The organism is Paenibacillus sp. PK3_47, from assembly GCF_023520895.1.
In the GTDB taxonomy this organism is placed as follows: domain Bacteria; phylum Bacillota; class Bacilli; order Paenibacillales; family Paenibacillaceae; genus Paenibacillus_AQ.
On record NZ_CP026029.1, the window covers coordinates 3,631,670 to 3,689,340 of the forward strand.

The 57,671-nt window shown below is 52.7% G+C and carries 42 protein-coding genes (2 of these 42 running past the window's edge); 35 read left to right on the forward strand and 7 right to left on the reverse strand.

Annotated elements, in window-relative coordinates:
* The 12 genes from C2I18_RS16180 to C2I18_RS16235 all read left to right on the forward strand — a co-directional run.
* A protein-coding gene (locus C2I18_RS16180; protein ID WP_249896791.1) for an alpha-galactosidase crosses the window boundary here: on the forward strand, nt 1-429 show its end. Its footprint begins 1,728 nt before the window's first position; only the last 429 of its 2,157 coding nucleotides appear in the window; the start codon falls outside the window, past its left edge; its stop codon occupies nt 427-429.
* A 566-nt stretch (nt 430-995) separates the two neighbouring features.
* Entirely contained in the window at nt 996-1,340 is a 345-nt protein-coding gene (locus C2I18_RS16185) for a DUF2294 domain-containing protein (RefSeq protein WP_249896792.1), read from the forward strand.
* 306 nt (nt 1,341-1,646) lie between these two features.
* Nucleotides 1,647-2,735 carry an ABC transporter substrate-binding protein gene (locus C2I18_RS16190; protein ID WP_249896793.1) on the forward strand — a complete coding sequence of 363 codons (1,089 nt, stop codon included), beginning with the start codon at nt 1,647-1,649 and terminating at the stop codon, nt 2,733-2,735.
* A 2-nt stretch (nt 2,736-2,737) separates the two neighbouring features.
* Nucleotides 2,738-3,709 carry a nucleoside hydrolase gene (locus C2I18_RS16195; protein ID WP_249896794.1) on the forward strand — a complete coding sequence of 324 codons (972 nt, stop codon included), beginning with the start codon at nt 2,738-2,740 and terminating at the stop codon, nt 3,707-3,709.
* A gap of 1 nt (nt 3,710) precedes the next feature.
* Nucleotides 3,711-4,529, forward strand: coding sequence for an ABC transporter permease (locus C2I18_RS16200; RefSeq protein ID WP_249896795.1), 819 nt, complete (start codon nt 3,711-3,713; stop codon nt 4,527-4,529).
* Between the two features lie 4 nt (nt 4,530-4,533).
* Nucleotides 4,534-5,322, forward strand: coding sequence for an ABC transporter permease (locus tag C2I18_RS16205; RefSeq protein WP_249896796.1), 789 nt, complete (start codon nt 4,534-4,536; stop codon nt 5,320-5,322).
* Nucleotides 5,323-5,352: 30 nt separating this feature from the next.
* Nucleotides 5,353-6,417, forward strand: a complete 1,065-nt coding sequence (locus tag C2I18_RS16210; protein ID WP_249896797.1) for an ABC transporter ATP-binding protein — start codon at nt 5,353-5,355, stop codon at nt 6,415-6,417.
* Nucleotides 6,418-6,439: 22 nt separating this feature from the next.
* On the forward strand, nt 6,440-8,167 hold the full coding sequence (locus tag C2I18_RS16215) for an adenine deaminase (RefSeq protein WP_249902139.1): 1,728 nt from the start codon (nt 6,440-6,442) through the stop codon (nt 8,165-8,167).
* 883 nt (nt 8,168-9,050) lie between these two features.
* Nucleotides 9,051-9,545, forward strand: coding sequence for a CYTH domain-containing protein (locus tag C2I18_RS16220; RefSeq protein WP_249896798.1), 495 nt, complete (start codon nt 9,051-9,053; stop codon nt 9,543-9,545).
* Between the two features lie 132 nt (nt 9,546-9,677).
* Nucleotides 9,678-11,066 (forward strand): threonine synthase, encoded by a 1,389-nt coding sequence (gene thrC, locus C2I18_RS16225; RefSeq protein ID WP_249896799.1) that lies wholly within the window; start codon nt 9,678-9,680, stop codon nt 11,064-11,066.
* 249 nt (nt 11,067-11,315) lie between these two features.
* On the forward strand, nt 11,316-12,302 hold the full coding sequence (locus C2I18_RS16230; protein ID WP_249896800.1) for a Gfo/Idh/MocA family protein: 987 nt from the start codon (nt 11,316-11,318) through the stop codon (nt 12,300-12,302).
* Nucleotides 12,303-12,651: 349 nt separating this feature from the next.
* Entirely contained in the window at nt 12,652-13,527 is an 876-nt protein-coding gene (locus C2I18_RS16235) for a radical SAM/SPASM domain-containing protein (protein WP_249896801.1), read from the forward strand.
* A 452-nt stretch (nt 13,528-13,979) separates the two neighbouring features.
* Here C2I18_RS16235 and C2I18_RS16240 read toward each other — a convergent pair whose 3' ends face one another.
* Nucleotides 13,980-14,984, reverse strand: coding sequence for a LacI family DNA-binding transcriptional regulator (locus tag C2I18_RS16240; RefSeq protein ID WP_249896802.1), 1,005 nt, complete (start codon nt 14,982-14,984; stop codon nt 13,980-13,982).
* A gap of 482 nt (nt 14,985-15,466) precedes the next feature.
* Here C2I18_RS16240 and C2I18_RS16245 point away from each other — a divergent pair, with 482 nt between their 5' ends.
* The 11 genes from C2I18_RS16245 to C2I18_RS16295 all read left to right on the forward strand — a co-directional run bounded on the left by C2I18_RS16245 (nt 15,467) and on the right by C2I18_RS16295 (nt 32,682).
* Nucleotides 15,467-16,828 (forward strand): ABC transporter substrate-binding protein, encoded by a 1,362-nt coding sequence (locus tag C2I18_RS16245; protein WP_249896803.1) that lies wholly within the window; start codon nt 15,467-15,469, stop codon nt 16,826-16,828.
* 179 nt (nt 16,829-17,007) lie between these two features.
* The gene (locus C2I18_RS16250) at nt 17,008-19,926 is read left to right on the forward strand and encodes an extracellular solute-binding protein (RefSeq protein WP_481857944.1); all 2,919 of its coding nucleotides are present in this window, start codon (nt 17,008-17,010) and stop codon (nt 19,924-19,926) included.
* A gap of 21 nt (nt 19,927-19,947) precedes the next feature.
* Nucleotides 19,948-20,853 carry a carbohydrate ABC transporter permease gene (locus C2I18_RS16255; RefSeq protein ID WP_249896805.1) on the forward strand — a complete coding sequence of 302 codons (906 nt, stop codon included), beginning with the start codon at nt 19,948-19,950 and terminating at the stop codon, nt 20,851-20,853.
* Between the two features lie 3 nt (nt 20,854-20,856).
* Nucleotides 20,857-21,759: a carbohydrate ABC transporter permease gene (locus tag C2I18_RS16260; RefSeq protein WP_481857809.1), complete on the forward strand. Its 903-nt coding sequence runs from the start codon at nt 20,857-20,859 to the stop codon at nt 21,757-21,759.
* 13 nt (nt 21,760-21,772) lie between these two features.
* Nucleotides 21,773-23,278 (forward strand): NHL repeat-containing protein, encoded by a 1,506-nt coding sequence (locus tag C2I18_RS16265; protein WP_249896806.1) that lies wholly within the window; start codon nt 21,773-21,775, stop codon nt 23,276-23,278.
* Complete coding sequence (locus tag C2I18_RS16270) at nt 23,259-23,879, forward strand: Yip1 family protein (protein ID WP_249896807.1); 621 nt, start codon at nt 23,259-23,261, stop codon at nt 23,877-23,879. Before C2I18_RS16265 ends, C2I18_RS16270 begins: the two co-directional genes overlap by 20 nt.
* 14 nt (nt 23,880-23,893) lie before the next feature.
* Nucleotides 23,894-26,473, forward strand: a complete 2,580-nt coding sequence (locus tag C2I18_RS16275; protein WP_249896808.1) for a DUF5696 domain-containing protein — start codon at nt 23,894-23,896, stop codon at nt 26,471-26,473.
* Entirely contained in the window at nt 26,470-27,369 is a 900-nt protein-coding gene (locus C2I18_RS16280; protein ID WP_249896809.1) for a carbohydrate ABC transporter permease, read from the forward strand. Before C2I18_RS16275 ends, C2I18_RS16280 begins: the two co-directional genes overlap by 4 nt.
* Before the next feature lie 24 nt (nt 27,370-27,393).
* The gene (locus tag C2I18_RS16285; RefSeq protein ID WP_249896810.1) at nt 27,394-28,395 is read left to right on the forward strand and encodes a carbohydrate ABC transporter permease; all 1,002 of its coding nucleotides are present in this window, start codon (nt 27,394-27,396) and stop codon (nt 28,393-28,395) included.
* Nucleotides 28,396-28,470: 75 nt separating this feature from the next.
* Nucleotides 28,471-30,438 carry a cellulase family glycosylhydrolase gene (locus C2I18_RS16290; protein ID WP_249896811.1) on the forward strand — a complete coding sequence of 656 codons (1,968 nt, stop codon included), beginning with the start codon at nt 28,471-28,473 and terminating at the stop codon, nt 30,436-30,438.
* A gap of 105 nt (nt 30,439-30,543) precedes the next feature.
* On the forward strand, nt 30,544-32,682 hold the full coding sequence (locus C2I18_RS16295; protein WP_249896812.1) for a class I SAM-dependent methyltransferase: 2,139 nt from the start codon (nt 30,544-30,546) through the stop codon (nt 32,680-32,682).
* Nucleotides 32,683-33,068: 386 nt separating this feature from the next.
* On the opposite strand, the gene C2I18_RS16300 is transcribed toward C2I18_RS16295, so the two are convergent.
* Nucleotides 33,069-33,626 carry an SMI1/KNR4 family protein gene (locus tag C2I18_RS16300; RefSeq protein WP_249896813.1) on the reverse strand — a complete coding sequence of 186 codons (558 nt, stop codon included), beginning with the start codon at nt 33,624-33,626 and terminating at the stop codon, nt 33,069-33,071.
* Between the two features lie 65 nt (nt 33,627-33,691).
* Between C2I18_RS16300 and C2I18_RS16305 the strand changes: the two genes are divergently transcribed.
* The 4 genes from C2I18_RS16305 (at nt 33,692) to C2I18_RS16320 (ending at nt 37,147) form a co-directional block, all read left to right on the forward strand.
* On the forward strand, nt 33,692-34,453 hold the full coding sequence (locus C2I18_RS16305) for a response regulator transcription factor (RefSeq protein ID WP_249896814.1): 762 nt from the start codon (nt 33,692-33,694) through the stop codon (nt 34,451-34,453).
* A 97-nt stretch (nt 34,454-34,550) separates the two neighbouring features.
* Nucleotides 34,551-35,474, forward strand: a complete 924-nt coding sequence (locus C2I18_RS16310) for an ABC transporter ATP-binding protein (RefSeq protein WP_249896815.1) — start codon at nt 34,551-34,553, stop codon at nt 35,472-35,474.
* Nucleotides 35,467-36,204 carry a hypothetical protein gene (locus tag C2I18_RS16315; RefSeq protein ID WP_249896816.1) on the forward strand — a complete coding sequence of 246 codons (738 nt, stop codon included), beginning with the start codon at nt 35,467-35,469 and terminating at the stop codon, nt 36,202-36,204. Before C2I18_RS16310 ends, C2I18_RS16315 begins: the two co-directional genes overlap by 8 nt.
* A gap of 40 nt (nt 36,205-36,244) precedes the next feature.
* Nucleotides 36,245-37,147, forward strand: coding sequence for a sensor histidine kinase (locus C2I18_RS16320; protein WP_249896817.1), 903 nt, complete (start codon nt 36,245-36,247; stop codon nt 37,145-37,147).
* A gap of 541 nt (nt 37,148-37,688) precedes the next feature.
* Here the strand turns inward: C2I18_RS16320 and C2I18_RS16325 are convergent.
* Complete coding sequence (locus C2I18_RS16325) at nt 37,689-38,039, reverse strand: nuclear transport factor 2 family protein (protein ID WP_249896818.1); 351 nt, start codon at nt 38,037-38,039, stop codon at nt 37,689-37,691.
* Nucleotides 38,040-38,186: 147 nt separating this feature from the next.
* A complete protein-coding gene (locus C2I18_RS16330) occupies nt 38,187-39,104 on the reverse strand; it encodes a helix-turn-helix transcriptional regulator (RefSeq protein ID WP_249896819.1) in 918 nt (305 codons plus the stop codon).
* A 126-nt stretch (nt 39,105-39,230) separates the two neighbouring features.
* Here C2I18_RS16330 and yicI point away from each other — a divergent pair, with 126 nt between their 5' ends.
* The 3 genes from yicI to C2I18_RS16345 all read left to right on the forward strand — a co-directional run bounded on the left by yicI (nt 39,231) and on the right by C2I18_RS16345 (nt 44,502).
* Nucleotides 39,231-41,552: an alpha-xylosidase gene (gene yicI, locus C2I18_RS16335; RefSeq protein WP_249896820.1), complete on the forward strand. Its 2,322-nt coding sequence runs from the start codon at nt 39,231-39,233 to the stop codon at nt 41,550-41,552.
* A 130-nt stretch (nt 41,553-41,682) separates the two neighbouring features.
* Nucleotides 41,683-42,849 (forward strand): SGNH/GDSL hydrolase family protein, encoded by a 1,167-nt coding sequence (locus C2I18_RS16340; protein ID WP_249896821.1) that lies wholly within the window; start codon nt 41,683-41,685, stop codon nt 42,847-42,849.
* A 1,269-nt stretch (nt 42,850-44,118) separates the two neighbouring features.
* Complete coding sequence (locus tag C2I18_RS16345) at nt 44,119-44,502, forward strand: hypothetical protein (RefSeq protein ID WP_249896822.1); 384 nt, start codon at nt 44,119-44,121, stop codon at nt 44,500-44,502.
* 94 nt (nt 44,503-44,596) lie between these two features.
* Here the strand turns inward: C2I18_RS16345 and C2I18_RS16350 are convergent, their stop codons facing one another.
* Both C2I18_RS16350 and C2I18_RS16355 read right to left on the reverse strand, forming a co-directional pair.
* The gene (locus C2I18_RS16350) at nt 44,597-46,249 is read right to left on the reverse strand and encodes a response regulator transcription factor (protein WP_249896823.1); all 1,653 of its coding nucleotides are present in this window, start codon (nt 46,247-46,249) and stop codon (nt 44,597-44,599) included.
* The gene (locus tag C2I18_RS16355; protein WP_249896824.1) at nt 46,246-48,003 is read right to left on the reverse strand and encodes a cache domain-containing sensor histidine kinase; all 1,758 of its coding nucleotides are present in this window, start codon (nt 48,001-48,003) and stop codon (nt 46,246-46,248) included. Before C2I18_RS16355 ends, C2I18_RS16350 begins: the two co-directional genes overlap by 4 nt.
* 202 nt (nt 48,004-48,205) lie before the next feature.
* On the opposite strand from C2I18_RS16355, the gene C2I18_RS16360 reads away from it, so the two are divergent.
* From C2I18_RS16360 to C2I18_RS16375, 4 genes are all read left to right on the forward strand, one after another.
* On the forward strand, nt 48,206-49,087 hold the full coding sequence (locus C2I18_RS16360) for a carbohydrate ABC transporter permease (RefSeq protein WP_249896825.1): 882 nt from the start codon (nt 48,206-48,208) through the stop codon (nt 49,085-49,087).
* Nucleotides 49,087-49,920: a carbohydrate ABC transporter permease gene (locus C2I18_RS16365; protein ID WP_249896826.1), complete on the forward strand. Its 834-nt coding sequence runs from the start codon at nt 49,087-49,089 to the stop codon at nt 49,918-49,920. The genes C2I18_RS16360 and C2I18_RS16365 overlap by 1 nt, the downstream gene beginning before the upstream one ends.
* A gap of 67 nt (nt 49,921-49,987) precedes the next feature.
* A complete protein-coding gene (locus C2I18_RS16370) occupies nt 49,988-51,292 on the forward strand; it encodes an ABC transporter substrate-binding protein (protein ID WP_481857945.1) in 1,305 nt (434 codons plus the stop codon).
* Nucleotides 51,293-51,522: 230 nt separating this feature from the next.
* On the forward strand, nt 51,523-53,526 hold the full coding sequence (locus C2I18_RS16375) for a beta-galactosidase (protein WP_249896828.1): 2,004 nt from the start codon (nt 51,523-51,525) through the stop codon (nt 53,524-53,526).
* A 1,524-nt stretch (nt 53,527-55,050) separates the two neighbouring features.
* Here the strand turns inward: C2I18_RS16375 and C2I18_RS16380 are convergent.
* Entirely contained in the window at nt 55,051-55,887 is an 837-nt protein-coding gene (locus tag C2I18_RS16380) for a helix-turn-helix transcriptional regulator (protein ID WP_249896829.1), read from the reverse strand.
* A gap of 122 nt (nt 55,888-56,009) precedes the next feature.
* Here C2I18_RS16380 and C2I18_RS16385 point away from each other — a divergent pair, with 122 nt between their 5' ends.
* Nucleotides 56,010-57,671, forward strand: partial view of a beta-galactosidase gene (locus C2I18_RS16385; protein ID WP_249896830.1) — the 5' portion only. 369 nt of this gene lie beyond the right edge of the window; the window shows 1,662 of its 2,031 coding nt (coding positions 1-1,662); its start codon is at nt 56,010-56,012; its stop codon lies beyond the right edge, outside the window.

Below are 57,671 nucleotides of genomic sequence, written 5' to 3' on the forward strand. Positions count from 1 at the left end.
CCGCTGTCCTTCCGTGGGGACGTCGCAATGTCGGGCAACTTCGGCTATGAGCTTGACCTGACCAAGTTCACGGAGGAGGAGAAGGAGCTTGTAAAAGAACAGGTCGCGAATTACAAGGAAATCCGCAGCCTGGTCCAGCAGGGCAACCTGTACCGCCTGCAGAGCCCGTTCGAGGGCAACGAAACGGCCTGGATGTTCGTCTCGGATGATCAGAGTGAAGCGCTGGTCTACTACTTCCGTGTAATGGCCGTGCCTTACCCGGCACGCCGGACATTGAAAGTGCGGGGCCTGAACCCGGACATCAACTATGTAGTGCAGGATTCCGGTGAGGTATACGGCGGCGACCGGCTGATGCAGGCGGGGCTGGCACTGCCGGACATTCAGCGTGACTATGTGAGCGGCTGCTTCCACTTGAAGGCACAGGGATAATCAAAATCAGAATCATCAGGGAATGAGAGGAGCCGGGGAGACCCGGCTCCTTTTGTATTGTGCGAAAGAGACAGGGAATAATAAGCGCCAGAAAATGCGTTTGAAATGAGCATGAGCGGGCAATAAGGGGAATGGGGAGACAGAAGTGAAGTGCGTCATAAATAGTGTAAGTGGCGGACGGAAAAGAATTCGTGGCAGGGGTTCTCTTGAAATTGCGTGTAAGTGTGGGAAAGGAAAGAAAGGCAGCTGTGCTAATAAACAGGCTTTTAAATGGCAACTGGCAGGGGGAGATGCATAATTGCTTTTAAAGTTGACGTAAGCGGGGGGCGGCCAAATGAACCTGACAAACCCGCCGAGGCCGGGATAAAACGGCAAAACTGCAACTTTTAACTCAGGGTTACAACAGTTTTCGTGACCATTTCACTAGTGTATAACAATTAATGTTCGTGTTTGGCGTCACTTTCATGTAATATTTAGCTTTTTTGTTGCCGTTAGGACTATAATTATGTATAATAGCTATTGTTATCGACGCAATTGTACGATATTCTGTTTTCAAAGGTGGTTTCATGGCAGAACTGGAAAACAGCGAACAGAAGAAGAAGATGTGCCAGATCTACAATGAGATCTCCAAGGAATTGTTTGGTTTCGGGACGACCTTGCTCCGCGTTACTGTCGATCAGCGGGTCATTACCTTTCACGCCAAGCACCGCAGGTCTCCCAGGTCAACCGCCTTGGAAGGCGAGGCACCAGAGCTTAAGCAGGAAGTGGATTTTCGGATGTCGATGCTGTTCAAGAAGAAATTCAAAGAACGGCTCGAAGCAGAGATGGGATTAACCATTGAGGTTCTGCTCCGGGATTACGACGCGCCGACCCAGTGGGCCTTTACGAATATGATATTGGCCGAAGAATGACAGCTTCAACAGGATATTTGCGGATTTTTGCTTTTGATCTATCTTAAGCGAAGACCGTCCTTCTATAACGGGTAGCTCTTTACTTTGTTTATACAAAGAAAAGTGTTCTTGTTCCTACAAGAATGCTTTTCTTTTTTTTACGAAAAAATAAGGAAACTGAACGGTTTATTACCAACTGGGGGTGCTGCTGATCCGTTTTACGCTGCCGATTGCTTCGAACAATGACTGACAGATCATACCGGATTTGCAGGATAAACACTGGATTTGTAACACCTATTACCACTACATTTGGGAGGTTTTTGACTAATGAAAAAGATTATGACCACCGGCCTTGCTCTGGCCCTCACTTCTATGCTGGCTGCCTGCGGCTCCAACAATGCGGCAACGAATAACGCCGGAACAAGCAATGCGGCTGCACCGGAAGCCAACCAATCGGGTGAGCCAACGGAACTTGTGATCTCTACCTGGGGCTTCTCGGAGGATTTTTTCAAAGCATCCGTCTACGAGCCGTTTGAGAAAGAGCACAATGTAAAAATCGTGGTGGAAATCGGCAATAACGCTGAACGCCTGAACAAAATCCGCCAGGGCAGCTCGGATGTAGATGTCGTCTACCTGTCCGATTACTATGCGCAGCAGGGAATCAATGAAGGGCTGTTCGAAAGTATCGACAACAGCAAGATTCCGAATCTGGAGAACATTTACGATATTGCGAGAGCGCCGCTCGGTGCAGAATACGGTCCTGCTTACACGATCGGACGCCTGGGCATTGCCTATAATCCGGCGCTGGTTGAAGGTGGCGTATCTTCCTGGGCTGATCTGTGGACCAAGTTCGACAAGAACCTGACCCTGCCGGCGATTACGGCAACTGCAGGCCCAATGGTTGTGGATGCGGCCTCTGCTGCAGCGGGCGATGCAACCTTCAATGAAGATACAGCATTCACGAAGCTGAAGGAACTGGACAACAATGTTGTGAAATACTACAGCCAGACCTCTGAATATGTGAATATGTTCAGCCAGGAAGAAATCGCCGGCGGTCCGATTATGGAAATGTACTTCAAGGATCTGCAGGCTGCTGTGCCCGATGCTAAATTTGTGGCACCATCCGAAGGTGCCTATGCCGTAATGAATACCATCAACGTTGTCAAAGGCAGCGACAATAAAGAACTCGCCGAGGAATTCATCAACTGGCAGCTGAGCGATGAAGTGCAGGAAGCATCCGCCAAAGCGAAGGTCGATTCCCCGGTTAGCATGAACGTCATGCTGACACCTGAAGAAGCTGTGGGTGTAACTTACGGTGCGGATGTGATCGGCCAGCTGCGCAAGCTGGATATGTCCTTCGTGAATGAGCACATCACCGAATGGACGGACCGTTTCAACCGTGAGATCGGCGGCTAAGGATGACGGCACGTAAAAAAGTTATTCTGGACGTAGATACAGGAGTGGACGATGCGCTGGCGATCATGCTGGCGGTGGCGAGCGGAGAGCTCGACATTCTCGGAATCACCACGGTTAACGGCAATGTGTCCCTGAATCAGGCCACCTTGAATACCTGTAAAATCCTTGAACTGCTCGGAGTATCCGGGCAGATTCCGGTGTTCCGCGGAGCGGACGCGCCGCTGCTTCGCAAGCCGGTCTTCGAGCACCGTGTACACGGTGCCGACGGCATCGGTGGTGCACTTCGTGATCATGCCGTCACGAAGCGGGCTGAGGCAGAAGCAGCGGAGGATTTCATCATCCGCCAGCTGTCGGCACAGCGCGGAGAAGTGACGCTGATCATGACCGCGCCGCTGACCAATCTGGCGCGTGCGCTGCACAAATGCCCGGAGCTGACGCAGTATGCTGCGGAAGTCATTGTAATGGGCGGTGTGGTGCAGGGATTCGGCAATGTTACGCCAACTGCGGAATATAACATGTACGTCGATCCGGAAGCGGCCAAGCTGGTGCTGGCTGCCGGATTCCCCAAGCTGACGCTGGTCGGGCTTGATGTTACCCGCCGTGCGCTGCTGGGCGCAGACGATATACAGAAGCTTCAGAACCCGGTGATCCGCGAATATGTGGAGCAGAGTACGGCGGATTACCGTACACGTTATTTCGAACGCAACGGTGTGCAGGCCTGTGCGCTGCATGATCCGCTGGCAGTAGGCGTGGCGCTGAACCGCTCGTTTGTTACCGTGCAGAATTACTATGTGGATGTGGAGACCCGCAGCGACCTCTGCGACGGGCAGACCGTCTGCGATTTCCAGAACCGGCTGGGCAAGCCGGCAAATACCGGTGTCTGCCTGGAGGTGGATGCGCCCGCTTTTCTGGAATGCTTCATTACCAGCTTAAATCGATTGAACCAAGAGCCGAAGAAGGACGGGAGTCATTAGAATGAACAAAAGAGCAATCTATCTGCTGCTGCCGGGGCTCCTGTTCCTGGCGGCATTCATGCTGGTGCCGATTACGCTGACTGTAGGTTCCACTTTTGTGCAGGACGGGAAGCTGACGCTGGAAGGGTATCTGCATTTTTTCCGCGACGGATACTTTAACCGCATCCTGCTCACTACGCTCCGGGTGAGTGTAGTGACTACGCTGATCTGTATGCTGCTCGGGTATCCGGCGGCTTACTATATCTCGCGGGCCAGTGCCCGCAAGAAGGGGATTCTGCTGGCGCTGTCGATCTTTCCGCTGCTGACCAGTCCCGTTGTACGTTCCTTTAGCTGGATGATTATCCTCGGCAAAAAAGGGCTGATCAACTCTTTTCTCGTCAATACCGGGCTGATCGACAAACCGCTGGACATTCTCTATACGCCTGCTGCCATGATGATCGGGCTTGTGCATCTGTTCCTGCCGCTGATCATTATTACGCTTCTCGGGGTGATGGAGAATCTGGATCATGAGCTGGTGCGGGCGGCGCGCAGTCTCGGGGCTTCCCCGTTCGCGGCGTTCCGTAAAATCACCTTTCCTCTGACGGTGCCGGGTCTTATTATCGGCGGAATTCTGGTCTTCGTCGGCAGCCTTACGGCGTATACTACGCCGGCACTGCTCGGCGGTAAGGAACGGGTGGTCTCGACCTTCCTGTACCAGAATGCGATGACGCTGAATGACTGGCAGGCAGCCTCCGTTATCGCTGTAATTATGATTGTTATTACATTTGTGGTGGTAGGGCTGATGAACGCCTGGGCCAACCGCTTAAATCCGAAGGGGTGAGAACATGAAGGAAGGGAACCGCGCGCTGTCACTGTATACGGTGCTGGTCTTTATATTTTTGCTGGGTCCGCTCGTTATCATTTCTATAACTTCCTTTGAGCCGGGCACGGTCCTGAAATTCCCCCCTGAGGGCTTTTCACTGAAGTGGTATCAGAATATCTTCGAGGTCAGTGCCTTCATGGAGACCTTCAAAACATCGATGATCATCTCGCTGCTCGGCAATCTGCTGGCACTTCTGCTGGGTGTACCGGCAGCTTATGCCCTGAGCCGTTACCGGTTCCGCGGACGCGATACGCTGAATGCGATTTTTCTGTCTCCGGTGCTGATTCCCGGCATTGTGCTGGGCTTTACGCTGCTGCGCTACCTGATTGTAGTGTACGGGCTGCCGATTGTCGCCGGTCTGCTGATCGGGCATACCGTGATAATGCTGCCTTTTATCATCCGGGTAATCGCTTCAAGTCTGGAAAATTTCGATTTTGCGGTGGAGGAAGCTGCGCAGAGTCTGGGGGCTTCCAGGCTGCAGACCTTCTTCAAAGTCGTACTGCCTAACATCCGTTCCGGAATTCTGGCAGCCATCCTGATCGCTTTCCTGGAATCGTTCAACAATGTGGATATTTCCGTGTTCATGACCGGTCCGGGGATCAGTACACTGCCCATTCAAATGCTGACCTATGTGCAAAATTACTTCGATCCCACCATTGCGGCCATTTCGGTCATTCTGATGGTGCTGACGGCGGCGCTGATGTTCGTCATTGAGCGGCTGATGGGATTCGCTTATTTTACCAAAAGATAGCCTAATAAATGATAAAGGGGGCGTCACGCAATGTCACTTTTAAGTCTTGACCAAGTATCGGTTGCGTATGACAACCGTCTGATTCTAGAGGATTTCAATCTGTCGCTGGCCAAAGGACAGCTTCTCTCGCTGCTCGGTCCCAGCGGCTGCGGCAAAACAACAACCCTGCGCCTGATCGCCGGGTTCCTGAACGCGGAATCGGGAGCCTTCATGTTCGGCGGGAAGGACTACACCAAGGTTCCGGTGGAAAAACGCAATTTCGGTTTTGTGTTCCAGAGCTATGCGCTGTTTCCGCATCTGTCGGTCTTTGACAATGTGGCGTTCGGCCTGCGTCTGCGCAAAATGAAGGAAGCCGAGGTCAAGAAACGGGTAACCCGGATGCTGGAGACCGTCAGTCTGGGCGGCTTTGAGAAAAGACTCCCGGCGGCCCTCTCCGGCGGACAGCGCCAGCGGGTGGCAATTGCCCGTGCGCTCGTCATTGAGCCGGATCTGCTGCTGTTCGATGAGCCGCTGAGCAACCTTGATGCCAACCTGCGGGTCAACATGCGTGTGGAAATCCGCCGCATCCAGCAGGAACTGGGCATCACAACCGTCTATGTCTCGCATGACCAGGAGGAGTGCTTCTCGATCTCCGATCAGGTGGCCGTTATGAATAACGGCAAAATCGAGCAGCTCGACAAGCCGTCAACGATCTTCAAATATCCGGCCAGCGAATTTGTGGCCCGGTTTATCGGGTTCGGGAACTTTATTTCTTTTGAAGGCAGAAATGATACAGGTACAGATATTGAACTCAGCCGTGGTGCGCTGAAGTTTCAGGCGGCGAAACGGCAAAGCGGTGAAGGCAATACCGGACTGCTCGGGGCCATCCGCCCGGATGATCTGCAGCTGTTCGCTGCGAGTCCAGAGCCTGGTACTGCCCGTAACATTGTGCCGGGTAAGGTGCAGATCAGCACGTATCTCGGCCGCAGCTATCAATATCAGGTGGAGACGGAGCTTGGCGTATTCACGGTCAATCAGGAGATGGAGCAGCCGTTCGTTCAAGGACAGCAGGTTACGGTGTATTTTCCAAAAGAGAAGCTGGTGCTGGTGCAGTAGCGCTTCATAAGGAGCAGACATGATGATTACAGATCAACTTATACTGAACGCTAAAGTGTACAACAGTTACTATAAAAGATTTGAGACGGCAAATGTCGCTGTTAAAGATGGACGGTTCCTCTATGTGGGTCCGCTTGGCACGGATACCTTTCATGCTGCGGAGACGATTGATGCCCAGGGGCAGTATCTGGTGCCCGGGCTGATTGATATCCACCTGCACATCGAGAGCACGATGATTACTCCGGAGACGTTCTCTTACGGTATTCTCCAGCACGGTGTAACCACGATTGTTCCCGAGCCGCATGAAATGGCCAATGTCTTCGGTGTCGAAGGCGTGCATGAAATGATCAAGGCCAGCCGGGACTGCCAGGTGGACATGTTCTACGCGATCCCGAGCTCTGTACCGGCGACACCTCTGGAGACCACAGGCGGCTCGATTGAAATTGAAGATATTGATGAGCTGATGGAAACGGAGCAGATGATCTGTCTGGGTGAAGTGATGAATTTCGTGGATGTGATCCGCGACCCTGATTGCAAAAGCAACCGCATCCTCCAGCATGTCCGCAGCCGTTATCCCGGTCTTGTCATCGAGGGGCACACGCCGAAGCTGCTGGACCTGGATCTGCACCAGCTGATTTTTGCCGGGATTGATTCCGATCATACCCACCAGAGCATTGAAGGCCTGACCGCGCGGATCGCCGCCGGGATGTTCATCGAGATTCAGGAGAAGTCCATGACCCCGGAAGTCATGGATTATCTGATCCATCATCCGGTGAGTGAGCATTTCTGCTTCGTCACCGATGATGTCATGACTGATTCGCTGGCAGCGACGGGCCATCTGGACCATCTGGTCCGCAAAGCCATCGCCATGGGCATGACGCCGGAGGCTGCAGTCTATGCGGCTACCTTCACGCCTGCGCGGCGGATGAAGATGGACGACCGCGGCGTCATCGCGCCGAACAAAACCGCCGATTATCTGCTGCTGTCCGACCTTGACAGCTTTGCCATTGAGGCGGTTTACAAGCGCGGCGCCCGGGTCTATGACCGCAGGCAGCCGCTGCCGCAGGCACAGACAGAGCCGCGGTTCCCGGCTCATTACTACAAGAGCGTGCAGCTGGCGCCGCTGGCTGCCGCCGACTTTACGGTGCCGACGGGTGTGCCTGACGGCCGCTACGGCGCCCGCGTGATGATGGTCAACAACGTGTCCACGTTCACCGAGGAGAAGCATGTGGAGGCCGAAGTGAAGGACGGCCTGCTGCAGTGGCAGGAGAGCGGCTATGGCCTGATCGCCACCTTCGAGCGTTACGGCAAGAACGGCAACCGGGCCTACGGCCTGATCGGCGGCGACACGATCAAGCGCGGCGCGGTTGCCACCACGTATTCGCATGACAACCATAACCTGCTGGTTGTCGGGCATAACGCCGAGGATATGGCGCTTGCCGCCAATACGGTCATTGCCGAGCAGGGCGGCTTCTGCGTTGTGTGTGACGGCAAGGTGCTTGCCCTGCTGGCGCTGCCGGTCGGCGGCATTCTGACCGAAGCGCCGCTCGCGGAGACGGCAGAACGGGTGCTGGGGCTGCGCACAGCGATGGAATCGCTGGGCTACAACCACTACAACCCGATCATGTCGATCAGCACGCATTCGCTGCCGGTCAGCCCGGCGCTGAAGATCACAGATCACGGATTGATCGATGTCGGTGCAGGCAAGGTCGTGCCGCTGCTGTTCCCGCTTGGAAAGGCGCAGGCATAGCCGTTAGTACACTAGTGCAGAACGATAGCTCAAAGCCAAAAGGCGGGGAATTCCAACAGGGATGACCCGTCTTTTGGCTTTAAATCATGGGTAGCAGCGTCACATAGGGTTCAAACTGTTCGTGTTCGGCTGCTGCACAGGCTCGCAAATATGGCCATTCCCACTAAATAAGTGTATTTCCTGCAGCTAAAAAGAGACGCGGACGTGTGAATTAGGCTTTAATTGTATTTCGTACACTTAAAAACAGCGGTAGGCTGATATTTCCCCGCAAAGGCGATATTTAACTGCACAAAGTGCAGCTATCCTGCGGATTACGGCGAAAACTGCTTTTTTAGTTGTACAAACTGCAGTTATTAGCTCGTACGCGGCTGGCAGCTGCCCCATTTATATGCGCCAGTTAGTTGCCTGCCTTACTCCCACCATAATCCATAGGCTGCTGCAGCTTGGCGGGTCTGCTTTTGCTGAACGGCTTAATAGATGTATTTTCTACAGTTAAAAATAGGTTTGAGCGTGTAAATTAGGCTTTAATTGTATTTCGTACACTTAAAAACAGCGGTAGGCTGATATTTCCCCGCAAAGGCGATATTTAACTGCACAAAGTGCAGCTATCTTGAAAGTACCGGCGAAATCTTCTTTTTTAGTTGTACAAAATGCAATTATAGGCGGATAGGCGGCTGGCTGCTGCCACAACTAGCGGCATAACCGGCTCCAAATGCAATAAATAGGCGAAAGCGCGGATTCATCCCGTAGAGGCTGGAACCACCGGGTTAATCCGCGGGCATTCCGCCCTACAAATCACCTTTTCCAATTGACTTGCGTATGCCCCGCCCCTATGATGATAAATAATATAAAACTAAAGTGACCGCAAGAGGAGAGAGAGCACATGGGGATGGAAATCGAACGCAAGTTTCTGCTGCCGGAGTTTCCGGAGCAGCTTATAGAAGACGGACGGCTCAAGGTACTCACCAGACACAGCATCGATCAGACGTATCTGGCCATTGAGGACGGGCAGGAGCTGAGAGTGCGCAAAATCACGGATCTCGACTCAGGCGAGATTACGTATACCCATACTTTTAAAGACGGAAAAGGCATCAGCCGCAAGGAAATCGAATATGACATCTCGGAGGGGATCTATACCCAGATGATGGATGCGGTACAGGCTGTACCTCTGGTCAAAACGCGCACAACAGCCGAATGGGACGGCACGACCGTGGAGATTGATGAATATACCCAGCTTAGCCTTACGGTGATCGAGGTAGAGTTTGAATCGCTGGAGGAAGCGGAGGCGTTCGAGGCCCCGGAATGGTTCGGGCTGGATGTCAGTGTAGAGAAGCAGTACAGTAACAAAACCGTGTGGAAGAAGCTGCAGATTAAATAAAATACGGGTTCCCGCATTTATCACAAAAGTTGACACGGAAGTAACGGACTTTAACGCTTAAACGTGTTAATATATAGGGTATTACGTTCTATACAGGATAAATAAAGAGGGGTTCAGGAGGATGAGGCAGGTATGGAGTATATAAGCACAAGAGGAAAAGTGGAAGCCAGAGGTTTTATCGATACGGTGCTGATGGGGCTTGCGGATGACGGCGGGCTGATGGTGCCATTTCAGATTCCGGTGATCCCGGCGGAGACGCTGCAGGAATGGAGAAGCCTCAGCTTCCAGGAGCTGTTCCTGGAGATTTTCTCCTACTATACGAATGATGAAATTCCTTATGAAGATCTCAAAGAAATGGTCTACACCAGCTATGGCAATTTCCGCGCGCCGGAAGTGACGCCTCTGCACAAGGTGAACGGTTCTCTGCATGTGCTTGAACTGTTCCACGGGCCTACGTTTGCCTTCAAGGATGTGGCGCTGCAGTTCATGGGCGAGCTGTATTCCTACATTGCCAAGGTGCGGGGCGAGATCATTCATATCCTCGGTGCAACCTCCGGTGATACGGGTGCGGCTGCCATCCAGGGTGTGCGCGGCAAAGAAGGCATCAAAATCTGTATTCTGCATCCGCACGGCAAGGTCAGCAAGGTGCAGGAGCTGCAAATGACCACCGTGGACGACAGCAATGTGCTGAACCTGTCCGTAGAGGGCAACTTCGACGACTGCCAAAAGGTGATCAAGGAGCTGTTCGCGGATCTCGACTTCAAGGGGCGTTACCACCTGCGTGCGATTAACTCCATTAACTTTGTACGGATTCTGGCCCAGACGGTTTATTATTTCTATGCTTATCTGCAAATTGAGGGCAGTGATGAGAAGAAGATCAATGTCAGCGTGCCTTCCGGGAACTTTGGCAATATTTTCTCGGGATTTTTGGCTCAGAAAATGGGGCTGCCGATCAACAAGCTGATCATCGCCACCAACGAAAACAACATTCTCGAACGGTTCGTGCAGACCGGTGAATACAAGCCTGGAAACTTTACAGGAACCTATAGTCCGTCAATGGATATCCAGGTGGCAAGCAATTTTGAACGTTACCTGTATTATCTGCTCGGCGAGGATGCCGTGAAGCTGTCGGAATATATGGCGGGGCTGCAATCCGAAGGTTCTATTAAGATTGAAGGTGAGCTGTTCGCTAAGGTGCAGGCTGATTTTGCAGCACTCGGCGTCAAAAACCAGCAGTGTCTCGACACCATCAGCAAATACGACAAGGAATACGGATATCTTCTTGATCCGCATACAGCCTGCGGGGTAGCGGCTTACGAAGCGTTCAGCGGCGAGGATGAAGTGACGGTCAGCTTCGCTACTGCACATCCGGCCAAATTCGACGAGGCGATTGCCTTGACCGGCATCAAGCAGGAGTTCCCGGCGCAGATTTCCGCACTGTTCTCCATGCCGCAGCATATGACGGTTGTTGAGCATGACAAGGCGCAGATTGTGCGTGAGCTTCAGGCTTTTTACGGTTAAAAAAGTCCGGGACGCCCCGAACCTCCCTCCAATAGGAAGCAGCATGGCCTCCATCTCCGGTTCAGGAGTGGGGGCTGTTTGCTTCGTGAGAAGCGGCGAAGTGCCGGTATTATGGCAGGTGCCTTTTTTCACGTACCGGATCTGGCGGAATTTGTCGGAAAATCCTTTACAAAAGTAGACATGACCACCCCAGGAATGAGAAAATAGCAGGTAGAGCCAGTAAGAACAGAAAAGGACGGGATCATCATCATGACAATTCGATTCGGGGTCGTAGGCACCAACTGGATTACAGACCGCTTCATTCAAGCGGGTCTAGAGAATGAGGAATTTATCCTGACAGCTGTGTATTCCCGTACGGAGGAGAAGGGCCAGGCTTTTGCCGCCAAGTACGCCGGAGCTGCCATCTATACCAATCTGGAGGAAATGGTGTCCAGCGGGGAAGTGGATGCGGTCTATATCGCCAGCCCCAACTCCATGCATGCCGAGCATGCATTGATCTGTATGAACCACGGGAAGCATGTCATCTGTGAGAAGCCAATGGCGTCCAACAGCAAAGAGCTGCGGGCGATGATTGAGGCTGCGCGCAGCAATGATGTGCTGCTGATGGAGGCGATGAAGTCGACCTTCATGCCGAATTTTGCCGTAATCAAAGACAATCTGTACAAGCTGGGGCAGGTCCGCCGTTATTTCGCGAGCTATTGTCAATACTCGTCGAGATATGATGCCTACCGCCAGGGTACGGTGCTGAATGCTTTTAATCCTGAATACTCTAACGGTTCCCTGATGGATCTCGGCATCTACTGTCTGTACCCGCTGGTTGCCCTGTTCGGCAAGCCGGATGCAGTCAAGGCTACGGGCATTATGCTGGCCTCCGGGGTGGATGGTGAAGGCAGTATGGTCATGAGTTATCCGGATATGGATGCCGTGGTGATGCACTCCAAGATTGCCGATTCCTATCTGCCGGCTGAGATTCAAGGGGAGAACGGAACGATGGTGATCGACAAGATCAACCAGCCTTACCAGGTCAAAATCCACTACCGCGACGGTACGGTCGAAGAGCTGACAGTGCCGCAGGTATTTGAGCCGATGTACTATGAAACGAATGAATTCATCACTTTGCTGAAGAACGGGGAACGTGAGAGCAAGATGAACAGTCATGCGAATTCCCTCGCGGTCGCAGAGGTGATGGAGGAAGCCAGAAGCCAGATCGGCCTGCGCTATACAGCGGATTTGTAGGGGGCCTTCCGCTTCAAATACCGGGCTAGCCAAAGTGAGTGAATGGATTTCGCTCATCTAATGCCGGTGTTTCCAGAATGCTGTGGATTAGCGTAACTAACTCCCACTCTAGAGCTTTCCGCCGCTTAATTGGATTTTCTCCATCTAATTCCGTCACTTTTCCTCAATTGTGATGATTAGTCGGAAATCTTCCGCCTAATCCGGGGGAAACATGTCTCTGGTGATGATTTTGGCAGATTTAAGTGGAGTTTTTCCCGCTGTTGCTGCATTTTCAAGCATTTAATGAAGAATGAACTGGAGAAATTCCACTTAGAATAAGTAGTATCATTTTTGAAATGGGGAGCAGGACTTGAAGACTTTTAAAAAGGTGTACATCGAGATTACAAGCGTCTGCAACCTGGCCTGCAGCTTCTGTCCGCCCACGGAGCGGCAGAAGAACTTCATGAAGCCGGATACCTTTAATACCATCCTTGACGAGATTAAGCCGCATACGGACCATATCTATCTTCATGTCAAAGGGGAGCCGCTGCTGCATCCGAAGATTGGTGAGCTGCTGGATGCGGCCCATGCCAAAGGCTTCAAGGTCAACATCACGACGAACGGGACGCTGATTCACAAGGCTGGCCCGAAGATTCTCGGCAAGCCGGCGCTGCGGCAGATGAATTTCTCGCTGCACAGCTTCGACGGCCATGAAGGCTCCGAGAACCGGGAGAAGTATCTGTCGCAGATTATCTCCTTTGTGAAGGAAGCCTCGGCGCAGGGCGTAATCATTTCCTTCCGGCTGTGGAATCTGACCCAGGATAACATGACCAATCTGGCCAGAAGCCGCAACCGCGAGACGCTGGGAATGATAGAAGAGGCGTTTGGTCTCGATTTCAGGATTGAAGAAAAGGTTGTTCCGGGCAGCGGTGTCCGCATCGCGCCGCGGATCTATCTGAACCAGGACCATGAGTTCAAATGGCCGGCCTTGCATGAGCCGGAGGATGACGGCAAAGGCTTCTGCCATGCGCTGCGCAGCCAGGCTGCGGTGCTGGTGGACGGCACCGTTGTGCCCTGCTGCCTGGACGGCGAAGGTGTCATCAACCTCGGCAATCTGCACGAGAAGCCGTTCTCCGAAATCGTCGAAGGCGAGCGGGCGAACAATCTGTTCTACGGTTTCTCCCGCAGGGAAGCTGTGGAGGAGCTGTGCCGCAAATGCGGGTACAGGCAGCGGTTCGGAACATAAATCCGGCTCCAACCCATCACCTCACGCGCACCAGAACCTATTAATGACTTGGAAAGGCTAATGCTAACGGAACCCAGATCCGTTATTTTGCGCTAGAGGTGTGTTTTGGAATTCTAACGGACCCTGGATCCGTTATTTCATCCGAAAGGGCTTGATGTACCCATCATTTAGCAGCATAAAGGAACTACGGTCCGTTAGCGATGGCAACGGGGCGATTTCCGGCAAATAACGGACGCAGTGTCCGTTAGCGGTCGAAAGAGGACGAGGCATATAAACGGATGCAGCGTCCGCAGACATGAAACACAGCAAAGAAACCCAAAACATTTTTAAAGAGTTGGGTTTCTCAACACTCTGAAAGACACCCGGAAGGGTGTCTTTGTTTGTGTAAGGACTGGTTATGGCCCGTCCGGGGTCAGCATTCAAGGACCCAAGTATGTTGTGTTGCCACCGCGTCAGTCCCTGAGAATAACATCGGCCTGAATCAGCGTCTTTTCATAGCATGTGCCGGGGTTAAGGATCCGCCAGAGCATCTGGTCTACCGCCCGCATGCCGAGCAGCTCCTTGTTGACGTTAACGGTAGCCAGGAACGGCAGGGCGGGATGGGTGTTATCAAAGCCGGTGAAGGCCAGGCCTTCAGGAACAGGCATGCCCATGAATTCCAGTGTTTCCAGAGCGAACAAGGCGTAAGTATCATTGGCACAAATAAAGATCTCCGGCAGCCCCTGTTCCTTGACGGCGGCGGCGAAGGTAGCCCGGAAGTTATCGATGTCCGGTCCATTCAGCAAGGGATTCTGATGAAGGGGAATCCCGTGATCCTCCAGTGAGGAGCGGAAGATCAGGAAGCGTTCATAGAAACTCTCGGCATCCCGGATATTCCCTAAGAACTGAAAATCCCTGTAGCCCTTGCCGATGGCATAGTGCATGACCCCCTTCATGGCGGTCAGGTTATCGGTGAAAATGGAATCACACTGAAAGCTGGGATCGTAATGATCCACCATCATAACCGGTATGCCCAGGCTTCTGATTTCTGCCAGAATGGGGGTTGAGATGGAGCCGACAGTGATAACACCCATAATTGCCTCAGGGTTAACCAGCGAAAACATGGAATCACCTTTGGGCTCGGTCAGAGTCAATACGTTAATCCCCCGCTGGTCCAGCCTGGAAGAGATGCCATTGAACAACGGCCCCCAATACAAGGACTCCGGATTCTGGTAGCGGACATTCTGGAACAGGATCAGAATGGTCCCGGACCACTTACGGGCATCCAGGTCAATCAACTCTCCGGGCGTATGCACCGTGACAGAGTCCTTGAAGTAACCGAGCTGTCCCGCGGCTTTGAATATCGTATCCCGTGTCTGGGTGCTGACTCCCGGTTTGCCTGATAAAGCTCTTGAGACGGCAAATTTCGACAGTCCCGTGAAATCGGCGATTGATTGGATCGTTACTTTGCGTCGCATAAAATCATCCTACTCTAATCAGATTGTTTAGCCATTCCAGAAGATAACTATATTACAATTTTACATGAAGAGTGAGAGGGTAACACATGTTTTTTAAATTTCCCTAACCATAGGGATCAGACGGCCGGCTAACCAAACGTATTGAGGAATTAAGGGAAAATAGTTTTGTTATTTGTTATGTTTGTTATTATGAGAATAACATTATTATAAATGAAACTACAAGATTATCTAAAATCATTCACTAGAATGCACCTTTTTGCTAGGTTTATAGAGGAAAATAAGTAAAAAATGATTGACCGCTTAACTTGGCGGTGGTAATATTTGTTATGTAAATAAAAACAAAATAAATAACAAATAAAGGTGGTATGCCAAACAAAACGAAGAGAATTATGGTTTTGTTATTTTTTTAACTGTGTCTGTAAGCGCTTTATCCATGAGGGTGCAGCACCGCCTATCCAGATCCATTACAGGAGGTTATACGGATGAGAAAAATAAAGGGGTACTACGTTTTATTGTTTTGCTTTGTGTTTTTGCTTACAGCCTGCAGCGGCGGGAATAATGCCGCCAATAGTCCAAAAGCAACCGAGACGGCAGCTCCGGCAGCGACAGAAGCCGTGGCAGAGGCAACGGCCGAGCCTACTGCAGCGCCGGTTGATCTTGGGGGCCGGGTCATTAAGGTAGCCGCGTGGTGGGACCTCAAGCCAGCGGGTAATTCAGCTTCAGAAAAGGAACGGCTGGCCAAGATTGCTGAAGTAGAGAAGAAATACAACACCAAATTTGAATTTGTAAATGTTCCGTTTGAAGAGTTCATGCCTAAATTTACGGCTACGGCGCTTACGGGAGAACCTTTTGCCGATATCGTTATTATGGAGTACAACTCGGCATGGCCTGCCATCCTCAAAGGGCAGCTGCTTCCTGTAAGTGAATACACCACGGCTTCCTCTAACATCAACAATGAGGCCAACCTGTTGGTTAAAGCGCCTCAAATTGCCAATGAATACTATGCCTTCGCCGAACCGGGAACCGGGGGAGCGGGACTGCACTATAACCGTGACATATTTAAAAAGCTTGGACTTCCCGATCTGCAGGAAGTCTATGCGAGCGGACAATGGAACTGGGACAAATTCGTAGAGATTGCCAAGCAGGCTACGAAGGATACCGATAATGACGGCAAAATCGATACTTACGGCTTCTCAGGCTGGGCGATCGATCTTCTGCGTAACTTCTCAGCCGCTAACGGCGGCAAAATCGTTGACGAAGCCACCGGGACTCAAGGTCTGACTGATCCGAAGGTGATTGAGGCAGCTGAATTCATCAACCGTCTTTACAATGTTGAGAACGTAATGAAGATCAAAGGAACCGACAAAATCGGCTACGACGAATTCAATACCTTCAAGGATGGCGATGTGGCGATGTTCCCGGCTCCGGTGTGGAACCTGGGCGATCTGACCTTTGATTTCGGCGTGGTTCCATTCCCTAACGGACCGTCCGGATCTCCTGAAGTGACTTATGCCGACAACGGCAAGAATGCCTTTTTTATTCCTAAGGGTGTAAAAGATCCGCAGGCGGTCTACCAGGCATTCGAAGAAACCTATGACATTACGCAAACCGGTGATTTCCCGAGCCAGGAATGGCTGGAAAGCATCTATGCCCACGAAGAAGATGTAACCATGCTGCATGACCATATTAACAACACAGGCCAGATCCTCCTTGAAACCGCTTACCCTGATTTCCCGACCTCCGGTTTTATGAGGGATATTATTGTTGAGAATCAGTCCGTTACTGCAACTGCCGAGAAATATAAACCGGAAGCCGAAGCTTCCATTGCCAAGCTGGGCAAGTAACAGGGCGGTCCATACCGCTTATGCGACAGGGGGCGTCTTGCGGCACCCCCTGCTGCATGAATGAAAGATTTCACCACGGCATGCAGGTTATCCCTCTTACAGGGAAACTCCGCTTCTGCCGGTAAGGAGGACTTCTGGTGACCGGTAAAACAAGTCAATCCAAAAAGACCAAGAATATAATGCTTGCCGCATTAGCCTTGTTAATCATGCTTCCGGCAGGCTTGAATCTACAGGTGGATGCAAGTGCGGGGACCGGGTCAGCCGGAGACAGCGTGCAGACTGCGCCTTACGCGGAGCAAACCCCGGGCAGCTCAGACGATACCGGCGTAACAGCAGCTTTCAATGAGAATAAATATGCAGCTTACTTGTCGGAGCATAAGGATGCCGCAAGACCTGATCAGGAGATTATTGTAGAGGCGGCTGATTACAGCCTGGCTGAGGGCAGCGGTTTTGAAAAGCTGCCTGATTACGAAGGAATGGCCGGCGAATCGCTGCTTACCGGTGAGTCCGGCAAAGTGGAATGGACGGTCAGGGTGGCGGAAGCCGGCCTTTATAATCTGTCCATGCTGTATTACCCTGTTCCCGGCAAAAGCTCGGCGATCGAACGCGCTCTGTACATTGACGGACGGCTTCCTTTCCGGGAGGCTGCTTTTCTGCAGTTTGACCGGATTTGGGATAACCAGCTGGACCAGCTGGTGGCGGATAACCAGGGCAATGACCTGAGACCCAGGCAGATTGAGCAGCCGCGCTGGAGCGAGAAGGCATTTCAGGACTCTGACGGTTATGAGAATGAACCGTTTTTATTTTATTTTTCTGAAGGCACCCATACGTTAACGCTGGAAGCCTCAAGAGAACCGGTGGTCATCAGGCAGCTGAAGCTGTATAAGCAGACTGCACCGCTGCCATACGAGGAAGTGAAGAAGGGGCTGGATGCCGCAGGGGCGCAGGCTTCAGACAATCAGCTTCTGGTTGTGGAAGGCGAAGCTGCCTCAGCCAAATCGTCCCCGACCCTGTACCCGCTTAGTGAGCGGTCAAGTGCGACGGTTCATCCTTACAGCTCCTCCAAAATCAAAATCAATACCATAGGCGGATTAAATTGGCGAATTCCCGGCCAGTGGATCGAGTGGGAGATCGACGTTCCTGAGACCGGACTCTATAAAATGGCCTTTAAAACGCAGCAGAACTTCGTAAGGGGAATTTATTCGACCCGCAGACTGACCATTGACGGCACGGTTCCGTTCGCCGAAATGGCCAAGGTTCCCTTCCGATATAAAAGCGGATACCGCCTGGATGTACTGGGGGGAGATGAGCCCTATTTGTACCATCTGGAGAAGGGGAAACATGTGGTCAGGCTGGAGGTCAGCCTCGGCGAGTTCGCCCCGCTGATCCGTGAGGTGGAGGAAAGCCTGTACAACCTCAATTCCATGTACCGCAAAATTCTGATGATTACCGGCACCAAGCCGGATGAATACCGGGATTACCAGCTGGACAAGAAAGTGCCGGATATGCTGCAGGTGTTCAGTACCGAGCATGACAGGCTGAGAGGTATTGCGAAGCGGCTGGTCGAGCTGTCGGGCCAATCCAGCGACCAGGAAGCGCTGCTGAAGACGATGGCCCAGCAGCTGAGCGAGCTGATTGAAGATCCGGACACCATCCCGCGCCGGCTTACCGCCTATAAGACCAATACCGGAGGGCTCGGCACCTGGGTTCAGCAGGCCAGAGAGCAGCCGCTTGAAATCGATGCGCTGTATCTGGCTTCACCGGATAAGAAGTTCCCGAGTAAGGGAATGGGCTTCGGCTCCAAAATCAAACATGAGACAGCGACCTTTCTGGCCTCTTTCTTCACAGATTACAACCAGATTGGGAATGTCTCCGACAAGGATGACCAGAAATCCGTGACCGTCTGGATCGGCAGCGGCCGGGATCAGGCCAATACGATGAAGGCGATGATTGATGAGACCTTCACCTCGGCAACCGGCATCAATGTCAATCTGAAGCTGGTCAACATGTCCACGCTGCTGCCGGCGACACTGGCCGGTCAGGGGCCGGATGTGGCGATGCAGATCGGCACGGATCTGCCGGTCAACTTTGCAATGCGCAATGCTGCGGCGGATCTGACCCGGTTCCCCGATTTTGCCGAAGTGGAAAGCCGTTTCCGGGAAAGCGCGATGGTGCCGTTCATCTATGACGGCGGTGCGTACGCCCTGCCGGAGACGCAGACCTTCAATATGCTGTTCTACCGGAAGGACATTCTGGAGGAGCTTCAGCTCGAAGTGCCTCAGACCTGGGATGATGTATCCACTCTGCTGGCTGTGCTCAGCAAAAACCATATGCAGTTCGGTCTGCCGGTGGTTGCCCAGTCTGCCATACAAGGACAGAACATCCCGCCCAACTCGATGTATGCGGCGCTGCTGTTCCAGAACGGCGGCCAATTCTACCGCAATGGCGGCGCGGAGTCGGATTTGGACTCCCGGGTCGGCATCGAAACGTTCAAGCAGTGGACAGAGTTCTATACGGACTACAAGCTCGAACGTGAATATGACTTCGCCAACCGGTTCCGCACCGGTGAGATGCCTTTTGGCATAGCGGATTACACCCTCTATAACCAGCTGTCCGTGTTCGCTCCGGAGATCAGAGGGATGTGGGGCTTCGTGCCGATCCCGGGGACTTTGCAGGAGGACGGCACACTTGACCGCACCGTATCCAGCGGAGGCAGCGGTGTCATCATGATGGAGAAAGCGAAGGATAAGGATGCCTCGTGGGAATTTATGAAGTGGTGGACGAGTGAAGAGACGCAGACTGTATTCGGACGTGAGATGGAGGGCCTGATGGGCGCTGCCGCACGTTATCCGACAGCGAATATCAAGGCGCTGGACAGCTTGCCTTGGCCTGTTGCCGATTACGATAATTTGAAAGCACAGTTTGAGTGGGCTGAAGGGGTTCCTGAGGTGCCGGGCGGTTATTTCACAGGGCGGCATTTATTCAACGCCTTCTACAAGACGGTAGTCGGCAGTGTGGAGGCCCGAGAATCCATCATGGACTACGTCCAGTACATCCAGGACGAGATCAGTACCAAACGTAAAGAGTTTGGTCTATAGCAGCAAGGGGGAGGGTCAAGCGTGCAAAATTGGTGGAGCCTGAAGTGGCATGCCATAAGAGCCAATAAGCATTCGTATTTTTTGATGGCACCGTACATGATCTTGTTCGCCGTATTTACGGTGTTGCCTGTCCTGGTGTCGATCGTGCTCAGCTTCACATACTTCAATATGCTGGAATTTCCAAAGTTTATCGGCTGGCAGAATTATACCCGCCTGTTCCTGGAGGATGATGTCTTTCTGATTGCGCTCAAAAATACGCTGCTGTTCGCAGTGATTACCGGGCCAATTAGCTATATTGCCTGCTTCGTGTTCGCCTGGATTATCAATGAGCTTTCTCCCAAGCTCAGAGCGGTGATGACACTCGTCTTTTACGCGCCTTCCATTTCCGGAAACGTCTATTTCATCTGGCTGATGATCTTTTCCGGCGACCGCTACGGAATCATGAACGGGCTGCTGCTGAAGTTTGGCTTCATTCTGGAACCGATCCAGTGGCTGAAGACCGAAGGGTACATTATGCCGATCATCATTCTTGTTCAGTTATGGCTCAGTCTGGGAACCGGCTTCCTGGCTTTTATCGCGGGTCTGCAGACTGTAGACGGCACCCTGTATGAAGCAGGGGCAGTGGATGGAATCAAGAACCGCTGGCAGGAGCTGTGGTATATCACCCTGCCGTCCATGCGTCCGCAGCTGATGTTCGGCGCCGTGATCCAGATTACGACCGCCTTTGCTGTCGCTGATGTCTCCATTGCACTGGCCGGGTTCCCGAGTGTGAACTATGCGGCAGAGACGATCGTGACGCATCTGATTGACTTTGGGACGACGAGGTTTGAAATGGGCTTTGCCTCGGCTATTGCGACAGTCCTGTTCCTGATCATGGTGGCTTCGAATCTTATCGTTCAAAAACTGCTCAGAAAGGTGGGTGAATAGACGATGAACATCCCCTTTCAAGTAAAGACGAAACGGCGGATCGGCTATCCGATCCGGATGCCCAAAAAACGCGTCAACCGCTCAGCCTGGGGCACCTTCTCTTTATTCGCCCTGCTCACGGTTTTCGGGGCCTTCATGGTGCTGCCGCTGGTGTATGCCATTAACAATGCGTTCAAGCCGCTGGATGAGATTTTTATCTTCCCGCCGACGCTGTTTGTCCGCAATCCCACAATGAATAACTTTGTCGATCTGTTCAATCTGCTCGGCAATTCCTGGGTTCCGTTCTCGCGTTATATTTTCAATACGGTATTCATTACAGGTACGGGGATTGTAGGGCATGTAATCTTCGCCTCGGCGGCGGCTTATCCGCTGGCCAAACATCATTTTCCCGGCAAAAAAATACTGTTCACCATCGTCGTCCTGTCGCTGATGTTCACGCCGGCCGTAACCGCCATGCCGAACTATATGATTATGTCCTGGCTGGGGCTGATCGACACGTACTGGGCAGTGATTATTCCGGCATTCGCCTATTCGCTCGGCCTGTATCTGATGAAGCAGTTCATGGAACAGATCCCCGATGTGCTGCTGGAAGCTGCCAAGATCGACGGTGCCAGTGAATACCGCATCTTCTGGTCCATCGTCATGCCGAACGTCAAGCCGGCCTGGCTGACACTGATTATTCTGCTGTTCCAGATTCTGTGGGGCAGTGACGGCAATGGCTTTATTTACAGCGAGCAGTTGAAATCGCTTCACTTTGCGGCAGGCCAGGTCGTGGCCGGAGGCATTGCCCGTTCCGGTGCGGCGGCAGCGGTGGCGCTCATTCTGATGAGTGTGCCGATTACGCTGTTTGTGTTCTCACAGAGCCGGATTATAGAGACGATGGCTACATCGGGAATGAAGGACTAAGGGGGGAAGGCAATTGACTGCAAAAAATTGGCTGCTTGCAGGGACGGTGCTCTCCCTGCTGCTGAGTTACGCAGTTCCCGCACCGGCGGCTGGAGCTGTGCCCTATGAAAGTTATAACTATAACTACTGGGAAGAAGCCGTGCCTGCTCCTGCAGCATATATCCCCGACCGGACCCTTACAGGTAAGGATCTCGGTGTTGGTGATTTTCTGGACCCGGGCGATATGGTCGTTGCCGCAGACGGAAGGATCTATATTGTGGACAGCGGGAACAGCCGGATTGTCTGCCTGGACAGCAAATGGAAGGTAGACAAGGTCATTACCGGCTTCGACAACGGGGGACAGGCGGAGAGTTTTAAAAATCCGTCCGGCCTGTACGTTAATGCTGAAGGCAATCTGTTCATTGCGGATACGGATAACGGGCGTATTGTGGTGCTGTCTCCGGACGGAGAGCTGCTGCGGATGATCGAGCAGCCGGAGTCGGATATTTTACCGGCAGATTTCAAGTTTATTCCGGTGAAGGTGACGGTGGATCAGGCAGAGCGGGTCTATGTCATCGCCAAGGGAATCTTTGAAGGAATTATGCAGTTTGACGAGAGCGGGCAATTCATCGGGTATGTCGGCACGAACAAGGTCAAGCGCGACTATACCGAATATATTTGGCGGATGTTCTCCACCAAGGCGCAGAAAGCACAGATGGCGCTGTTCGTCCCTACGGAATTTTCCAATATCGATGTGGATGCGAAAGGCTTCCTGTATGCCACCAATATAGACCCGGGCTCCAAAGAGCCGATCAAGCGCCTTAATCCCTCCGGTGAGGATGTGCTGAAACGCTTCGGCTACTTCGACATTCTGGGGGATATCCGCTACCGGCTTGTTGACGGCCCCTCCAAGTTCACGGATATCAAGGTGCTCCCGAACGGGATGTACAGCGCACTGGATGCCAACCAGGGTAAGGTGTTCACCTACAACGATGAAGGTGATCTTCTGTATGTATACGGCGGCAAAGGCAATCAGACAGGCACCTTCAAAATACCGGTAGCCGTAGAGTTCTCCGGCGGCAATCAGCTGGTTCTTGACCGGGGAAAGGGCAACATTGCCGTCTTCAAGCCGACGCGGTTCGGCAGCAGTGTAAATGAAGCGGTCGGCTACCATTACAACGGCGAGGATGCACAGGCGGTTCCGCTGTGGAAGGAAGTGCTGAAGCTGAATGCCAACTATGATATTGCCTATATCGGCATAGGCAAATCGCTGCTCATGGAGAAGGACAACAAGGAAGCGATGAAATATTTCAAGCTGGGCATGGACAGGGACGGTTATTCCGTAGCCTTCAAACGGTACCGCAGGGAAGTTATGCAGGAGCATTTCGGCACTTTTCTGACTTCGGTAATGATTCTTGCGGCACTCTGGATTGCTTACAAGCTCTTCGGCTTCTGGAGAAGAAAGCGGCAGACCGAAGCACTGAAGCAGGCTCCGCACAACCTTAAGGAGGGGAACGCCCGTGAGGCAGGATTTCATTAAATTCCCGCTGCACCTCATGGTGCATCCGTTTGACAGCTTTTGGGATTTGAAATATGAGGGGAAAGGGAAGCTCCGCGTAACGCTGACCCTACTGCTGCTGGTCGTCATCTCCATGATTCTGAAGAACCAGTTCGCAGGCTTCCTGGTCAATTATAATGATCCGCGCCATTTGAACAGTATTACCCAGCTGTTTACGGTTGTTTTTCCCTTCTTTCTGTGGTGCCTGTCCAATTGGGCCATTACGACACTGATGGGCGGCGAAGGGAAATTCAAAGAAATTATGATGGCGACAGGCTATGCGCTTGTTCCGGTCGTGGTCATTTATACGCCGATGGTAATTGCAAGCCGGTTCATGGCGGAGGAAGAAACGGCCTTCTATTATCTGATGATGTCGGTGGCTTCGATCTGGTTCGTAGCGCTCCTGTTCGTCGGCATCATGACTGTCCACCAGTATACTGTGCTCAAAACGGTGGCAACGATGCTGCTGACAGTGGTTGTTATGGGAATTGTCGTGTTCCTGGGGACGCTTGTCTTAAGCATGCTCCAGCAAATTACCGAGTTCTTCATTAATATTTACCGTGAATTAATTTTCCGTACGTGAAGGAGGCCGCACCTGTGAAAAATCGTAAAATACTCGCTGCGGTGCTGGCCTGTGCCGCAGTCCTCTGTATCGTCATCGGGGCTGTCCTGTTCTTCAGCTCCCGCGGAGTCAAGGCTGTCGAGGCCTCCGCTTATACGGAAGTGACGGCTGAGCTTGAACCGGGCAGCGAGCTGGCTGCGCTGCCTGATACTTCAGGCGGTGTACCGGGAATGATGCTGGCCGCGGATGATGACAGGCTGTCTTTATACTATAATGCCGAAACCACGGAAGTAGCCGTGAAGGATAAGCGGTCAGGGCAGATCTGGTACAGCAATCCCCTGAGCCGCAATGAAGATACGCTGGCCTCGGGCTTCGAGAAGGAGCTGCTGTCCTCGCAGCTGACGGTTCTGTTCCGTGATGCTGTGGGCACATTGGAATCCTATACGAATTATGCCCAGAGCATCAGCAGCAAGCAATTCACGGCCGAGAGCCTGAAGAACGGGCTGCGCATCACCTATACCATCGGAGACACCTCTGCAGGTATCGATGCACTGCCGAAATATATCAGCCAGGCCAGACTGGAGGAAGCGGTTCTGTCCAAGCTGGATGCCGCGACAGCCAAATATGTCCATCAGCGCTACTATCCGAAGGAAGGCAGTCCTGAGGTCATGGAACGGATTGATGCCCAGGTCTCCAAGCCCCTGGTGCTCAAGAAAATGACCGCCGCCTTCACCAAGGCCGGTTATTCAGCCGAAGATCTGGCCCGGGACAATGAGGAGAACGGAATCGGGGGAGGTTCTGAATCTACCAAGCCCAACTTCGTCATTCCGCTGGAATACCGGCTGGAGAACGGATCGCTTGTAGTCAGTGTTCCTGTGAATCAGGTCAAGGAGAGCGGACAGTACCAGATCCGCAGTCTGGAGCTGCTCAATATGTTCGGCGCTGCAGACCGGGAGGCCGACGGCTACATGCTTGTCCCTGACGGCTCCGGCAGCCTGATCCGTCTGAACAACGGCAAAGTGAAGGAAGAGCAGTACGTCCAGCGCGTATATGGGCCGGACCCGAATGATAACAGCTACAGACGCGGACAGGTCAGCCAGAATGCCAGAATGCCGGTATTCGGCATGAAGGCCGGGGATGCCGCCTGGTTCGCCGTCATTGAGAAGGGCGATGCCATTGCCAGCATAGCTGCTGATATCAGCGGCAAGAAGAACTCCTACAACTTCATTCACAGCAGCTATTCCCTGCGCGGCGAGGATGAGCTGGAGCTGTACACCGGATCGACCATCCAGGAAATCCAGCTGCTGAATGAGGAGATCTACAAAGGCGATATCCAGATCCGCTACAGCTTCCTGGACGGAGACAAAGCCGGCTACTCCGGCATGGCTGAGCTGTACCGGAATATGCTGGTCTCCGAAGAGCTGCTCACGCCTTTGACGGAAGAGGAGAACATTCCGTTCTATCTGGAAATGCTGGGTGCCGTCGACAAGCAGAAGTCACTGCTCGGTGTACCTTACCGTTCTGAAATCGCCATGACCTCCTTCAGGCAGGCCGGGCTGATAGCCGGACAACTGGAGCAGGATGGCATCGGCCGCCTGATGATGAGGTATACCGGCTGGTCGTCCAAGGGCGTAAATCATGCCACGCCGGATAAGCTGAAGACGGAGGGCGTCCTCGGCAGCAGACGGGAGCTTGCCGGTCTGAAGGAGCAGCTGGCCGCGGCCGGAGGAACCCTGTTCCCGGATGTGGCCTTTCAGCAGATTTATCACAATGACAGCGGGTTTACCCCTTCCGCTGATGCCTCCAGATTCGTGACGAGAGAGGAAGCAGAACTGTATCCGTACAACCGGGCGCTGAACCGGATGGATATGACACTCGGCAGCTACTATTTACTCTCTCCCGCCAAACTGCCGTACTATGTGAATGCTTTTCTGGATAAATATGAGGTCTACGGAATGAAGGGTGTATCCCTGCGGGATCTGGGCAGTGTGCTCAGTTCGGATTTCCGGGCCAGCCGGGTAATCCAGCGTGAAACGGCGAAGGAAATTGTGGAAGAGCAGCTGGGCACCATGGATCAGCACGTGGACCAGACGATGATTTCCGGCGGGAATGCCTATGCATGGCCGTACTCCGATCATCTGGTGAATGTACCGGCCTCTTCCAGCGGATTCGCGCTTACAGATGAAGCTGTCCCGTTCTACCAGATGGTGATCCACGGCTTTATCAGTTATGCCGGAGCACCGGTTAACTTAAGTGACGAGCAGGATCTGCATAAGCAGATGCTCCAGGCTATCGAGCTCGGGGCAGCGCCCTACTTCTCCTGGTCGCATGAGCCGTCGTCGAAGCTGAAATTCACCCATTTTGACAGCATGTACGCAACCTATTATGAAGACTGGTACGATCAGGCGGTTGCCATGTACAAGGAAGTAGACAAGGTGCTCTCCCCCGTACAGCATGCGCAGATCTTGAACCATATACGCCATCAGGAAGGTGTTGTGGAGGTGCAGTACAGCAACGGTATATCAATCTATGTCAATTACACCGACAAGGATGTCTCCGTGCAGGGAACGGCTGTCGGGGCCGGACAATATGCGATAGAAGGTGAGCCGACATGAGCGGAAACAAGCTTAGCCTGCAGCAGAAGCGTTCTTTGCTGGGAATTGCTTTTATAGCGCCATGGCTGCTGGGGTTTATCTTTCTGTTCGCGACTCCGCTGATTAAGTCCATCCAGTTCAGCTTCAGCAAATTAACTGTAGACCCAACAGGCTTCACGCTGGACGGGGTAGGCTGGGCGAACTTTAACAATGCGCTGTTCGTGGATGCCACGTTTAACCGCGTATTGACCGAATCGGTCTGGGATATGGTGCTGAATGTGCCGATGATTCTGTTCTTCAGCCTTTTTTCGGCAACGCTGCTCAACCAGAAGTTCAGGGGGAGAATTATCGCCCGGGCGATTTTCTTTCTGCCGGTTATTCTGGCCTCCAATGCGATCTCGGCCGCTGAAGCCTCCGGGCTGATCAATCTGGTGGGCGATGCGACTGCAGTGAACGAAATGGGCCAGTCGGGTTCCCAGTACAATGTGATGTCAATGGTCATGATTCTGAGCGACATCGGGCTGCCGCTGTCTTTTGTAGATTACATTGTCGACGCCATCCTGCGGATCTATGAGATTATTACCAGCTCAGGGGTGCAGATCCTGATTTTCCTGGCTGCGCTGCAGTCGGTTCCCGGAGCGATGTATGAGGTGGCGAAAATTGAAGGGGCGACCGCTTATGAATCCTTTTGGAAGATTACCTTTCCGCTGGTAAGCCCGCTCATTCTGACCAATGTGATCTATACGATTATCGACTCTTTCTCCGGCAGTGCCGTGACACAGATGATCTTCACCACCGCGTTCACCACCCAGAATTTCGGGCTGAGTGCGGCGATGTCCTGGATCTATACGCTGATTATCAGCATTATCCTGGTCATTGTAGGCTATGTGCTGTCCAAGCGGGTGCATTACAACTGATTGATCACAAAGGAGGGCACCGCCATGCAGTACCAGCAGGCTGTCCGTAAAGAAGCTAAGCACTACAGAGTCCAGAAGATTAGAGGCAAAGCGGCGGATGTGCTGTATGCACTGTTCCGCTATGCGCTGGTCATCGGGATCTCCTTTATCATTATTTATCCGCTGCTGATGAAATTCTCGATTGCCTTCAAGGATAAGGCGGACATTTATAATCCGACGATATACATGATTCCGGTCCATTTCACAATGGATAATATCCGGATGGCGATGCAGATTCTGGATTACTTCCCGCTGCTCGGCAACACCCTGCTCTTCGTGGTGGTGACTACGGTGCTGACCACGGCGTCCTGCGCCCTGGCAGGCTACGGGTTTGCCCGTTTTAACTTTCCGGGAAGCAATATCCTGTTCGCGCTTGTCATTCTGACCCTGCTCGTGCCGACCAGTACGCTGATGGTTCCGATGTATCTGCATTTCAGAAGCTTCGACATTCTGGGCATTATCCACCTGCTTACAGGCAAGTCCGGACTCAATCTGCTCAACACTTATTGGCCTTCCATTATTACATCGGCAACGGCGATCGGGCTGAAGGCGGGGCTGTTCATCTATATCTTCCGCCAGTTCTTCAAAGGAATGCCGAAGGAAATTGAAGAAGCGGCGCTGATTGACGGTGCAGGGGGTATAAAAACGTTCCTGCGGATCATGCTCCCGAATGCGGTCTCGCCGATGATTACGGTCATTCTGTTCTGCTTCGTCTGGCAGTACAACGATACCTTCTTCACTTCGCTCTTTATGAGTGAACTGGCACTCATGCCTACCAAGGTCAGCTCGCTGGCTGCGCAGGCTAATGCTTTAATACCAGGCATGCTCGGGGTAGGCGGAGGAGCCGGTGTGAAGGCCGATCCCAACCATGTAGCCATGATTATCGACACCGGCATTCTGCTGGCGATTATCCCGCTCATTCTGCTGTATATGGTTGTTCAGCGGTACTTCGTGGAGAGTGTGGAGCGCAGCGGTATTATCGGCTGATTTCATTATCAATGGATTAAATGCTGGAGAGCTGCACAAAGGCCTCCGGCATTTTTATTAGGAAGGGAGCAGAATATGAAGAAGTCCGGATACTTACTAATTATTATCGTTATTCTGCTGCTTGTTGCCGTATTGGCGGATCGTCCCAAGAATGCACATGCACAAGCCGCCCGGTATCCAACGCCGATGCAGACTTATGTGGAAGCCCTGGGACCCGGCTGGAATCTGGGCAACACCTTTGAAGCCAGCGGAGAGGAGACCTCATGGGGCAATCCGCCCACCACCAGGGCATTTATCGAACAGCTTGCGGCCGAAGGCTACAAAAGCATCCGTATCCCGATTACGTGGAAGCACCGGATGGGCGATGCCCCGGATTATGCCATACAGCAGGAGTTTATGGCGAGGATTCAGGAGGTTGTTGACTGGTCGCTGGAGGCGAAGCTGCACGTGATGATTAACCTTCACCATGACTCCCACTGGATCATGAATATGGCGTCCGGGCATGACGAGGTGGTGGCGAGATTCAATGCGGCCTGGACGCAAATTGCCGGGCACTTCAAGGATTATCCGGACACGCTGATGTTCGAGAGCGTCAATGAGCCGCGTTTTTCCGATGACTGGAGCAAGGATACCCCCGAATATTTCACCATGCTGGATGAGCTGAATGTATCCTTCCACAACATCGTCCGCCACTCCGGCGGGAATAACGGTACACGTCCGCTTGTGATCTCTACGCTTACTGCCGCTCCGACCGAGGCGAGGCTTATGGAGCTGTCCAAGACGATCACGAAGCTGCAGGACGACCGGCTGATTGCTACGTTCCATTATTACGGCTATTATCCGTTCAGTGTGAATACGGGCGGGTCTACAACCTTCGATGATACAGCCAGGCAGGATCTGATCCAGGCCTTCGACCGTGCCTATAAGATCTTCACGGCCAAAGGCATTCCGGTCATTGTCGGCGAATTCGGCCTGCTCGGCTTTGATAAATCGCTTGCGACGGTGCAGCACGGGGAAATCCTGAAGTTTTTTGAATATATCATCCACTATGCCCATGAGAAAAAAATGCCGCTGCTGCTGTGGGACAACGGGCAGCATTTTGACAGACGGAGCTTCACATGGATCGACGGGGAGCTTCATCAGGTCATGGCGGAGGGCCGGAAGGGGCGTTCCTCCAATGCGGAAAGTGATACGGTTTATATCAAAAAGGGGGAGGCGCTTCAGGATACCGCGCTTGCTTTGAACTTGAACGGCAACACGTTCAGGGAACTGCTCGCCGGAGGGGAGGGGCTGGTCAAGGGGAGTGATTATGAACTGGAAGGAGAACAGTTAATTCTTAAATCCGCACTGCTGGATAAGCTGCTTACGGAAGAGTATGGGATAAATGCAGTCCTGACCGCTGTCTTCAGCGCCGGAGCTGACTGGTCCATCAAGCTTGTCCATTATGATACGCCCCGCCTGTTCAGCTCGCAGGGTCCGCAGGGGATTTATACGCTCCCGGTCCAGTTTGGCGGCGACAGCTTAGCCACACTGGAAGCTGTCTATACCGCTGGCGGCAATGCCGGACCTGACGACTGGACGCCGTACAAGGAATACATCCGCCATTTCTATCCGGACTATAAGACCGGAGAGATCAAGTTCACGGATGAATTCTGGAGCGGTGTGAAGGACGGGGAGATGCAGCTGAAAATGCATTTCCGCAGCGGTGAGGTCATTCCCTATACCATGACCAAAGAAGGCTTCTCCATTGTCGGCCTGTCGGCTGAGGATGTGGAGAAGGCGGATGCCGGACCTGCGGCAGGTGAATCGGCGGAACCGGGGGATGCTGTGAATGCTGCTGAACCGGCAGATCCGGAGAGCATGACAGTAAACGGCGCAGCTGCAGGCTCAGGCGAATCATCGGAAACCTCTTCAATGCTTTCCGGGGAGTCTGCGCAGACAGGCGGTGTTACGCCCGGACAGATCCTGCTGGCTGTTCTTCTCCCGTTAGGCTTGCTGCTGGCAGCAGGCAGTGTTATATACTGGAGGAGAACAAGGAGGTAGAACGGCCCTGATTCAAATGGGAGGCAGCGGGGCTATTGTATAGAGATATCTGCTGCCAGCAACATTGCAGGGTTCTTGGTCTATCTTCATATAGGAGGCGCACGCATGCTGAAATCATTGCAGGCTATAGAATCATACCGCGAAGGGAAGGAGCTGCCGCAAGGGGCTTATCCCTGGCTGATGTACATTGTGCAGGCCGAGCAGGCCATCGTCAATCTGGAACGCGTGGAGTCGCTGCGCGAATTGGATGACCGTAATCCGGTGCTGGATTATGTGGAACGGAGCCTGCGGCTGCTGGACAGCCTGCCGCTCTCCTACTGGATTAAAGAGCTGGCCGAAGAGACGCTGGCCTGGTCGGAGGCAGCCAAGGGCGGAACCGTCCGCCAGCGCCGGCTATGGCAGCTGGAGGGCATTAACTGCTTCGTGCATAACATCGGCTCGGCGCAGCTGTATGCCAGGCATATGGGAATAAGCTCAGGGGAGTGGCCCTGGGACGAAGGCGGGGAGCGCGGGGAACCGCCTGCAGCAGCCGGCGGCGGAACGGATGCCGAAAAGACGCTGATTGTCCACCGCCTGATTGAAACTCATGGCCTGATCGGACAGCAGATCCGCGGAGAGGTGCCGCAGGGTGTGAACAGGCAGCTCACGGCACTGGTGGAAGAAGGCAGACTGACCGCAGATGAGCTGGAGCGGCTGCTGTTTGCGCTGAACCACTGCATTATCGGGGCGGTATCCCCGGAGCTGTGGCAGAATGTACGGGTACAGGTCATGGAGCTGATCGGTGAGATTGCTTCAGGCGATCCGGCGGCTCCTGTGCCGATGGTTGAGCGGCTGCAGCGTATGCGGTCCGGCGCTACTGCCAAGGGGGAGGATTTCGCAGCGGAGTGGAGCAGGCAGCTGCAGGAGGGATTTGATCCGGCAATGCTGGAGCCGCTGGAGTCTGTCACCTTCTGGTATGCAGAGTCTGCACTCCAGACCTTTTCACTGGAGCAATTCCTCAAAGTAGTCTCTCTGGCCGCATGTTGTGATCATGTATCCAGCCTGAATCATGTCAGCTTCGAGGCTGTAATGAATTCGATCTACTACGATTACAAAGGCGCAAAGAAGATCAACGTCTACAAGAAACGGATTATTGAAAAGTATCTGTCCGGGCTGTCGTGGAAGGACATTGGCGGGGCAGACAGCCCCTCCGGAAACCCGCATCTGGCTCACCGGCTGCGCCGGCAGGCGCATTTGCCCGATACCGTTTTTTTTGACTTTGAATTCTCGCCCGCTGCGGAGAAGCTGATCGAGTTCTGTATCGAAGCGGAGAAGTCGCCGCTGTACGAACGGGCGGTGCTGCTGCTGTTCGATTTGTTCGATCTGCGGCGCGATGCCTTTGACCGTTTTCATAACGAAGACAGCTATCTGAGCCAGATGAATGACACCGCAGATTACAAGGCAGTCATTCTGGAGTATGTTACCGGCAGCATGGTGCTGGATATCGGGCCGGGCGGCGGTGTGCTGCTGGATCTGATTGAAGAACGGATGCCGGAGGTGACTCCGGTAGGCATTGATATTTCCAGCAATGTCATTGAGGCGCTGCGCCAGCGCAAGCAGCGGGAAGGCCGGCGCTGGGAGGTGCTGCAGGGCGACGCGCTGAACCTGAAGGATTTTGTGCAGACGGGGAGCGTGGATACGGTTATCTTTTCGTCAATTCTGCATGAGCTGTATTCCTATGTGCCGCTGAACGGGCAGAAATTCAATCATGACACAGTCGCTGCGGCGCTGATTAGCAGCTTTGAGGTGCTCGCGGAAGGCGGAGTGATCATCATCCGTGACGGGATTATGACGGAGCCGGAAAATGAGCTGCGGCGTGTGAAGTTTCTGGAGCCTGACGGGATGGCATGGCTTGCGCGTTATGCGGAGGATTTTGCCGGACGGCCGATCCGGTATGAAGTCACCGGTGAACAGGAGGTGCTGATGCCTGTAAATGACGCAATGGAGTTCCTCTATACCTATACTTGGGGAGAAGAGGCTTACGTACATGAGGTTCAGGAGCAGTTCGGCTATTTCACACCTGCACAGTATGCAGCGTTTATTGAGCAGCATCTGGGTGAGCGGGCGAAGATTGAGGTGTTCCGGCACTACCTGCAGGAGGGATATACAGAGGCACTCCGGGACCGGATCGTGATGATGGATGAAAAGGGTGCGGAAGTGCCTTTGCCGGACAGTACATGCTTTATTGTGATCCGCAAAGGGTAGCGCAGGGGATGCTTCTTTCGGCGGTAACGTTAGCGGTAGCTTTAGCGAAAATGTTGGCATTAGAAGCAGCGCTCCACAGGTAATTGGATTTTCTCCACCTAAATCCGGTGTTTTTCATCCTTTACGATAGTTAGCTGGAAAAACTCCACCTGTTAAGGAGCAGGTCCGCCTAAAAGTACGAATTCGGCTCAATTAACTGGAGTTTTTCCCGCGAATATTATAATTCCCGCATGTGATCGAAGATTAGATGGAGAAAATCCTGCTAGTTGCTTCGTACCATACGTATCATACCTGCCATATATCAGCCTGAAGCTCACCGCTGCCTAGAACGGGACGCTTCAGGCTTGTTTGGTGTCGGCAACCAAGTGTACATAGTATGCAGCATTCTATCCGTTCAGTTCATCATCCACTGCGGTGGTTCCGCGGCATAATTCCGGGAAGGAACGGGCAACCACAATCGAATCCTCATACCCGAGGCTGCCGGAATGGGACACAAGAATCGGATATTCCTGATCTTTGTCTCCGTAGCCCCGCATATCCCAGATATAATGGTTGCCGCTCCCGTCCATGGCAAAAGGTACCGCACCGGGCATATACTCGGGGAACTCATAAGCCAACAGCATGGAACGCAGCTCTCCCGCGCTGAAGAATTGGAAGTACCGGCCGCCGTTCCCGAACTCGCCGCCATCTGAATACCGCAGAAAGTCCAGGTAGCTTGGCGGCAGGCCTTTTTGCGGTATGGACCACAAGCCGGGGTCAAACGGGGTGTACTGTGCATGCAGCGGGTGGGCTGCCGGGAAGGGATTGCGCTGCCGTCCGGTAATCTCCTGCTTTTCCGCCTCTGACAGCGGGAGATGCCAGCTCTCTGTGAAACATTGCAGCTCTTGCGCCGGAAGGCCCGGCTGCTTCTGATAGCAGGTGCTGAATACGTTGTTCCAATTCATGGAAGTGTCCTCCTTGCCGGTCTACCGGATCCTATGAGAATACGTTAAGATTAATAGAAGCATGAATGCCAATGCAAATGCCGCTCCGGCGGATCAGGCGGATTGGTGATTATAAGGGCTGGAGGCAGACTGAAGTGAAGGAGAACCATTACAAAATACTCGTTGTTGAAGATGATGCCGATATTAACCGGCTGCTGTGCCGTATGCTTGCGGCGGAAGGGTTAGCTGCTGTGCCGGCCTTTTCGGGCAGCGAGGCTGAACTCAGGCTGTCGCTTGAAGCTTATCAGCTGGTGCTGCTGGATCTGATGCTGCCGGGCATGGCCGGTGAGACGCTGATTGCACGCATCCGTGAGCATTCCACCGTTCCTATCATTGTTATCTCTGCAAAAAGCACGCTCCAGGATAAAGTAAGCCTGCTGCGTCTCGGAGCAGATGACTATATTACGAAGCCGTTCGACCAGGAGGAGGTGATGGCCAGAGTGGAGGCACAGCTCCGCCGCCAGCAGTATGCGCCTGTGCCGGATCTGAATGAGGAGACCGCCAGACTGCGCAATCTGGTGATGGATAAAAGCCGCAGGGAAGTTACGCTGAATGATGAACCGCTGGCTCTGACGAAATATGAATTTGAGATTCTGGCGCTGCTGCTGTCAAAGCCTGACCATATCTTTTCCAAAAGCGAGCTGTACCGGAATATCTGGCAGGGCACTTATCTCGGGGATGACAACACCATCAATGTACATATCAGCAATCTGCGGGCCAAATTCGCTGCGGTAACGGAAGAGGAGTACATCCGCACCGTCTGGGGAATCGGATTCAAGATTGTGTAGGTCCGGATTTCTTTATGGTTTCTTAAGATTTAGCTTAAAGCTTATTAAAATTGCCCCGGGTACAATGGGATTATCAAACGGCAAGGGAGTCTTAACGATGATGCATTGTATACTGGAGATTGATTCGCTTGGCAAAACATATAAGGATGTACACGCGCTTCAGGACATCTCGCTGAAGATTGCAGCAGGCGATATTGCAGCAGTCATCGGCAAAAATGGTGCAGGTAAAACGACCCTGTTCAAATGTGTGACCGAGCAGGTCTTTCCGACTTCAGGCAGGATTACGCTCTACGGAAAAAAGGATGCCGCCGGTATAAGGGAACAGCGCCGCAAAATCGGGGCCATGATTGAAGAACCTGCTTTTTTTCCGGATTTCACAGCGAGGCAGAATTTGGAGTATTTCCGCCAGCAGCGGGGCATTGCCGGCCGGGAAGCTGTGGAGCAGGCGCTTAAGGATGTTAACCTGCTGGATACAGGAAGGAAGAAATTCAAAGCCTTCTCGCTGGGAATGAAGCAGCGTCTGGGGCTGGCGCTGGCCCTGATGTCGCATCCGGCCCTGCTGATTCTGGATGAGCCGACCAACGGGCTCGATCCGGAGGGGAAGGCGGAGATCCGCGAGCTCTTGAAGACCCTGAATACGGCGCGGAAGGTGACTATCCTCATTTCAAGTCATGTGCTGTCTGAGCTGCAGAGTGTGGCTACCCGTTATATTTTTATGGACCGCGGACGGATCGTGGAGCAGCTGACGGCAGAGGAGCTGCTGAACAAGACCCGCAAAGCCGTTGAGCTGGTTGTGGATGACAGCGGCAAAGCGGCGACGGTTCTGGAGCGGCTTTTCCCGGAAATCCCCTTCCGGATTCTCCCGGGTAACCGGATCCGGCTGTCGGGCGGTACGGACAAGACGGAAGCGTTGAACCGGGCGCTGTACAGCAGCGGAGTCGGCGTGCATTCCATTGCGGTCACGGGAGAGGACTTGGAGGAATATTATCTGGGTCTGCTGGGAGGTGAACGGCATGCTTAATCTGATGAAGAGTGAGCAGTACCGTTTTGTCCGGACGCTGAGTTATTATTTCACCGGTTTGCTCTACATTCTTCTAATGGCCGGTGCAGCAGTCGTCCTCTACGTCTTCCAGCAGTCGGATCCCGGGTTCCGTTACGGCAATGAGCGTTTCTTCTATTGGAATGTTCTGGAGATGCTGCCGGTGGTATTTGTGCTGCTTTTTACCTTTCCGGTAATTCTAATGGGCGACCATAAGCAGATCCTTAAGAATACAGCGGCATACGGCTACAGCAGACCGTACATTTATATAGCCAAACTGCTGGTAATCCTGGCCGGGTTCCTGTTGTTTGCACTTGTCTTGACGGGCGTGTCGGTTCTGCTTGGAGCAAATCTGCTGGTCCGCAGCCATGAGCACGCGCTTGCGGAATACAGCAGTGCCCTGCTGAACGCGCTGCCTGTAATGATTGCCGGGCTTACCACCTACTATGGTCTGGCAGCGGTCATGAAGAAGAATACGCAGATTATCATTGCTTATGTGCTGATCTATTTCCTGCCCCATTACATTCTGAGTGCCCTTCAGGGCAGATTTTCCTGGGCGGCCTGGCTCTACAGCCATACTCCTGCCTATTATTTGTTCAACCTGTATGGCGATATATCTTATGCTGCCTGGGAACCTTGGGCGTCCGGAGCAATATATACGCTGGTCTTTGGCTGGCTGGGACTCTATCTGTTCAAAAAAGAAGAATTCTGATTACAGCTGCAATCAAGCCGGTCCGGGGAGGGGGAGAAGCATGTATCCGGTTATTTCAATCATTGCCGTTCTGGCAGCCGTCCTTCTGCTGATGGCCTACCTGCTGCAGCGGCACAGCATTATTAAGGTCAAAGAGCAGCTATCGGATACAGACTCTCTCCCTGTACAGCATCTTCATATCAAGCTGCCGCTGCCCGGTCGCGAAATGGAAGGGCTGGTGGTCGGCATTAACGGGCAGCTGGAGGAGCGGAGGAAGGAGCAGGTGCTGCATGAGGCAAGAGAGCATGCCATCAAGGAGGAGATTACGAATCTCTCTCACGATCTGCGCACTCCGCTTACTTCGCTGCAGGGTTACGCCAGTCTGCTGAAGGACCCGGCGGTTCCGGCAGCGGAGCGGCAGGAGTATCTGGACATTATTCTGCATAAGCTGGGGGTTATGAACAATATCGTAGAGTCCTTTTATGAGCTGTCCAGCATGGATTCCGGAGATTACCCCTTGAACCGGCAGCCGATATACCTGTACAGTCTGCTGAGTGAAGTAATTCTCGCGTTCCATAGTGATCTGGTGCAGAAGAATATTGAAGTTACGCTGCATCTGGAGGAGACAGTGAAGGCCATTTTGCTGGATGAAAAAGCCATGATCCGCATCTTCTCCAATATGCTGCAGAACGTGCTCCGTTACGGAAAAAGCAGGCTTGCCATTTCTTTATTTACGGAAGACGGCAGAGTGAAAATCGTATTTATGAACGATACGGATCAGATCAGGGGGCAGGATGTGCCCAGGCTGTTCGAACGGACGTATACAAGTGATCCTTCGCGCTCAAACGGCCAGCTGGGGCTGGGCCTCTCCATTGTGAAACAGCTGGTGGAGAAGCAGGGCGGCAGCCTTGAGGCTGGACTAATTGACGGAGAGTTCCGGCTGGTTTTTGTCTTCGGGGAATGACAGAAGGGGGCCGCAAGCATGCTTCTTAGTGCCGGGAAACCCAGGTTTTTTAATGGCCTTGGGTTTCATTAATGTTTCAGTCCGCGCAAGATTTGGGCATCAATCGGCGGGTGGCCGGCATTGGCTGGCATGGGCTGGCATGGGCGTATCGCTGCTGTGTGGCGCATCCCCCATTGCTAACGGACGCAGCTTCCGTTATTTGCCCAATATCGCCCGGTTTCCACCGCTAACGGACCTTAGTTCCTTTATGCTGCTAAAAGATGGGTAAAGGAAGCACTTTCGGGTGAAATAACGGATTCGGGGTCCGTTAGGATTCAAAAACACACCTCCAGCGCAAAATAACGGATCCGGGGTTCGTTAGCCTTAGCATTTCCAGGTGGTTAATAGGCTCTGGTGCGCGTGAGGTGATGGGGTGGAGCCGGCAACCGTTAAGACGGTTCGTGTGAAATCAAATGACATAAAGAAGGCCGCCGGGATTTTCCCGGCAGCCTCAAGCCGCACTTGTGCGGCTTCTTTTTCGTTAACATCTATATCGCTCCGGTTACTGCTGAGTGATTACCAGTGAACTGATTTTACCGCCATTCACCTTGAATTCATGTCTGAACTGCAGCGGGGAAGGCACACGGTTCCGGTTAAATTCACCTTCCATCTCAGCTGTGACTATGGTATTCCCGCCGGCTTCACCGACTTCCATAATCGTATAACGGACCTTGGCAGAGAAAATCTCCGCCTCGCCCCAGGCCTTGATATCTTCACTGCCCTGGATGGTCTTGCCGTTATCCCTGACAGTTGCGCCTGAAGCGAACAAGTCAATAAAAGCCTCGGGCTGATACTGGTTAATCGTATTGAAATACTCCTGTACTTCACTCGGCATGGTAACATGTTGACTCATGAATATCTGCCTCCTGTAAGTAGATTGGTAGAATGAAACAGAGCCATCCTTACAGGTAACTTAAACGTATCCGGGAATCCGTAAGCAGACAAGTGAACCGGAGGAGAACGATGAAGGCCGGTCCGGCGTGCCCTGAAGCCCCTCTTTTCAAGGATACAGCTGCCCTTGGCCGGCTCCCTGAACTGCGCCTTTTCGGAACTCCGAAGGGGAGCATTTCATCGCTTTGCGGAACACTTTAATAAAATAACTGACATTATCAAAACCGACCTCAAGCGCGATGTCGGAGATTTTGCGTTCACTCTGCTGCAGCAGATCTGCCGCCTGGCGGATCCGGTAAGAGTTGATATAATCCACCGGCGTTTTGCGGGTCATTGTTTTGAAGAAGCGGCAGAACTGCCCTTCACTCATAGGGATCAGCTCGGACAAATCACGGGTGCGGATCGGTTCGCGGTAATTGTCCTGAATGTAGAGAATGACCTTCTTCAGCCGGTTGATTTTTGTAGAGTCTGCGCCCTCGGACTGGGTATGATTGACCGCACGTCCCGGGGCGGCAATCATGGAGAGCATAATCAGCAAAGTTCCTTTCATAAAGGACTCGAATCCGGGCATTTTATGATCATAGGCCTGCATCATGCGCTCCAGATGGCCCAGCAGCTCCTTTTGCCAGGGAATGTCCGGTGTGATATGCCTCGGAAAGCTCTGCCGTTTCTCCTGAAGCGGGAGAATGACAGTCTGCTGGATGGTGTCATATTGGGCGCTGGCGAGCAGGTCGGGGTGGAATACAAGCGCACAGAATCTGCACGGACTTTCCTTCAGCACATAGGCGGCGTGGATATCACCGGATTCTATGAACACGGCTTCCCCCGTCTTTAGCGGAAAATAGTCGGTATCCACCTGGAAAGTGATCTCCCCTTCAAGCAGCATAAAAAACTCGGCCTCCTCATGCCAGTGCGTATCAAGCACATGCGTACCGGCCGGAAGCTCGATTTCATAGGCGGCCAGCGGAAACATTACATCGCCATGGACGCGGTCTTCTTTCAGCAAACGCTGGGATGTGCGGTCCATAATGCCACTCCTTTCGTAAAAACGTCAAAATAGTGTTATAAATAAGCTATATTTTATTAGTTTTGTTCAATTATTATCGTTATAATGCAACTATAAACACCAAATTGAAGGGTGGCAAGCTCACACATGAAATTTACAGACGGTCTCTGGCTGGTTCGTGACGGAATCACGATTAACGGCGCAGTTCAAAACTATGTAGTGGAAAAAACCAACGAAGGCTTAACAGCAATTGCCCAAACTACACCAATTACCGGACGTGCAGCAACACTGAACTCCACGCTCCTTACAGTTAAATTCCATTCTCCGCTTCCAGGCGTGGTAGGCGTGAAGATTATCCATAATGATGGCGTTGTAGACCGCGGTCCTGCTTTTGAATTGACCAAGGGAACAGGCGACCATGTACAGATTGAAGAAAATGAAGCACAGACTGTACTGATCAGCGGCGGACTCCGCGTTGTCATCAACAAAGGCACTCACTGGTCCGTGGACTTCTACCGCGGCGACGAGCGCATTACAGGCAGCGGTTTCAAATCCATGGCTTACATCACCGATCAGGCCGGCAACACGTTCATGCGTGAAGAGCTGGATATCGGCGTAGGCGAATTCGTTTACGGTCTGGGCGAGCGCTTCACTTCTTTTGTGAAGAATGGACAGGTTGTAGATATCTGGAACAAAGACGGCGGCACAAGCTCCGAGCAGGCTTACAAGAACATTCCGTTCTATGTAACAAGCAAAGGCTACGGCGTATTTGTTAACCATCCTGAGCTGGTATCGTATGAGATCGCTTCGGAAAAAGTGAAAAAAGCCCAATTCAGCGTAGCTGGAGAAAGCCTTGAATACTTCGTGATCGAAGGACCTTCCATTAAAGAGGTTATCAGCAAATATACTTCCCTTACCGGTAAGCCTGCACTTCCGCCGGCATGGACTTTCGGCTTGTGGCTGACAACTTCATTCACAACGGACTATGATGAAGCAACCGTGAATTCCTTCGTAGAAGGCATGGCAGAACGTGATCTGCCGCTGCATGTATTCCACTTTGACTGCTTCTGGATGCGTGAATACCAATGGACGGATTTCCAATGGGACCCGCGCGTATTCCCGGACCCTGTCGGCATGCTGAAACGCCTGAAGGAAAAAGGCCTGAAAATTTGCGTATGGATCAACTCCTATATCGGACAACGTTCACCGCTGTTTGAAGAAGGCAAAAAGAACGGCTATCTGATCAAAAAACCGAGCGGCGACGTATACCAGACTGACCTGTGGCAAGCGGGCATGGGGCTCGTGGACTTCACTAACCCTGCAGCTTGCGAATGGTATGCCGGTTACCTGCGTGACCTGGTAGACATGGGCGTGGACAGCTTCAAAACCGACTTCGGCGAGCGCATTCCTACCGATGTTGTATACTTTGACGGCTCTGACCCGCAGAAGATGCACAACTACTACACGCAAATGTACAACAAGGTTGTCTTCGACGTCCTGGAAGAGAAGCTTGGCAAAAATGAAGCAGCGGTATTCGCGCGTTCGGCTACAGCCGGCGGGCAGCAGTTCCCGGTTCACTGGGGCGGCGACTGCTACGCAGACTACGAGTCGATGGCAGAAAGCCTTCGCGGCGGCCTGTCCCTCGGTCTGTCCGGCTTCGGGTTCTGGAGCCATGATATCGGCGGCTTTGAGAACACGGCTCCGGCGCATGTCTTCAAACGCTGGCTGGCCTTCGGCCTGCTCTCCAGCCACAGCCGTCTGCACGGCAGCACCTCGTACCGTGTGCCTTGGGCATACGACGATGAAGCGGTTGATGTTACCCGTTTCTTCACCAAGCTTAAATGCAGCCTGATGCCTTACCTGTACGATGTGGCAGGACAAGCGCATGAACAGGGCTGGGCTTCGATGCGGGCCATGGTTATGGAATTCCCTGAAGATCCTACCTGTGAAGTGCTTGACCGCCAGTACATGCTCGGTGACAAGCTGCTTGTAGCTCCGATCTTCCAGGAGAATGGCGAAGTGAAGTACTATCTGCCGGCTGGACGCTGGACTCACCTGCTTAACGGTGAGACTGTTGTAGGCGGATCATGGCGCAAAGAAAAGCATGACTTCTTCAGCCTCCCGCTGTTCGTACGCCAGAACTCCCTGCTTGCACTGGGCAGCGAGGACACCCGTCCGGATTATGATTTTGCAGACGGCGTGAAATTCGGCCTGTACTCCCTGGAAGACGGTGCTGTAACTACAGCGACTGTCCGCGACATTAACGGTGCACCGGAGCTGAATGTGAAGGCAGAACGCCAAGGCAGCACTGTAACTGTAACTGCAGAAGGCAGCGGCAAAGCATTCACACTGGCTGTGAAAGACCTCGGCGCTATCGCATCTGTAGAAGGTGCAGAGCAAGCGGATGAGACTACTGTGAGCGTGCCTGCAGGAGCGAAATCTGTCTCCTTCACCATCACATTGAAATAAGTTATACGGTCTGTACTCAAGCTCTCTGATGGCAGGGGACGTCTCGTCCCCTGTTTATTAGAGAGTTTTTTGGATGTCATGAGATGAAGTTATGTTTCTATGAAACTGCGATGATTATGGGGGAATGGATATGACAGAGATTAAGGAAAACAATGGAGTGCTCAGCCAACCTGAGTATACTTCAGCTACGGCACTCTCCGCGGCTGCGAACTATATCATGAATGCTGCGGAGCCCTTTACCCATACCTACCGGACTTTTATCCGGGTGCGGGAAACGGGTGATCTCAAGCTGAAGTTCTGGCACAGCAATAACGTGGATTCCACCTGGGATAAAGGCCAGGAAGCCTCCGGCAGCGAACCGGGAGGGGAATGGAGCATTGAGGCCGCTTATTTTGCGGACGGAGGCCTGGAGCCGGACAGCACGGTTGTGCCGGGTTCGCAGGTTCCGGTTACGTTTGCTGGAGCGGTCTCGCGGGCGGTTGTTCCGGGGGAATATTTTTGGAGCGATGAGGCCAGCCTGCAGCTGCCCGAGGCCCATTATCTGGCCTTCACCTGGAGTATCAAGACAGCGGCTCCGGGCAAGTCTTTCCCGTACAATGTAGAGGGAATGCTGGTGAGCGGGTATGATGCTGCGGGCAGCCTGGCGGACAGCGTTACAGCTGTAGGGTTTACAGAATCGGACAAGCTGCTGGTACTGCCAAGCTACATCGGCTACAAGAAACAGGTGAAGAAGAAGCTGGTGTTCCTGGGCGATTCCATTACACAAGGGGTCCGGACAGAAAAAGATGGCTACACCTACTGGGCGGCGCGGATTGCTGAAGGTCTGGGGACGGATTATGGCCTATGGAACATTGGTTCAGGCTGGGGCAGAGCCTACGATGTGGCCGAGGGCGGCCCTTGGCTGGAGAAGGCCAAACAGGCTGACGAATTGCTGATGGTGCTCGGCGTCAACGATCTCGACATCGGAGAGCGCTCGGCGGAAGAGCTGCTTGGTGACCTGGCGCATATTATTGCGGAGGTCAGAGCCGCGAATCCGGCTGTGGAGATTATCCTCAGCACCGTGCCGCCGTTCAACTTTGAAGGAGACCGGGAGGCGGCCTGGCGCAAGGTGAATGCAACAATTCTGACGAATCCTCCGGCGGGAGTGAACCGTGTATTTGACATTGCTGCGGTGCTGTCCGTACCGGCTCCGGCGGAGCACAGAATCAGACCGGAGTACATGAGCAACGAATTCGACCCGCATCCGAACGGTAACGCCGGTAAAGCGGTCGCTGATGCGTTTCTGGCTTGGTATTGAGACGTGAGTAGAGAGTAGCTGCACGTTCGGGCTGAGCTTGGGGAGATGGAGTGGGATGGCCACGGGCGGCAGTAACTTGGTGGAGATGCAGACGCTGGCGGAATGAACGGGAAAAGTACCTTTGATTCCGGCGTACGTGGGCAAATGTGCCAAATGAGAGGTAAAAGTACCTTTGATTCCGGCGTACGTGGGCAAATGTGCCAAATGAGAGGTAAAAGTACCTTTGATTCCGGCCTACGTAGGCAAATGTGCGAAATGAGAGGTAAAAGTACCTTTGATTTCGGCGTACGTGGGCAAATGTGCCAAATGGGAGGTAAAAGTACCTTTGATTCCGGCCTACATGGGCAAATGTGCCAAATGAGAGGTAAAAGTACCTTTGATTCCGGCCTACGTAGGCAAATGTGCCAAATGAGAGGTAAAAGTACCTTTGATTCCGGCCTACGTAGGCAAATGCGCCAAATGAGAGGTAAAAGTACCTTTGAATTCGGCCTACGTAGGCAAATGTGCGAAATGAGAGGTAAAAGTACCTTTGATTCCGGCCTACGTAGGCAAATGTGCGAAATGAGAGGTAAAAGTACCTTTGATTCCGGCCTACGTAGGCAAATGTGCGAAATGAGAGGTAAAAGTCCCTTTGATTCCGGCCTACGTAGGCAAATGTGCCAAATGAGAGGTAAAAGTACCTTTGAATTCGGCCTACGTAGGCAAATGTGCGAAATGAGAGGTAAAGGTACCTTTGATTTCGGCGTACGTGGGCAAATGCGCCAAATGAGAGGTGAAAGTACCTTTGATTCCGGCCTACATGGGCAAATGTGCCAAATGAGAGGTAAAAGTACCTTTGATTCCGGCCTACGTAGGCAAATGTGCGAAATGAACGGGAAAAGTCCCGTTGAATTGTGCCGACGCGGGCGATTTGGCGAAATGAACGGGAAAAGTCCCGTTGAATTGGGCCGACGCGGGTGATTTGATGAAATGAACGGGAAAAGTCCCGTTGAATTGTGCCGACGCGGGCGATTTGGTGAAATGAACGGGAAAAGTCCCGTTGAACTGGACCGACATGGGCGAATTGGCGAAATGAGAGGTATACAACAAAGTTCCACACGTCACGCCCGTCCGAGAGGTGGAGCATCAGCAGCCCGGCAGCTTCAACGCACCAGCGTGAAGCCTGCCGGGCTTTTCTGTGAAATGGAACTTTGGAGTGTGGAACAGCAGCAGGATTCCCTGTATGATTATGGAAAAGTGTATCGTCGGTTTAAGGGAGGGAGTGACCGATTGAGGACCCGAAGAATTATCATTATCGCATGCTCGGCAGCCATTATTCTCTACTTCTCTTTTTGTGTGTGGATCGCCCGTGATACCCGTCTAATTCTGCGGACTGCGATGGATACCCGGGCGGATTACTCCAGGTACATGACCGATAATGTGTATGATTCCATTAATCCTGTTCAAAGACAAATGAGAGCTTCGGACTACACTTACCAGCCTGAACATAGTTCAATCGGCATTCCCTTGCCGCTGCATCTGTTCCTGTATGCCAAAGTGTACGTTACACATCAATATGACCCGGCAGACTGGGGATTCCGCGAACAGGTTACTTTGACACTAAAGCTTAAAAAAGGAAGGTGGATTGCGGCCCAAGCATCCATTCAACCGTAACACCAAAAAGGCGCTGCTGCTTGCATAACTGCAAGCGGCAGCGCCTTTTATGTCGCGGCATCTATGAATTCATCTGCACAGGCTGCAGCAGGCTCTATGAATTCACCCGCTCCCGGTATTCCTTCGGTGAGCTCCCTACCTGCTTCTTGAATACCTTGCTGAAGTATTTCACATCATGGAAGCCGACCATCTCCGAGATCTGCGCCAGCTTCAGATGAGGATTCTGCAGCAGCAGCTTGGCTTTTTCGATCCGGACGGTGCCGATGTAATCTGTAAAATTAATGCCGTACTCCTGCTTGAATTTGCGCGAGACGTACTCACGGCTGACATAGAATTTGCCCGCGACCTCCTGAAGAGACAGATCGGACTGGTAATTCTGGTCGATATATTTCACGATGTCGGTAATCGGATTGCGTTCCTTCACTGCTCTGGCATCCAGCTCCTGCACCAGTCGCTGCATCAGCGCAAAGGACCAGTCCCGCCAGGCGAACAAAGAGAAGGAGTAGCCGTTGGCATAAGGGGCCGGATTCGCGCTGTCTGCCCGTTCAAGCTCAGCCAGTGCGGCATCTGCCTGGCCCCCCAAGGCTTCACGGACCAGCCGGGCACGGAAGGTCAGCACGTCGGCTTTCCAGGTGCTCAGCATCTCCGGGGTGACCACACCTCCGCGGCTGAGCTCCTGGGTCCAGTACTGGGCGGCATCCGCCAGCACCTCATTGTTGCCGCTGATTACAGCTACCTTCCAATCCTCTTGGACATCTGCGAAGGTCAGCGGCTGACTTCCTTTCTTATCAGCGGCAGCCGCCTGTCCGGTATGCTCTCCCGAACAAGAGGAGAAATGGCAGTAATCCTCATGGCTTAAAAGATTGCGCCGCTGCAAGGCCTCTGCGGCTTCTGTACGCTGGGCAGACAGCTGCCGGGGCAGGCTGGCCACCCCGCTGATCCCGAAATGCATCCGGAACTGCAGCGTAAGGTAGATGCCCTGATTGATCCGGCTGATCAGCCCGGTAACGGACTCCAGGGTATCCCACAGCAGGATGGCAATCTCGGGAGGGCCGCCCCAATACCGGAAGGAGATGCCTTGGCGCTGAGGCTGCAAAAATTCATTGCAGATATTTACAATGGCATAATACAGCAGCTCATTGTCTCCGCCGAACCGTTTAAGCAGGGGATTATTCCCGGTATCGGTCTGCACGAGGATCAGCCGGCAGGAGCCCGCCTCCTCAGGGATGACACCTTCGCTTCTCAGCCTGCGCAGCGAGGCCTCCGAATTGACAGGATCATCGATCAGGGCCGAGAGCAGCTTCTCCCCGTAAATCGGCTTGATTTCATTCAGCCGGATGCTTTCCCTTTGCCGCTGGGTGCGCTCGGCCTCTTCAGACCGCCAGGCGGCAACGGCTTTGGATACCGCATGATTGATCGCATCGGCTTCAATCGGCTTGAGGATATAATCAATGCCGCCGTTGCGGACAGCATGGCGTACAAAATCAAAATCATTATGACCGCTGACCACAATGAATTTGGTGTTGCCGGCAAATTCATTGACCCAGGTCATCAGCTCGACCCCGCTGCCGGAGTCCATCATCATATCCATGATCACCAGCGCCGGCTTATGCTCACGGATCAGCTCTATGGCCTCATTGCCGCCGCCGGCTTCCAGGATCTCACCGATCTGATGGGCGTCCCAGTCGACCAGCAGCCGGACCGCTTTTCTGACTCTTGCTTCGTCATCTACTATAAGGGCCTTCATAACCGTTCACTCTCCGTTAAAATATCAATTTCCAGTCTGACGATAACCCCGCCAGCTTCCAGATTGTCTACCGTAAGCACGGCATCATCCCCGCAGACCAGCCGCAGCCTGGCCAGGACATTTCCCAGCCCGATACCGGCTCCGGGAGCGTCACGTCTGATATCGCTGTCCTTCAATGCAGAGACATCCAGCTGGGAAGGCTGCTGCAGCTCCTGCCGCAGCGTCTCCAGTCTGGCTGGAGGGATGGTGTTTCCGTTATTTTGAATGCTGATTTCCATCCGCCCTGAGTTCAGCCTTACCGCCGTGATCTCAACAAACCCGTCACTGCGCGACAGATTAAAGCCGTGTTTGAAGTAGTTTTCGACAATCGGCTGCAGGATCATCTTTGGCATGAGTGCGGTAAGGAGTGATTCTTCCATATCGTAGCGGAAACTGAACTTGTTTTCAAAACGCTCCTTTTGCAGCTCAATATATGCTTTGACATGGTCCAGCTCGTTCTGGATCGTAACGACCTTTTCGTCGTTGTGCATGCTGTACCGCATCATTTTGGCCAGTGCCGAGAGCAGCCCGTAGATTTGCGGAACCTTCAGTTCCAGCGCAAGCGTACCGATAATCTGAAGGGTGTTGTTCAGAAAATGCGGGTTGATCTGTGACTGCAGCGCTCTGAGCTCATTGGTTTTGTTGGACAGCTCCAGCCTGTATTCCCGCAAAATCAGATTGTTGATCGTATCCATCATCCGGCGGAAATGTTCTGTCAGCACACCGACCTCATCATTGCCCGCAGGGCGGATGTCGATATCCAGATTACCGGTCTGCACCTGATTCATATATCGGGTTAACTGCTTGATTGGTGCAGTAATCCGGAAAGAAATAAAGATAGTCAGGGCAATAATCATGATCATCAGCAGGAGCAGCAGCGCGATATTTATCGTTGCCGCCTCTTTGGCTTCACGGAACAGGTAGGAGACCGGAATTTGCTTCACTAGGGTCCAGTCGAGGGCCTCACTGTCTATTTTCTGATAGATAAATACAGATCCGCCTTCCTCAAAATATCCTTGGGAGCTGCCTGCCGCCAAAATTTGCTTATCATACCAGCCGGCGTTCAGCTTATTGCCCAGCTCTGCTGCATCGTGACTGTAAACCTGTGCACCGCTGCCGTCGATGAGATAGATCTTCTCCTGATTCTGCTCATACAGCTGGGCTGTAATATCAGTGAGCGCTGCCAGTCTGACATCAATGGATAAATATCCGAGCGGTTCATTGGTAGGAACCCGTTCAATCCGTCTGTGCAGGGTAAAAACCGGCTCCGGGACGATCTGCGAATTGGGCGCACTCACCCCGTAGCTGTTGCTCATATGTGTGCTTTGTACAGAGACCGGAGACGCCCCTGTGATCAGAGAATCAATAAAAGGGGAAACACCCTGCCAGCGCCTTGGCGTCGTGCCTTGCGTAAGCAGGGTCGATTTGCTGTCTTTAACACCATACAGATAGACCTGGAAGATATCCGGCATAGAGGCCGAGATGTAATTAAGTGAGGAGTACGTCAGGATATCGGCAGACAGATCATCATACCCGGCTTCAAGCTGGCGGTAAAAATCCGTATCCGAATAGACCATCAGGGACAGCCGGTTGACCTCCTGTATGAGGCTGGAGATATTTTTGGAGCCCTGAAAGAGCAGGTTCTTATTCTCATCTACAGCCCGGGTCCTTAGGGACTCCGTAGTATAAGAATAGTTGATTAACATAGTTGCCATAATACAAATTAATGTCGGCAGGAGTAAAAAAAGGATCAGTTTGGTGCGGATATTGTTCCATTTCATCATTTCGTGTCACATCCGATCAATATTTTACACCTGAAAGATCACTTGCGTAGGTGTAAGAGGTCCGCAAAAAAAGTGATAATATCCTTAGATGATAAACAAGTAAGTGAGTAAAAGAAAGGGGGGGACGGGTAAAATGCGCGGCTCGAAAACGTCCCAGATCGGTCAGCAGCTCTTTTTTGTTGGCCCGGCAGTATTGTTTTTCACAATAGTCATGATTATTCCGTTTGTCATGGGGATGTACTATTCCTTCACAGACTGGAACGGCGTATCCGGGAATGTATCCTGGGTGGGCATCGACAATTTTAAAACAATCTTTACCAATGATCCGGATTTCTGGTCATCCTTCTGGTTTACAGTGCGTTTCACTGTACTCGGGGTTGTATTGACCAACGTAGTAGGATTTTTCCTGGCCTATTTTTTAACCAAAGCATTAAAAACACGCAATATGCTCCGCACCATCTTCTTTATGCCTAACGTAATCGGGGGCTTGTTGCTTGGTTTTATATGGCAGTTTATCTTCATCAAAGGTTTCGCCACGATGGGCGATATCACGGGCTGGTCCTTCTTCAACCTTCCGTGGCTCGGCGATGCGACAACCGGCTTCTGGGCCATTGTTATGGTATTTGTCTGGCAGTCTTCCGGTTATCTGATGGTAATCTACATCGCTTCCCTGAATAACGTCTCCAAGGAAGTGCTGGAAGCGGCAGAAATTGACGGGGCCTCCCGCATGCAGGTGCTTCGCAGCATTATCTTACCGCTGATTATGCCGGCGGTTACTGTAGGCCTGTTCCTTGCCATCTCCTGGTCTTTCAAAATGTTCGACCTCAACCTTTCCCTGACGAAAGGCGGACCGTTCAAATCGACCGAGTCTGTGGCCATGAACATTTACAATGAAGCGTTCCTGAACAACCGGTACGGTCTGGGTACGGCAAAAGCGCTGCTGTTCTTCCTCATCGTCGCCGTCATCACTGTGATTCAGGTCCGGATTACCAAGAGCAAGGAGGTTGAAGCGTAATGAAGGCAGAAGGCAAAAGCAGATGGAATTTCGGCCTGGAAATCATTATGATTCTTCTTGCCCTGCTGTTCCTGTCACCATTCTATTTCCTGATCGTCAACTCGCTGAAATCGTTTGGTGAAATTCTTAGCAATGCGGCGGCCTGGCCGACCGAATTCGTCTGGTCCAACTACACGCAGGCCTGGAAGCTGGCCCGTTTCTCGGAAGCTTTCCGGAACTCGATTATCATTACAGTGATCTGTGTGATCCTGATCGCCCTGTTTGCCGCAATGGCGGCCTACCGGATGGTCCGTGCAGATTCGAAGTTCAACCGTTTCCTGCTGCTGCTGTTCGTAGCGGCAATGGTCGTGCCGTTCCAGACGATCATGATTCCGATCCTGCAAGTGGTTAACTTCCTCGGAGTCAACAACTCGATTGCCGGCCTGGTAATGGCCCAATTAGGGCTCAGTATTCCAATGGCGATCTTCCTGTTCCACGGGTTCATCAAATCGGTACCGCTGGAAATTGAGGAAGCGGCAACGGTAGACGGCTGTAATCCGCTGACTGTGTTCTTCCGGATTGTGCTTCCGCTCCTGAAGCCGATGCTCATGACGATTATCGTCCTGAATGCACTCGGGATATGGAACGACTACCTGCTTCCGTCCCTGATTCTTCAGGCACCGGAGCTGCGGACCATTCCGCTGGCCACCTTCTCGTTCTTCGGGCAGTATACGAAGCAATGGGACATGGCACTTCCGGCGCTGACGCTCGGGGTTGCTCCAATCGTTGTTTTCTACCTGTTCATGCAGCGTTACATTGTTGAGGGAATAGCGGCAGGCTCGGTGAAGGGTTAACCTTCCCGGGCTTCCCGTTCCACATAGTATTGGCAGTTAAATTTATTTTAGGGGGAAATTAGAGATGATGAAAAAACGTTCTGCACTGATGATGTCCAGCGTGATGCTGATGTCTGTAGTACTGGCGGCTTGCGGCGGTAACAATAATTCCGCTTCTAATAATGCACAAAATGGAAGCGCTGGCAACGGTGCATCCGGTGAAACCAAAACGGTTAAGATCTTCCAGTTCAAAACTGAAATCGTGGAAGGCCTGAATGAGCTGAAGGTTGAGTTTGAAAAAGAGTATCCTAACATCAAGCTGGACATCCAGACTGTCGGCGGCGGTGCAGACTATGCTGCGGCACTGAAGACAAAATTTGCTTCCGGCGATGCTCCTGACATTTTCTCCAACGGCGGTTATGCTGAAATGGATCTGTGGGGCGACAAGCTCGAGGACCTGTCCGATCAGCCATGGGTGAAGGATCTGATTCCTTTGGCAGCTGAGCCAATGACCAAAGACGGTAAAACATACGGTATGCCGATGAACCTTGAAGGTATCGGTTATGTATACAACAAAGACCTGTTCGAAAAAGCAGGCATCACTGAAACACCAAAAACGATCTCCGAGCTTGAAGAAGCCGCTAAAAAATTGCAGGCGATCGATGTCATTCCTTTCGGTAACGCGTATCAGGAGTGGTGGCTGCTGGGTAACCAAGGGATTAGCGTAGCTTTTGCACAACAAGATAATGTAGATGAGTTCATCAGCGGCCTGAACGCCGGTACTTCCACAATCGTGGGCAACCAGGTATTTAAGGATTGGAGCAACCTGCTGAACCTGACTGTAAAATACGGTCAAAAGAATCCTTTGACTACTGACGCCAACACTCACCTGGCTATGTTCGCTAACGGCGAAACTGCCATGATGCAGGAAGGTAACTGGGCACAAACCCTGGTTGACAACATCACTCCTGACATGAACATCGGTATGTTCCCTATGCCAATCAATGATGATGCCGAGAAGAACGACAAGATGACTGTAGGTATTCCTGCTAACCTTGTTGTGAACAAAGAATCGGCTTCCAAAGAAGAAGCGAAGACATTCCTGAACTGGCTTGTAACTTCCGATATGGGTAAACAATATATCACTGAAAAATGGAAGTTCATCCCTGCGCTGTCCACTATTGAGGCTAACCCTGAAGATATCGGTGCCCTTGGTTCTGATGTATGGAACTATGTACAAGAAGGTAAAGTATATGGTCTGCAATCCTCCAAGTTCCCTGATGGTGTAACGCAGGAATTCGCAAGTGTAATTCAACAGCTGATTGCCGGCAAGGTAGATCAAGCAGGCTGGGAAACAGCTATGCAAGCGGCTTGGGACAAGCTGAAGAAGTAATAAAAGATTCTCAAACATAGAGCCTGCAAAGGGCCGTAAACTAACGTAGCTGGAAATGGATTTGCCAGGACGCTCCCGTTCATACTCATTGTTGAAATGAGGCGGGGGCGTCTTTTTAAATTGCGGGAAGCATGCTGTAATGCGGTATACTTTTATCAAAATATTCTACAGTGCATAGCGGGAGATGGCGGCATCACAGGGTCTCCGGCGCATGGTAAGGAGAGGGAGCGATGAAGCTGGAGAGTTATACAAATGTACAGATCGGCGTCGATTATTATCCGGAGCATTGGGATGAATCGTTATGGGAAAAGGATGTTGAACTAATGCGGGAAACCGGGGTAAAGGTGGTGCGGGTAGCCGAGTTCGCCTGGAGCAGGCTGGAGCCTGTGGAAGGCACCTTTGATTTTGCCTGGCTGGACCGGGCGATGGAGCTGTTCCGGGAAAAGGGTCTGCAGGTGGTCATCGGAACCCCGACGACAACTCCGCCGCGCTGGCTGACAACCGCGTATCCGGATGTACTGCCTGTGTTCAAAGACGGGCAGACGTATCATCCGGGCGTGCGCGGACACCGCTGCTTTAACAGTGCATCCCTGCGCAAGTACGGCAGCCGGATTGTAGAGAAGCTGGCGGCCCACTACAGCGGGCATCCTGCTGTGATCGGCTGGCAGACAGATAATGAATTTGGCATGATCGACTGCCACTGCGATTCCTGTAACGCGGCTTTCCGGAGCTGGGTGAAGGACAAATACGGCACGGTAGCGCGGGTGAACGAGGAGTGGGGAACAGTAGTCTGGAGCGGTGAATACAGCGATTGGGAAGAGCTTACGGTTCCGTATGGCGGTTCGCCGTTCCAGAATCCGTCGCTGCTGCTGGATTTCCAGCGTTTCCAGTGGGATGCTGTGGTCGATTTCCAGAAGACGCAAATTGATCTGCTGCGGGCACTGTGTCCGGATCATTTCATTACCCATAACTTTCACAGCTATCCGCAGCGGCTGGATATGTATGCCGTCGGGGCAGATCTGGATGTGGCTGCATTCGACTATTATCCGAACACTTCACCGGACAAGCAGGCCACTACACCGTACAGCGGTGCGTTGTCGCTGGATGTTACGCGCGGCATCAGACGGCAAAACTTCTGGATCATGGAGCAGCTTAGCGGTTCACCGGGCTGCTGGATGCCGATGTGGCGCACGCCGTATCCCGGCTTTATCCGTGCATATGCCTGGCAGGCTATCGCGAGAGGAGCGGACACGGTGGTTCATTTCCGCTGGAGAAGCGCGGCCGCGGGAGCGGAGCAGTACTGGCATGGTCTGATCGATCACAGCAACGTTCCCGGCCGCAGGTTCGCCGAATTCAGCCAGCTGTGTGCTGAAGTGAACTTGCTGAGTGAGAAGCTGCTGGGAACCGTGCTGAAGCATGAGGTGGCGATTCTTCATTCCCATGAGCAGAAGGCAGCGCTTGATATCCAGCCGCAGGCCGAGGGGCTGGACTATTACGAGAATATCAAGCAGTACCACCGCGCCCTGACGAAGCTGGGCATCGGCTGCGATGTCATCCGGCTGGGCCAGCCGCTGGACGGATACAAGGTAGTCATTGCGCCGAGCCTGTATCTGCTGGATGAGCAGACGGCTGCTCAGCTTGAGGCTTTTGCGATTACAGGCGGAACATTGATCCTGAGCAACCGCAGCGGTGTGAAGAACATGAACAATATTTGCGTAATGCAGCCTCTTCCTGGGATGCTGAGCCGTGCGGCGGGCGTGTGGGTCAAGGAGTATGATCCGGTTGGCGGAGATATCCATGCCCTGGTGGATTCACAGGGGGATACCTTCCAGTGCAGCCAGTGGTGCGACCTGCTGTCGCCGGTCACTGCAGAGCCTATCGCCTGGTATGGAGATGATTTCTATACCGGCATCCCGGCCGTTACCGTCAACAGCTTCGGCAAAGGCGCTGTCTATTACTTCGGCACCCATGCCGACGAGCGCTTCTGGAACGGCCTGCTGGTTGAAGTGGCGGACAAGCAGGGGCTGCAGCGTTTTGCCGGACTGCCGGAGGGTGTGCAGGCTACGGTCCGCACCGGCGATAACGGCAGCTTCCTGTTCCTGCTCAACCTGAACCGGTCGCCGCAAACGGTGCCGCTTGCGGGCAGCTACCGCAGCGCGCTGGATGCAGACGGTCCGGTCCGCGAGGGTAAGCTGATGATGGAGGCTTACGGCGTGGAGATTCTGGAGCTGTAGCAGACTAGCCCGTCAGCAGGATGCTGAGGTCCTCCGGTAAGGGGTGGACCTTAGCGTTTAATTGTATTTGATGCAGCTATATGACTGCAAAATGGAGCTGTAAGAGGTGCAGCAGGTCTTCAGGATGTTTAGGTCCTCCGTTATAGGGAGGGCCTAACGTTTAATTGTATTTCCTGCAGTTATATGACTGCGAAACAGCAGATTTGGCAGAATAACTGTATTCTGTGCAGCTACAAATTGCGTAATCCACATTAATGCTGAGATTAGAGGGTTTTAACTGCACGAAGTGCAGCTAAAGCTCTTTCAGTCTAAATATAGGCCATTTTAGTTGTATGAAATACAGCTAAAGTGTGGAGGCAGCTATCAGTGGAGGCAACCAGTGTTGTGATGAGTTCGTGAGCATGTGGTTGAGCGTGGATGAAATGTGTTAGCCGGGACATCAGGTTTGCAGAGTAAATAGTGTAGTGGTGGGGAGTGGTGCAGGGTGCTGAGCGTGAATAGGAGTGTGTAGCTGGGCGCCGGGTTTGCAGAGTAAATAGTGTTGTGTTGGTGCGTGAGCATGCGGTTGAGCGTGATGGAACGTGTGGCTGGGACGTCAGGTTTGATGAGTAAACAGTGTTGTGTCAGGGGTTTGCGGCACTCCAAGCGAGGAGAGATGTGAGCGGAGAGAAATTTTGGAACTGTAGGAGCGTTAGCGTCCGCCTTTGTCTTCAGATGATTACCGCAAAGCGTCCAATCCCGATCATCTGAAGACAACAGCGGCCGGAAGTCCAAACATTTCTCGCAGCGGCACCAATATCCGAGCCTTGCCTCCCCCTGCATTCCAAGCACTGCGGAGCTTTATGCAGTGCAGGGGTTTGCGGCATTCCTAGTAAGGAGAGGTGTGAGCGGAGAGAAATTTTGGAACTGTAGGAGCGTTAGCGTCCGCCTTTGTCTTCAGATGATTACCGCAAAGCATCCAATCCCGATCATCTGAAGACAACAGCGTCCGGAAGTCCAAACATTTCTCGCAGCGGCACCAGCCTCCAAGCCTTGCTTCCTCCCGCATTCTAAGCACTGCGGAGCTTTATGCAGTGCAGGGGTTTGCGGCACTCCAAGCAAGGAGAGATGTGAGCGGAGAGGAAATTTAGGAACTGTAGGAGCGTTAGCGTCCGCCTTTGTCTTCAGATGATTACCGCAAAGCGTCCAATCCCGATCATCTGAAGACAACAGCGTCCGGAAGTCCAAACATATCTCGCAGCGGCACCAGCCCCCAAGCCTTGCCTCCTCCTGCATTCTAAGCCCCGCGGAGCTTTATGCAGTGCAGGGGTTTGCGGCATTCCCAGTAAGGAGAGGTGTGAGCGGAGAGAAATTTTGGAACTGTAGGAGCGTTAGCGTCCGCCTTTGTCTTCAGATGATTACCGCAAAGCGTCCAATCCCGATCATCTGAAGACAACAGCGGCCGGAAGTCCAAACATTTCTCGCAGCGGCACCAATCTCGGAACCAGCGCCATGCCTCTTCCCCTCACCAATAACCGACGCCCCTTAGTGCAGCCTTCTAAATTGCTCCGGCGTAACCCCAGACTGCCTGCGGAAGGTGGCGACGAAGTGACTGACATCGCGGAAGCCGACATGTCTGGAGATCTCTTTTACCGTAAGATCCGGATAGCCTAACAGCAGCTCCTTGCTTTTGCGGATCCGCAGCCGGACGAAATAAGCGTAAGGCGAGAGCCCGAAGGTCTGCAGGAACAGGCTGTTCAGATATCGCCCTGACACATCCAGCTGTGAAGCGAGGTCGGACAGTCCGATTTCAGGATCGCCGTAACGGCTTTCCATCCACTTCAGCAGCGGCTGCAGCTTGTCCACGTTGCGGGAGATTGAAGTGTTGTTATGAAGATGCCCGTACTTGTTCAGGGTGAGCAGAAAACGGTAAGCATCCGCGGACACCCCCAGATTGAACATATCTGCGGCGCTGTCATGGCGGTCCAGCATTTCCTTCAGCATGCCGGTCAGCGGGGCCTCGCTCTCCCAGCGGTAGAAGGCATCAGTATGCATGTCCAGAGATTCCAGGATGTGCCCGGCGGAACTGCCGGCGAAGGTAAGATAGTAGGTTCGCCAGGTGCCGGCAGTAAGGGCTTCATACCTGTGCGGGGTACCGGGCAGCAGCAGCATACCGCTCCCTTCAGGCAGCGTCAGCCTTTTATCTTCGATATGTATAACGCCTTCGCCCTGAGCCGTCTGCAGCCAGTGGTAGACATGATAGCCGTCAGGCCGTGATACCTTTTCCTGATCCGGATTATAACCCATGCTTTCCAGTGTGACAGGCAGCTGCTGGCCGCTTACGTGACCAAATACAATTCTGCGGGTGGCAGATTCAATCAACCGGATCATCTCCTTGGAATACTTCCATATTATTATATACATTAGATAAAATATTATATTTATACTGGGAACCTAAAAGATTAAACTTAGAATATAATTATACTATAAAGGAAGTGCAGCGTGTGATTAACGATAAATTGCCGAAGATTTGGTACGGCGGAGACTACAACCCCGAGCAATGGGACGCTCCGGTCTGGGCCGAAGATGAGCGGATGTTCAAGCTGGCCGGGATTGACGTAGCAACAATTAATGTATTTTCCTGGGCACTGATTCAGCCTTCTGAAGATACCTATGATTTCTCCGGACTGGATGAATTGATGGACCGCTTATATAAGAATGGAACTTATGTCTGTCTGGCAACAGGAACCGGAGCACATCCGGCATGGATGGCGCACCGTTATCCGGAGGTAACCCGGGTCGATGTACAAGGCCGCAAACGCAAATTCGGCGGGCGCCACAACTCCAATCCAAACAGTCCGGTATACCGTAAATATGCGGCAAGACTTGCAGGCAAGCTGGCTGAGCGATACAAGGATCATCCGGCACTGGTTGCCTGGCATATCTCCAATGAATACGGCGGCTATGATTACTCCGAGCAGTCTGCCGCAGCTTTCCGCGTGTGGCTGAAAGAGCGCTACGGTTCGCTGGATGCGCTGAACAAAGCCTGGAATACACGCTTCTGGGGCCATACCTTTTATGACTGGGAAGAAATCGTGGTTCCGAATGAGCTGAGTGAAGAATGGAACGGCAACCGCACCAACTTCCAGGGGATTTCGCTGGACTACCGCAGATTCATGTCTCACAGCCTGCTGGAATGCTACAAGATTGAGAAAGAAGCGATCCGGGAACACAGCACCGACATTCCGGTGACGACCAACCTGATGGGCTTCTATCCGGAGCTGGATTATTTCGAGTGGGCCAAGCATATGGACATTATCTCCTGGGATAACTATCCGGCCCTTGATACTCCGGTCAGCTTCACGGCAATGACGCATGATCTGATGCGCGGTCTTAAGAACGGACAGCCGTTCATGCTGATGGAACAAACGCCAAGTCAGCAGAACTGGATGCCTTACAACTCGCTGAAACGTCCCGGAGTGATGCGTCTGTGGAGTTATCAGGCAGTGGCCCGCGGAGCTGACACGGTGCTGTTCTTCCAGCTGCGCCGCTCCATTGGTGCCTGCGAGAAATACCACGGAGCAGTAATTGAGCATGTAGGCCATGAGCATACCCGTGTATTCCGCGAATGTGCGGAGCTCGGGCGGGAGCTTGAGCTGCTTGGCGATGAACTGCTGGATGCACGCAGCGCGGCACAGATCGGCATCATCTATGACTGGGAGAACCGCTGGGCGCTTGACCTGTCGAGCGGCCCGACCGTAGCCCTGGATTACGTCAAAGAGGTTCATAAATATTATGATGCGCTTTACCAGCAGAAAATCGAAGCTGACATCATTGGCGTGGAAGAGAATCTGTCCAAATACAAGGTTGTCATTGCACCGGTAATGTATATGATTAAGCCGGGTTTTGCGGAAAAGGTAGAAGCTTTCGTGAAAGCAGGCGGAACATTCGTCACCACCTTCTTCAGCGGGATCGTCAATGAGAATGATCTTGTTACAGTGGGAGGTTATCCGGGAGAACTGCGCAAGGTACTGGGGATTTGGGCAGAAGAGATCGATGCGCTGCTGCCGGATATGAGCAATGAGATTGTAATGAAGGGCGAATGGGGTGCGTTGAAAGGCTCCTACAAATGTAACCTGCTCTGTGATTTGATTCATTCTGAAGGC

Excerpts from the sequence above, each read along its gene's own strand:
- C2I18_RS16245 (WP_249896803.1), top strand. The coding sequence starts at position 15,467 with ATGAGAAAAATAAAGGGGTACTACGTTTTATTGTTTTGCTTTGTGTTT.
- C2I18_RS16355 (WP_249896824.1), bottom strand. The coding sequence starts at position 48,003 with ATGGCAACTATGTTAATCAACTATTCTTATACTACGGAGTCCCTAAGG.
- C2I18_RS16290 (WP_249896811.1), top strand. The coding sequence starts at position 28,471 with ATGAAGAAGTCCGGATACTTACTAATTATTATCGTTATTCTGCTGCTT.
- C2I18_RS16185 (WP_249896792.1), top strand. The coding sequence starts at position 996 with ATGGCAGAACTGGAAAACAGCGAACAGAAGAAGAAGATGTGCCAGATC.
- C2I18_RS16260 (WP_481857809.1), top strand. The coding sequence starts at position 20,857 with ATGAACATCCCCTTTCAAGTAAAGACGAAACGGCGGATCGGCTATCCG.
- C2I18_RS16360 (WP_249896825.1), top strand. The coding sequence starts at position 48,206 with ATGCGCGGCTCGAAAACGTCCCAGATCGGTCAGCAGCTCTTTTTTGTT.
- thrC (WP_249896799.1), top strand. The coding sequence starts at position 9,678 with ATGGAGTATATAAGCACAAGAGGAAAAGTGGAAGCCAGAGGTTTTATC.
- C2I18_RS16315 (WP_249896816.1), top strand. The coding sequence starts at position 35,467 with ATGCTTAATCTGATGAAGAGTGAGCAGTACCGTTTTGTCCGGACGCTG.
- C2I18_RS16215 (WP_249902139.1), top strand. The coding sequence starts at position 6,440 with ATGATTACAGATCAACTTATACTGAACGCTAAAGTGTACAACAGTTAC.
- C2I18_RS16220 (WP_249896798.1), top strand. The coding sequence starts at position 9,051 with ATGGGGATGGAAATCGAACGCAAGTTTCTGCTGCCGGAGTTTCCGGAG.
- C2I18_RS16340 (WP_249896821.1), top strand. The coding sequence starts at position 41,683 with ATGACAGAGATTAAGGAAAACAATGGAGTGCTCAGCCAACCTGAGTAT.
- C2I18_RS16205 (WP_249896796.1), top strand. The coding sequence starts at position 4,534 with ATGAAGGAAGGGAACCGCGCGCTGTCACTGTATACGGTGCTGGTCTTT.
- C2I18_RS16320 (WP_249896817.1), top strand. The coding sequence starts at position 36,245 with ATGTATCCGGTTATTTCAATCATTGCCGTTCTGGCAGCCGTCCTTCTG.
- C2I18_RS16190 (WP_249896793.1), top strand. The coding sequence starts at position 1,647 with ATGAAAAAGATTATGACCACCGGCCTTGCTCTGGCCCTCACTTCTATG.
- C2I18_RS16285 (WP_249896810.1), top strand. The coding sequence starts at position 27,394 with ATGCAGTACCAGCAGGCTGTCCGTAAAGAAGCTAAGCACTACAGAGTC.
- C2I18_RS16330 (WP_249896819.1), bottom strand. The coding sequence starts at position 39,104 with ATGGACCGCACATCCCAGCGTTTGCTGAAAGAAGACCGCGTCCATGGC.
- C2I18_RS16350 (WP_249896823.1), bottom strand. The coding sequence starts at position 46,249 with ATGAAGGCCCTTATAGTAGATGACGAAGCAAGAGTCAGAAAAGCGGTC.
- C2I18_RS16295 (WP_249896812.1), top strand. The coding sequence starts at position 30,544 with ATGCTGAAATCATTGCAGGCTATAGAATCATACCGCGAAGGGAAGGAG.
- C2I18_RS16250 (WP_481857944.1), top strand. The coding sequence starts at position 17,008 with ATGCTTGCCGCATTAGCCTTGTTAATCATGCTTCCGGCAGGCTTGAAT.
- C2I18_RS16310 (WP_249896815.1), top strand. The coding sequence starts at position 34,551 with ATGATGCATTGTATACTGGAGATTGATTCGCTTGGCAAAACATATAAG.
- C2I18_RS16300 (WP_249896813.1), bottom strand. The coding sequence starts at position 33,626 with ATGAATTGGAACAACGTATTCAGCACCTGCTATCAGAAGCAGCCGGGC.
- C2I18_RS16370 (WP_481857945.1), top strand. The coding sequence starts at position 49,988 with ATGAAAAAACGTTCTGCACTGATGATGTCCAGCGTGATGCTGATGTCT.
- C2I18_RS16200 (WP_249896795.1), top strand. The coding sequence starts at position 3,711 with ATGAACAAAAGAGCAATCTATCTGCTGCTGCCGGGGCTCCTGTTCCTG.
- C2I18_RS16240 (WP_249896802.1), bottom strand. The coding sequence starts at position 14,984 with ATGCGACGCAAAGTAACGATCCAATCAATCGCCGATTTCACGGGACTG.
- C2I18_RS16230 (WP_249896800.1), top strand. The coding sequence starts at position 11,316 with ATGACAATTCGATTCGGGGTCGTAGGCACCAACTGGATTACAGACCGC.
- C2I18_RS16375 (WP_249896828.1), top strand. The coding sequence starts at position 51,523 with ATGAAGCTGGAGAGTTATACAAATGTACAGATCGGCGTCGATTATTAT.
- C2I18_RS16195 (WP_249896794.1), top strand. The coding sequence starts at position 2,738 with ATGACGGCACGTAAAAAAGTTATTCTGGACGTAGATACAGGAGTGGAC.
- C2I18_RS16365 (WP_249896826.1), top strand. The coding sequence starts at position 49,087 with ATGAAGGCAGAAGGCAAAAGCAGATGGAATTTCGGCCTGGAAATCATT.
- C2I18_RS16325 (WP_249896818.1), bottom strand. The coding sequence starts at position 38,039 with ATGAGTCAACATGTTACCATGCCGAGTGAAGTACAGGAGTATTTCAAT.
- C2I18_RS16305 (WP_249896814.1), top strand. The coding sequence starts at position 33,692 with ATGCCAATGCAAATGCCGCTCCGGCGGATCAGGCGGATTGGTGATTAT.
- C2I18_RS16210 (WP_249896797.1), top strand. The coding sequence starts at position 5,353 with ATGTCACTTTTAAGTCTTGACCAAGTATCGGTTGCGTATGACAACCGT.
- yicI (WP_249896820.1), top strand. The coding sequence starts at position 39,231 with ATGAAATTTACAGACGGTCTCTGGCTGGTTCGTGACGGAATCACGATT.
- C2I18_RS16280 (WP_249896809.1), top strand. The coding sequence starts at position 26,470 with ATGAGCGGAAACAAGCTTAGCCTGCAGCAGAAGCGTTCTTTGCTGGGA.